Source organism: Pseudomonas sp. CDFA 610, assembly GCF_021147865.1.
GTDB classification, from domain to species: Bacteria; Pseudomonadota; Gammaproteobacteria; order Pseudomonadales; family Pseudomonadaceae; genus Aquipseudomonas; species Aquipseudomonas alliivorans.
Map to the genome: position 1 here is coordinate 1 of NZ_JAGTPM010000017.1, position 57,671 is coordinate 57,671.

41 protein-coding genes and 5 pseudogenes (1 of these 46 running past the window's edge) are annotated in these 57,671 nt (G+C 54.8%); 35 read left to right on the forward strand and 11 right to left on the reverse strand.

Features of this window, described 5'->3' with window-relative positions:
* Positions 1-74: 74 nt before the first annotated feature.
* The 9 genes and pseudogenes from KDX39_RS25505 to KDX39_RS25545 all read right to left on the reverse strand — a co-directional run.
* Positions 75-476: pseudogene (locus tag KDX39_RS25505) on the reverse strand (hypothetical protein); the annotation flags it as partial.
* Positions 477-1,036: 560 nt separating this feature from the next.
* A complete protein-coding gene (locus KDX39_RS25510; RefSeq protein ID WP_231662286.1) occupies positions 1,037-1,504 on the reverse strand; it encodes a hypothetical protein in 468 nt (155 codons plus the stop codon).
* The gene (locus KDX39_RS25515) at positions 1,498-5,655 is read right to left on the reverse strand and encodes an RHS repeat-associated core domain-containing protein (protein WP_231662287.1); all 4,158 of its coding nucleotides are present in this window, start codon (positions 5,653-5,655) and stop codon (positions 1,498-1,500) included. Before KDX39_RS25515 ends, KDX39_RS25510 begins: the two co-directional genes overlap by 7 nt.
* 5 nt (positions 5,656-5,660) lie before the next feature.
* A complete protein-coding gene (locus KDX39_RS25520) occupies positions 5,661-6,128 on the reverse strand; it encodes a DcrB-related protein (protein ID WP_231662288.1) in 468 nt (155 codons plus the stop codon).
* A gap of 34 nt (positions 6,129-6,162) precedes the next feature.
* On the reverse strand, positions 6,163-6,744 hold the full coding sequence (locus KDX39_RS25525) for a DcrB-related protein (RefSeq protein WP_210071787.1): 582 nt from the start codon (positions 6,742-6,744) through the stop codon (positions 6,163-6,165).
* An 11-nt stretch (positions 6,745-6,755) separates the two neighbouring features.
* Entirely contained in the window at positions 6,756-8,600 is a 1,845-nt protein-coding gene (locus KDX39_RS25530) for a type VI secretion system Vgr family protein (RefSeq protein WP_231662289.1), read from the reverse strand.
* A 102-nt stretch (positions 8,601-8,702) separates the two neighbouring features.
* Positions 8,703-9,401 (reverse strand): hypothetical protein, encoded by a 699-nt coding sequence (locus KDX39_RS25535; protein WP_231662290.1) that lies wholly within the window; start codon positions 9,399-9,401, stop codon positions 8,703-8,705.
* Positions 9,402-10,379: a hypothetical protein gene (locus KDX39_RS25540; RefSeq protein ID WP_231662313.1), complete on the reverse strand. Its 978-nt coding sequence runs from the start codon at positions 10,377-10,379 to the stop codon at positions 9,402-9,404.
* A 945-nt stretch (positions 10,380-11,324) separates the two neighbouring features.
* A pseudogene (locus tag KDX39_RS25545) lies at positions 11,325-12,221 on the reverse strand (IS5 family transposase).
* A gap of 244 nt (positions 12,222-12,465) precedes the next feature.
* On the opposite strand from KDX39_RS25545, the gene KDX39_RS25550 reads away from it, so the two are divergent.
* Positions 12,466-12,762: an immunity protein Tsi6 family protein gene (locus tag KDX39_RS25550; protein ID WP_231662291.1), complete on the forward strand. Its 297-nt coding sequence runs from the start codon at positions 12,466-12,468 to the stop codon at positions 12,760-12,762.
* 163 nt (positions 12,763-12,925) lie between these two features.
* Positions 12,926-13,108, forward strand: a complete 183-nt coding sequence (locus KDX39_RS26720) for an ADP-ribosylglycohydrolase family protein (protein WP_442964585.1) — start codon at positions 12,926-12,928, stop codon at positions 13,106-13,108.
* A 176-nt stretch (positions 13,109-13,284) separates the two neighbouring features.
* Here KDX39_RS26720 and KDX39_RS25560 read toward each other — a convergent pair whose 3' ends face one another.
* Entirely contained in the window at positions 13,285-14,013 is a 729-nt protein-coding gene (locus tag KDX39_RS25560; RefSeq protein ID WP_231662292.1) for a hypothetical protein, read from the reverse strand.
* Between the two features lie 1,060 nt (positions 14,014-15,073).
* On the opposite strand from KDX39_RS25560, the gene KDX39_RS25565 reads away from it, so the two are divergent.
* From KDX39_RS25565 to KDX39_RS25690, 26 genes and pseudogenes are all read left to right on the forward strand, one after another.
* Positions 15,074-15,823 carry a hypothetical protein gene (locus KDX39_RS25565; protein WP_083186200.1) on the forward strand — a complete coding sequence of 250 codons (750 nt, stop codon included), beginning with the start codon at positions 15,074-15,076 and terminating at the stop codon, positions 15,821-15,823.
* 69 nt (positions 15,824-15,892) lie between these two features.
* Positions 15,893-16,426, forward strand: coding sequence for a type VI secretion system contractile sheath small subunit (tssB, locus tag KDX39_RS25570; RefSeq protein ID WP_043303959.1), 534 nt, complete (start codon positions 15,893-15,895; stop codon positions 16,424-16,426).
* Positions 16,427-16,440: 14 nt separating this feature from the next.
* Positions 16,441-17,943, forward strand: a complete 1,503-nt coding sequence (gene tssC, locus KDX39_RS25575; RefSeq protein ID WP_043303960.1) for a type VI secretion system contractile sheath large subunit — start codon at positions 16,441-16,443, stop codon at positions 17,941-17,943.
* A 25-nt stretch (positions 17,944-17,968) separates the two neighbouring features.
* Positions 17,969-18,451, forward strand: a complete 483-nt coding sequence (gene tssE / locus KDX39_RS25580) for a type VI secretion system baseplate subunit TssE (RefSeq protein WP_043303961.1) — start codon at positions 17,969-17,971, stop codon at positions 18,449-18,451.
* Positions 18,451-20,283 (forward strand): type VI secretion system baseplate subunit TssF, encoded by a 1,833-nt coding sequence (gene tssF / locus KDX39_RS25585; RefSeq protein ID WP_099227531.1) that lies wholly within the window; start codon positions 18,451-18,453, stop codon positions 20,281-20,283. Before tssE ends, tssF begins: the two co-directional genes overlap by 1 nt.
* Positions 20,247-21,317 carry a type VI secretion system baseplate subunit TssG gene (gene tssG / locus KDX39_RS25590; RefSeq protein WP_231662293.1) on the forward strand — a complete coding sequence of 357 codons (1,071 nt, stop codon included), beginning with the start codon at positions 20,247-20,249 and terminating at the stop codon, positions 21,315-21,317. The genes tssF and tssG overlap by 37 nt, the downstream gene beginning before the upstream one ends.
* The gene (gene tssH, locus KDX39_RS25595) at positions 21,314-23,908 is read left to right on the forward strand and encodes a type VI secretion system ATPase TssH (protein ID WP_231662294.1); all 2,595 of its coding nucleotides are present in this window, start codon (positions 21,314-21,316) and stop codon (positions 23,906-23,908) included. The genes tssG and tssH overlap by 4 nt, the downstream gene beginning before the upstream one ends.
* A gap of 24 nt (positions 23,909-23,932) precedes the next feature.
* On the forward strand, positions 23,933-24,751 hold the full coding sequence (tssJ, locus tag KDX39_RS25600) for a type VI secretion system lipoprotein TssJ (RefSeq protein ID WP_210071802.1): 819 nt from the start codon (positions 23,933-23,935) through the stop codon (positions 24,749-24,751).
* Complete coding sequence (gene tssK, locus KDX39_RS25605) at positions 24,748-26,091, forward strand: type VI secretion system baseplate subunit TssK (RefSeq protein WP_083186194.1); 1,344 nt, start codon at positions 24,748-24,750, stop codon at positions 26,089-26,091. Before tssJ ends, tssK begins: the two co-directional genes overlap by 4 nt.
* Positions 26,088-26,801, forward strand: a complete 714-nt coding sequence (gene icmH / locus KDX39_RS25610) for a type IVB secretion system protein IcmH/DotU (protein WP_099227526.1) — start codon at positions 26,088-26,090, stop codon at positions 26,799-26,801. The genes tssK and icmH overlap by 4 nt, the downstream gene beginning before the upstream one ends.
* Before the next feature lie 30 nt (positions 26,802-26,831).
* Positions 26,832-30,752, forward strand: a complete 3,921-nt coding sequence (locus KDX39_RS25615; protein WP_231662295.1) for a type VI secretion protein IcmF/TssM N-terminal domain-containing protein — start codon at positions 26,832-26,834, stop codon at positions 30,750-30,752.
* A gap of 31 nt (positions 30,753-30,783) precedes the next feature.
* The gene (gene tagF, locus KDX39_RS25620) at positions 30,784-31,710 is read left to right on the forward strand and encodes a type VI secretion system-associated protein TagF (protein WP_099227524.1); all 927 of its coding nucleotides are present in this window, start codon (positions 30,784-30,786) and stop codon (positions 31,708-31,710) included.
* Positions 31,707-34,199, forward strand: a complete 2,493-nt coding sequence (gene tssM / locus KDX39_RS25625; protein ID WP_099227523.1) for a type VI secretion system membrane subunit TssM — start codon at positions 31,707-31,709, stop codon at positions 34,197-34,199. Before tagF ends, tssM begins: the two co-directional genes overlap by 4 nt.
* 156 nt (positions 34,200-34,355) lie before the next feature.
* Complete coding sequence (locus KDX39_RS25630) at positions 34,356-34,874, forward strand: Hcp family type VI secretion system effector (RefSeq protein WP_043303973.1); 519 nt, start codon at positions 34,356-34,358, stop codon at positions 34,872-34,874.
* Positions 34,875-34,964: 90 nt separating this feature from the next.
* Positions 34,965-36,062, forward strand: a complete 1,098-nt coding sequence (gene tssA / locus KDX39_RS25635) for a type VI secretion system protein TssA (protein WP_099227522.1) — start codon at positions 34,965-34,967, stop codon at positions 36,060-36,062.
* A 607-nt stretch (positions 36,063-36,669) separates the two neighbouring features.
* The gene (locus tag KDX39_RS25640; RefSeq protein ID WP_231662296.1) at positions 36,670-37,098 is read left to right on the forward strand and encodes a DUF2628 domain-containing protein; all 429 of its coding nucleotides are present in this window, start codon (positions 36,670-36,672) and stop codon (positions 37,096-37,098) included.
* 324 nt (positions 37,099-37,422) lie between these two features.
* On the forward strand, positions 37,423-38,280 hold the full coding sequence (locus KDX39_RS25645; RefSeq protein WP_231662297.1) for a hypothetical protein: 858 nt from the start codon (positions 37,423-37,425) through the stop codon (positions 38,278-38,280).
* A 302-nt stretch (positions 38,281-38,582) separates the two neighbouring features.
* A complete protein-coding gene (locus KDX39_RS25650) occupies positions 38,583-39,563 on the forward strand; it encodes a T6SS immunity protein Tli4 family protein (RefSeq protein WP_231662298.1) in 981 nt (326 codons plus the stop codon).
* A 55-nt stretch (positions 39,564-39,618) separates the two neighbouring features.
* Positions 39,619-40,084: pseudogene (locus KDX39_RS26460) on the forward strand (DUF2345 domain-containing protein); the annotation flags it as partial.
* Between the two features lie 134 nt (positions 40,085-40,218).
* Positions 40,219-41,304 (forward strand): T6SS immunity protein Tli4 family protein, encoded by a 1,086-nt coding sequence (locus tag KDX39_RS25665; protein ID WP_231662301.1) that lies wholly within the window; start codon positions 40,219-40,221, stop codon positions 41,302-41,304.
* 21 nt (positions 41,305-41,325) lie between these two features.
* Positions 41,326-42,348: a T6SS immunity protein Tli4 family protein gene (locus tag KDX39_RS25670; RefSeq protein ID WP_231662302.1), complete on the forward strand. Its 1,023-nt coding sequence runs from the start codon at positions 41,326-41,328 to the stop codon at positions 42,346-42,348.
* A gap of 128 nt (positions 42,349-42,476) precedes the next feature.
* On the forward strand, positions 42,477-42,818 hold the full coding sequence (locus tag KDX39_RS25675) for a hypothetical protein (protein ID WP_231662303.1): 342 nt from the start codon (positions 42,477-42,479) through the stop codon (positions 42,816-42,818).
* A 73-nt stretch (positions 42,819-42,891) separates the two neighbouring features.
* Positions 42,892-43,758 carry an acyl-CoA desaturase gene (locus tag KDX39_RS25680; RefSeq protein WP_269439988.1) on the forward strand — a complete coding sequence of 289 codons (867 nt, stop codon included), beginning with the start codon at positions 42,892-42,894 and terminating at the stop codon, positions 43,756-43,758.
* A 177-nt stretch (positions 43,759-43,935) separates the two neighbouring features.
* Positions 43,936-45,042: pseudogene (locus tag KDX39_RS26725) on the forward strand (FIST signal transduction protein); the annotation flags it as partial.
* 555 nt (positions 45,043-45,597) lie between these two features.
* A pseudogene (locus KDX39_RS26730) lies at positions 45,598-45,954 on the forward strand (methyl-accepting chemotaxis protein); the annotation flags it as partial.
* Positions 45,955-46,095: 141 nt separating this feature from the next.
* A complete protein-coding gene (locus KDX39_RS25690; protein WP_231662306.1) occupies positions 46,096-46,908 on the forward strand; it encodes a mechanosensitive ion channel family protein in 813 nt (270 codons plus the stop codon).
* A gap of 38 nt (positions 46,909-46,946) precedes the next feature.
* On the opposite strand, the gene KDX39_RS25695 is transcribed toward KDX39_RS25690, so the two are convergent.
* A complete protein-coding gene (locus KDX39_RS25695; protein ID WP_184323582.1) occupies positions 46,947-48,428 on the reverse strand; it encodes a YdgA family protein in 1,482 nt (493 codons plus the stop codon).
* A gap of 328 nt (positions 48,429-48,756) precedes the next feature.
* On the opposite strand from KDX39_RS25695, the gene KDX39_RS25700 reads away from it, so the two are divergent.
* From KDX39_RS25700 to KDX39_RS25730, 7 genes are all read left to right on the forward strand, one after another.
* Positions 48,757-49,446, forward strand: a complete 690-nt coding sequence (locus tag KDX39_RS25700) for an HAD-IA family hydrolase (RefSeq protein WP_180274292.1) — start codon at positions 48,757-48,759, stop codon at positions 49,444-49,446.
* A 104-nt stretch (positions 49,447-49,550) separates the two neighbouring features.
* Positions 49,551-50,561 carry an aldo/keto reductase gene (locus tag KDX39_RS25705; RefSeq protein ID WP_231662307.1) on the forward strand — a complete coding sequence of 337 codons (1,011 nt, stop codon included), beginning with the start codon at positions 49,551-49,553 and terminating at the stop codon, positions 50,559-50,561.
* A gap of 307 nt (positions 50,562-50,868) precedes the next feature.
* A complete protein-coding gene (locus tag KDX39_RS25710) occupies positions 50,869-51,603 on the forward strand; it encodes a GntR family transcriptional regulator (protein WP_231662308.1) in 735 nt (244 codons plus the stop codon).
* Between the two features lie 757 nt (positions 51,604-52,360).
* Positions 52,361-53,137, forward strand: coding sequence for a DUF3050 domain-containing protein (locus tag KDX39_RS25715; protein WP_231662309.1), 777 nt, complete (start codon positions 52,361-52,363; stop codon positions 53,135-53,137).
* Positions 53,138-53,201: 64 nt separating this feature from the next.
* Positions 53,202-54,149, forward strand: coding sequence for a diiron oxygenase (locus tag KDX39_RS25720; protein ID WP_231662310.1), 948 nt, complete (start codon positions 53,202-53,204; stop codon positions 54,147-54,149).
* Positions 54,146-57,604: a non-ribosomal peptide synthetase gene (locus KDX39_RS25725; RefSeq protein WP_231662311.1), complete on the forward strand. Its 3,459-nt coding sequence runs from the start codon at positions 54,146-54,148 to the stop codon at positions 57,602-57,604. The genes KDX39_RS25720 and KDX39_RS25725 overlap by 4 nt, the downstream gene beginning before the upstream one ends.
* 34 nt (positions 57,605-57,638) lie before the next feature.
* A protein-coding gene (locus tag KDX39_RS25730) for an SRPBCC family protein (RefSeq protein ID WP_231662312.1) crosses the window boundary here: on the forward strand, positions 57,639-57,671 show its 5' end (the start). It continues 447 nt past the right edge of the window; the window shows 33 of its 480 coding nt (coding positions 1-33); the start codon lies at positions 57,639-57,641; its stop codon lies off the right edge, out of view.

The following is a 57,671-nucleotide window of genomic DNA, read 5'->3' on the forward strand; positions in this document are numbered from 1 at the left end:
CGGGTCGCATCATGAGGTGCTGGCTCCGGAGGGAATCGGGAGCACAGCATCCAGGATCATCTGGCCGCTTTGAATGTGGTGTTAATGGAGCGCTTACGGTCGTCGCGTTCCATGTCGCTGATCAACTGGCCGTCGAGGTTCAGTTGATGCAGGTGGCCGCTGCCGTAGTACAGGTGGTTCAGGTGCTGGCCGGTGGGCAGGGTCAACGTGGTCAGGTTGCTGAGCGGGTCGTACGCGTAGGCCAGGGTGCCTTGTGGCGTGGTTTCTTCGACAAGGCGGCCTAACAGGTCGTAGGCAAAATCGAGTTTTTCGGCAGTGATGCCCAGTTGACGGCCGATGGCGCTTGGCTGTCGCTCGATGGACAGCAGGCGATCCGCGTCGTCGTAGGTGTAGTCCTGACGGGCATCGCGGTTGACCTTGGCGAGCAGGCGGCCAATGGGGTCACGTTCGAATTCGGTATGCCGTTGTGGGCGCTCTGCGCGCTGAATAAAAGAAATCGGTGCCTAAGAACTTATAATCGACATAAAAACCCAGAACTTCCCCGCTGGCGGGAACCCTTGTATCCGAATAATCGTTTGAATTACAATCGTACCCGTTAAGCTTTCCAAAAACGCCACCGTCTGGACAACCTTCACCATCTGATTTGTATTTTGTGAAATACACTACGCCTCCTTAGCACAATATTCCAACTTTATTGATCGGCACATTTTTATTAAAAATATTAGCTCGCCATTTATTTTGTGTAGATTTAAGTCCAAGCGCTAGATCCATACCTGAAAGCCTTCCAACTCTAAATGCAGTGTTCAGCTTAGCAACATCACTTCCACCAAGGTAGAATATTTGACGTGATTACTCCAATACCCAAGAACATCTAATGACGTCGTCGGTGTGGCTGAAACGGCGCACCGAATCGCCATTGCGGTTGCATACTTCGCTGAGCTGGTCGTGCTTTATATTTTCACACGGAAAACTCTTTAACATTCAAAAAAGTCAAGCTTTTAGAGATTGACCTTCGCAAACTGATACCACACATCCACTACTTAAAACTCTTAAGCTGTTTTGCGTATGCTTTAAATTTCGGTATACGCGACAACTTCAAGTAGTTTTCCAGCATCCCCTCATTAGACTCGGCCAATAAAAACTCTACAGCGTTTACCAACAAAAACCCTGGAGCATAACCCTTACTCACAACGTTCGAGTCCTTGTCATCATCGCTGGGTTCTTCACCTGGCGGATACTCTTGCTCATCGGGAATATTATTTAAAGCTTTAAACTTATTTATAGAGAATTTTTTTAATTCATCATAGCGGCCGGCAAATAGTTCTTTCAACTTTAAAATATCAACTCCGGATCGATTTACCATTGCGCAATCTAGACGAGCGAAAACATCTTGATACTCGCTTACGACACTCAAGCCAGTCTCCATCTTCAAATCGGCCACCAATTTTTTATAATTTTCAGAAGCAATTATTTCTTTTACAGTCTCAATATCAACACTCACCATACGTCTACCCCTTTAATAACTCGAATGAGATCTGAGCCTACATGTCTAAACGAATCAACTGCCTCATGCTCCCACGGCGTAAGTGACAGCAAATTTGAACTATCATGCACTCCGTCGCCGCCAATTCTTTGAGGAATATCGTTGTGATGAAGCTCCATGGATACATCTTTTTCAACTATCGCTAAAGTTTTACGATCCATAACCTCCACTCTCATTCGAGGCGCTTTCCCCTCCGCCATGCGGGCCAGATTAGCCGGCGAGTATGATTGGGTTGGCGATTTCGCTTCAGCCTTCCAATAATTTTTTCGGGCAGTTCCCCAACACGTCCAGCCCCATGGATCAATCCACATCGTGGGATTCGGAGCATACCGGTATAGATTAAGCCCCCCATCTAACCCAATCGGATCCTGCGTAATAAACCGCCCCACCTCCGGATCGTAATACCGGAACGTGTTGTAGTGAAGCCCCGTCTCCTCATCAAAATACTGCCCCTGAAACCGCAGGTTCTGCTCCACCTCGTTCACGGTCAGCGCTTCGAGGCTTCCCCACGCCTTGTATGTCGCCTGCCAGACGATCTGGCCGTCGGTGTCGGTCATCTCCAGCGGCGTGCCGATCTGGTCGGTGTGGAAGTAGTAAAGCGTGTTTTCGGGTTTGTCTTCGCGCTGGTCGACACGGGCCAGCGGCGCATAGCTGCCGGGCTCGTAAACGTACAGGCTGCTCTGTTCCGGCTGTTCTTCACGCAGCATCCGCAGGCCTTGCCAGAGGAAGCGTTTGTGTTCGGTTTTGCCGTTTACTTCGGACTGTTTGGCAACCCGTCTCCCCAGGCTGTCGTACTGGTACGTGCCGGTGCTATGAAGCTGGCTGTTCACCAGCGTTTCGGCTTTGACGAGACGGTTTTCGCAGTCGTAGGTAAACGTCTGCCATTTCGCCAGACCACTGCGCTTTTCAACCAGATTGCCCCAGGCGTCGTAGCTGTACTCCTGATCACGCCACTGTTTGAGGCGGTTGTCCTTCACGTGGTCGAAGCGGCTGGTGTTGAAGTTCAGCCGGTTGGCCGCTGCGTCGTAGCGAAATTCCTCGCTGTCGACGAGCTTGCCGGTGTTGCGGCTGTGCAACTGGCCGTTGGCTTCATATTCATACTTAATCTCGCCACGCAGTTTGTCGAGGGTGCGGATCAGTTCGCCGGCCGGGTCGTATTGGTAGCGCCGGTGGATCGGGTTGTAGGCATGTTCCACCAGCAGTTGCGGGCTTTCGCTGCCCAGCACGCCGGAGAGTTTGTCGGCGGGTAATGTGGACGCGAACTGCCAGGACTTTCGGCCCATGGGGTCATAGCCGAAGCAGCTGGTGAGCTTGCCCTGGGTGCGGTAGACCTCGCGGTGCAGGTCGTCGCGTTCCATGTCGCTGATCAACTGGCCGTCGAGGTTCAGTTGATGCAGGTGGCCGCTGCCGTAGTACAGGTGGTTCAGGTGCTGGCCGGTGGGCAGGGTCAACGTGGTCAGGTTGCTGAGCGGGTCGTACTCGTAGGCCAGGGTGCCTTGTGGCGTGGTCTCTTCGACAAGGCGGCCTAACAGGTCGTAGGCAAAATCGAGTTTCTCGGCAGTGATGCCCAGTTGGTGGCCGATGGCGCTTGGCTGTCGCTCGATGGACAGCAGGCGATCCGCGTCGTCGTAGGTGTAGTCCTGACGGGCGTCGCGGTTGACCTTGGCGAGCAGGCGGCCAATGGGGTCACGTTCGAATTCGGTATGCCGTTGTGGGCGCTCTGCGCGCTCGCCGTAGCCGGTTTCCTCAACCTGAGTGAGGTATCCGCCGAGGTTGTACTGGAAACGGCGGGTGAGGTTGTCGATGCGCTGCTCTTCGATCAACCGGTCCGAGGCGTCGTAGGCAAAGCGGTAGCTGGCGTTGTTCTCGTTGACCAGTGCGGTCAGGCGAATGGCCTTGTCGTATTCGTAGGCAATCGACTGGCCCTTGGCGTCCTGACGTCGGGTCGGCAGGCCACGGGCGTTGCGCATCAGCCGCGTGGTCTGGCCCTTGCCGTCGGTGTGGGTGAGGATCTGGCCGAGGGCGTTGTAGGTGAAACTTTCGGCGGTGCCGTCCGGGTGATTGATGCGCAGCACTTCGCCATCGGGTTTGCGTTCCAGCCGGGTGGTCTGGTTGAGGGCGTCGGTGACGGCGACCAGGTGGTGGCGGTCGTCGTACTGGTAATAGGTGTTCTTGCCGGAACAGTCCTGAAAGCGTTCGACCTGGGCCAGTGTGTTCCACCACAGGTATTTGGACTTCAGCGTCGGGTCGACGATGGTGTGCGGCAGGCCGTCATCGCCGTTGAGGTATTCGGTCTTATGGCCGAGTGCATCGAGTTCAGCGACGAGGTTGCCCTTGTCGTCGTAGCGGGCGCGCCAGGTGCTGCCGTCGGGGTAATCGACCTGGGTGACCAGTGTGGTCAGGTGATGGTAGCGGTAGGTGATGCTGCGGCCCAGCGGGTCGGTCTCCTTGAGCAGCCGGGCGTACTCGTCGTACTCAAAGGTCAGCTGGTTGCCATCGGGCAGCGTCAGACCGGTCATGTTGCCGGTGTCATCCAGGTCGATGGTGAAGCGCTCGCCACCATAATCCCGGCTCGAGGTCACGCGGTGATCGGCGTTGTAGTGGATTTCCAGCTCGCGCCCCAGCACATCGGTCACCCAGGTGGTGCGGGCCTGACGGTCATAGCGGAACCGGAAATGCTCGCCATCGCTGGTGGTGTGTTCGACCACCCGAGGCTGGCCATCGATGGTTTCCCAACGGTATTCACAGCTCAGGCCCAGTGCGTTGCTGTGCCGGGTCATGACGCCATCGGTGTAGCTGAAGCGGCGCACTGAATCGCCATTACGGTTGAACACTTCGCTGAGCTGGCCGTGCTCGTCGTAATGGTACTGGACGAGTGTTTCAACGGCCTGGTTGTCGACGATGCGCTTGACGGCGTTCAGACGCGTCGAGCCTTCTTCGTAATGCAGGTGCACGCGCACGCCACCCGTGGCGCTGATGTCGGTCAGTGTGCCGTCATCGGTGCGGGTGAAATGCAGGAAGTGGCCCAATCCGTTCTCGATGCGCTGCAGCGGGACGGTGGTATTGGTATTCGGGACTTCACCGAAGTAGAAAAAGATGTTGTCCAGTGTCTGCAGCAGGTAATGGCCGCCCTGCGTGCAGACCAGATAGACCTGCTCGTGCGGGTTGTAGATACGCTCACCGGGCTGTACGTCCACAAAGGGAACGCTGCGGCCCTGATTGTCGGTGAGGTAGACGAAGCGGCCATGCCTGCGCAGGCTCTGTTCCCACGGCAGGACCCAGCCTTTGCCAAGCACGCTGTCGACGGTCAGGTCGCTGGCATAGAACCGCGACCACTCGATAGGCATCAGGCCCGGCAGGCTGAAGTCGATTTCGTCGGGGATGAGCTTGCGGCCGGTGGTGGTGTCGACCGGATTACCGGCCAATCCACCGATTGCGCTGCGTGCCACCGGCTCGACCACGTAACGACTGGCCACTTCACCTGCCACGAAGCCTGCGGTGAATTTCAGGGCGCAGGGCATGATGGCTTTCATGCCGGCCTGAGTGCCGGCCTTGATCAATTGGGCGATTCCGCCTGCGGCTCCGGCCACGGCCATCAGGATGTCAACGGTGGTGCGCAGCCAGCCCGGAATCTCGTCGTCCACCGGCAGGTAACGGTAGGTGCCGCCGCCGATGAATACGTTGTTCGAACCGCTGGTGATCTTGCCGCCGCAGGTGATCTTGTCTTCCTTGCGCGCCGCCGCCACCCCGTTGATGAAGACGTTGGTCGAGCCTTCGGCGATCTTGACCGGACCCGGGTGTTTTTCGCAGGCCGCGATGCTTTTCTCGACGTGTGCCGCTTTGCGGTTGTTGATGTACACGTCGGGCGAGCCGGTGGTTATCGTGCCGGAGGGGGAGGAAAACATACTTCCTATCGCCTCCCCTGCGGCGGTGAGCAGGCTACCTCCGACGCCTGCTGCAAGCCCCGCCAGGAGCGCCACACCGAATCCGCACGTGAATGTGGCGATGGCCACGGTCGCAATCAACGCAATGCCGAGCGCAGCCCCGATCAGGAATCCTCCCAGGGCGCTGGTGTGTGATATTTCGTCACCGAACCGGGCGGCCTCGTACATGGGCGTTACTCCTGTTCGCCAGCGTCAGTCGGGATGCTCTCCGAGCGTCGCGGCTGAAAGCTCGCCAACAGATCTGACCAGCTTTGCGTCTGGTCGAGGCTGAAATCGGTCTGAGAAGTGGTCGAAAAAATGATCGCGCGCTCAGGTTCGATCAGAAATGCGGCCTGACGCTGATAGAAGGGACGGCCGTCCGTCATGTAGTACGCGTCGATCTGGATACCTTCCAGAGGCGCCACAGTCGATAGCGAAACGGCTTTCTTGCTCAGGAGTGTGTAGCCGCGCAGCTTGGAGGCCAGCATTTTGACCTGACGATCTACATAAGTCTTAAGCAGCTCGGAGGGCAGCAAGGTGTCCCGCGACACAGTGATGCTCAACGGCGCCGGAATGGTAGCGCCCAGCACAAACATGTTCACCGTACGATCTTCAAAACCTTCTGGCAGTGCGATACTGCCCTCGTGCAACTCGTAATCCATGTGAAAAGAATTCCTGTAATCAGTCAAAGAGTTATCAGTGGGCAGCAAGGCCGTCGAGCATGCGATCGAAATCGGTTAGCCACAAGCTGAGTTGCGGGTTCACAGGATCGACGAGGCAGGATACTTCCAGCCATTGTTCAACGCCCTGCTCTGCAACAGGAACAACGGCGCCTACAAGACGAGCATGATGTTCTGCGGTGCCCACTTTGAAGAAGAAATCCAGCGTTTTGGCCGGGCTGCCAGCAAGACTGCTGTCTTGGCGACGAATAACCCGTAGCTCCGGATCGCGCTCGCGAAACGCTTGAAGCGAAGCGCCGAAAAGCGACTCCAGCGTCTGCCCGTCCATAACGTCTCGGCGCTTGATGGACAGCATGACCTGTGAGCCTTCGTGTTCGACAGTGGTCTGAATGTCTCGAAACCGGAACCCCTCCGGAAAGGCCAGATTGAAACCGCCGAAACTGAAGCTGCTCGGCGACTCCCGCAAAGGAACAACGGGCTCGGGCTCAGGCTCTGGGACAACCTCAACAACTGGAGCTTCCTGCTCTGCCTTGCGAGCCGCTTCCTCCAGCGCAATACGCTTCGCGGAGATACGGTCGTAAATACTCGTTCTGACCATGAACTACGTTCTCACTTGTTGATATCGACGCGTTTGCCTTGAACGAAAGTGTTTTCTCCAAGCACATTGATCGCCTTGCCCTGGATCGTGATTCCGTCTTTGGTCAGCGTAATACTGCTGTCGCCTACCTTGAGAACAATGTGCTGCAGCGCCTCGACCTGAATGAACTGGTTGTCGACCTTGATCGTCAACGACCCTTGTTGCACGTTCATCACAGTGTCTTTCTGAATGACCTCTGTCTGTGTACCACCGACTGTAACGACGCGGTTGTTACCCACATCGTGCTTTTCATCAAGCTCGATCTCGGTGTCCATGTTGCGCTCGGCGTGCACGATCACCTGCTCGGCGCCCGCCTTGTCTTCAAAGCGGAAGAAGTTGGCCGTACCGCCATCCCCTTTCATCGAGCGCGTCAGGAAACCACTCTGAGTCTTGTTGGCCGGCAACGACCAAGGTGGCGTGTTCTGGCTGTTGTACAGGCTGCCCATGATGAGTGGACGGTCCGGGTTACCGTCGAGGAAAACGACAACGACCTCGTCGCCTACGCGAGGGATCTGCATGCTGCCGAAACCGCCGCTGGCACCGGTTTGGGCGACGCGGACCCAGCAGGAGCTTTTATCATCGAACTGGCCGTAGCGGTCCCAGTGAAACTGCACTTTTACGCGGCCCATCTCGTCGGTGTAGATCTCCTCGCCGGGTGGGCCGACGATGATGGCGGTTTGGGGGCCGGTAATTTCGGGCTTCAGTGTATCCAGCTGAGGTCGAAACTTTATTTTCTTGCGAACGCAGTAAAACTTGTTAGCGTAACCCGCTTGACTACCTGTTGTGTAATTATTACTTCCACGGTGTTCAACGGTCATTATGAGAAATTGCCGGTCTTCAGCAGTACCTGCATCATGTTCATAATGCTGTGTCAGCTCAAACGTGTAGCCCGGCCGCAGTGCACGACAGTTACTTGAGCCAAAGAATGTCTTACCTTTAAGCTCTAACGCTTCAATGCGATTGCGCACCAGTATCTCACCATCAGCAGGGCTGCCATGTGTGTACTGCCCCATATAATCATAGAGTTCATACGATGGTGCATCGCCTTGTTGATTGAGACTGTTCATCGTAACCGGAATCCGGTTATTTGGTTGCCTATAATCAAAGGTTTGAACAGAAATTTTTGCGGGCTGAAACTCTCGAGCAGATGTCCAGTGTGTAATTGAATCCGAGTTTTCCGTAACCGATGCTGTGTGAAAGCGTATCTGAGGCTGCTCGGGCAGCGGCGTCAGGACGGTCGAGTCGTCCATGACAATAAGCGTATGGGAATCAGCCGTATGCTCAAAGTAAAAAAACAATCCCTCGTGCTCAAGCAGCCTTTTAACAAAATGGCTATCACTTTCGCGATATTGGGTAATGTAGCTATGTGGTTTCAGTGTACGATTAACCCGGAACTCATACTTGGCAATTCCGTCATAGCGACTAAAAACTTTACTGACGACCTGTTCGACGGTTAAATCCTGATAGATTTGCGAGTCATATCGTTGCTCAAGCAAACTAAGCCAAGACCCAACATAAGCAGAATATCGCGACATCCCTCCGTCACTGCCATTGCTCCCAAAGCTGAGGACGTGGCCATTAATGTAGCGGCTCCCCCCGGTGGCAAGTTCGATTTCGATGGTTGCAGGCTGACCAATAGCAGATTTCAGCTTTACGCTTGGATCTTCCGATATCAACTCAAGCTGAAAGCCAAAATCCGTTGATAAGCCTTCCTGCCCCACAAAAGACTCCAGCAATAACTCCTGGCCTCCTGAAAGGGCCATCGTGAGCTTGAATAGGCGTCTATTCTGCGGGGTTAACAGAGATGAAAGATCCATCGCCTCAACTACTCCTTGAACCGGTGAACGAGTCGTGAGTCATGCGGCCAACCGCATAACTACCAAAGGTCTGCTGAATGAAGGCGTCTGCTGCAAAGCTGGTCATTTAAATAATCTACCCAATAACCAACGGCTTCGAGCTTCACGAATTTGGTCAATGCCGTTGAACGTAAAGGGCTCGCTCATTTTACGCTCCTTGACGCGCAAAGTGCGTAAGCCCCTGATTGAATCGCGGTCATATATCAGCAATGCAATGCAAGCAAAAAAAAGCCCCACTGCAGCGACAATCCCGCTGGTCAAAGGGGTTGTGGCGTTGATAAACGCCGCCGACACCAGGGTCCCGACGCCTGAAATAAGACCAGCGCTTATATTTGTGGACCTCACTTTCACAGGGGAAACTTTGCTGCCAGAAATCAAAAATGGAAATGCCTTGGATTTTGTAAAATAAACCAATGCATAAAACCCTGCGACGGCCAACAACATAAGAAACCCAAGTGCTGCGGCCTCCCCCCTTGACCTTTTTAAATCATCAAAAGCAACTATATAAGCAAGTCCAGCAGCTGCAAATGCGAGTGAAGATATACCGACAATCGACATACTCAAGGTATATACCGTAAAGCGCTCACACTTGTAAACCAAGTACACCATAAGCATTAGCAAAGCTATTGAAAAAACACCATAAACCCACCACACACCCGAAAAATTTATAGGGCCTAAAAGCCCCGAAAAAAGGGCGAACGCAACAACTGCCAGGGGCCCTTTTTTTATAGCGACAGGATCGGGATTATACATATTAGCCATTTAATCTATAAACTCGTCGATTTTTTTATTTAGCCATCCTTCAGCGTCTTTGTCATACCCTTTGCTCGCCATAACCTTCTGAACACCCAGTCCAGCCAACCATCCCACCCCTAAAACCACTATGAAGGGAGTCGATGCGCCAGCAATAGCAACCACTAAGGCACCCGCTAGTAAACCTCCGGCAAACGACGCGACGTTAGTAGGCTGGCTGGCAGCAGTTTTCCTCCAGAAATCTTCAGTTGTGGTAGCACTGTTCCAGTCCAAATATGCCTGAGGCCCTACCGCCAAGACTGCACCCACGACATTGCCTGTCGCGAAGCGTAACGGTCCACGTGCCCCTTCACTGTGTAAATGCGCACGCTGATTCAGGACGCTCTTAGTATTAGCAAGAGGTATGTGTGCAACCGGGCTACCGACCTGACCCAACACTCTATAGTACTGTGCAGATGCCGTGACCGGGACTTCAAAATAACGCTGACCCGCGACGCTTATAATCTTTATGGCGCCTTTAAATGTTTTGCTGGCTGACTTTGCACCAGGTGTACCCCTGCTGTTTGCCCACTTATGAAGTTTCGCCTTCTGCGCTGGAGTCATATCAAGAAGGTCAGAAACTTTCTTAGCCTTCGATACCGCGAGAACACTACCGGCCATGCTCGCCACTGTCCCAGGCAAGTTCCCCATGGAGAACATGAGCGGCCCTATTTCTGGAATTTTTTCAGCAGACTCTTGCAAAGACTTTAACGCATCCGCTGTAACATTAACGCCGACCTTCAGATTTTGCAGCAACTCACGTAACAAAAGGGCTGCGGCCTTGGACTCTTCAGGAGTAAGGCCCGAGTCTGGGGAGGAGAGTTGGTTAACGAGAAAAACGGCAGCAGTATAATCATCAGTTGCATATTGACCTGCAAAATGCATCGGATTCATATAACGCTGGGTAGCGGTTTCGCTGGGAAACGCTGATTTCCCAGGAGCCATCATGCCCAACTGCGGCCCACCTCGACGGGGGCTGGCACACGTTAAAGGTATACGTCTCTCGTCCATGTGTACCTCTCCACTCTAGCCGTGATGCGCCCGAAAGCGTTCATCCTTTCCATCAAGCTCTGGCCAGACCTCGGCAGAGAGCGATGAATTTATCTTCTTCAATATCGCTAGCCACCCACACGCCAGGCAGTCACAGAAAAACCTTTGTCCTCTGGTTCAAGACAAACTGCATCATGACCGCATACCTAGCGACGATGGCTTCGCAAGAGCTCGTAATCCATGCGGCAATTTCCGAAAAACTTGTAGGATCAAGGCCACATATGGCTTTGTAAGCATTCGGCTAAATCCGACCGCTGAAGCAAGACCTGTGACATCAGCCCGAGTCAAAAGTGCCACTACCTCTGCAAACGATTTATGTGCAGCATCGGTTTCGAAGGATGGCGGTAGGAGACACCGGTGAGTAGCGACCTGTCAACCTAGTGAATCAACCTCTGCGCGTAGTAACAAAGAGCCATCATCTCTCAATGCGGACGAGCAGCGCTTCGCATTAGCGTCGAAGGTCTTTCTTGGTGGCTTGCAGCCTCAAATTAGATATCTCGACAATCGTATACGTTTATCCATAGATCAAGAGATTAAGCGCTTCGTCAGCGCACAAAATATCGCTTCTGAGCCCCGACGAGCATACTCAGCGAACGATGTGCATTGCTCCTAAAGAGGAGAGACAGGGACACGAAAGTGGTTGGATACCAAGAATCTTGTTTGAAAGCACAAGGGAGATGAGGCATGTCGATCCCTAGGGAGGGTCTGAAGTAAGCCGCTATATTTGCACTGCTGAGCCATAGCCGCTTCCAAAAACGGTAGCCGTTCAAAATCGATCAAGCCTGCCGGCTATTTCATCCATTTTTGCCACTGCACGCGCCCAGGCAGCCGCTACTTACCTCATCACGGATGCACTTCCCCTGCGGTAGAGAGCAAATATCGACGCACCATCCAAAGGTTCGACAGGGCGAACAGCGTCATCATCTGAGCAGTGTTTTCACCAGGCCTCGGAAGCGCACTTTCGTATAATCAAACTGACGCCTGATCACCCGAAATGGATGCTCAACCTTGGCGCAAACCTGGGCTTGGCTTTCTCGATCTTGCGCATCGCTTTGTACAGCGCGCTGCGTTTACCGTGTTTTCTGTAGGTACTGCGCCGGCTGAAACCTACCAGATGACTTGGCGTCCTGCATGATCTTCGCGCTTCTCGACACCGGTATAGCCTGCATCGGCGCAGACAACGTCCTCAGCACCGCGTAGCGGTTTGTCGACTTGGGCTATCCGCGACGTTGGCCGCAGTGACCACCACGCTGTGCACCAGCCCCGATTCATCGTCGACCCCAATGTGCGCTTTGGCCAAAGTAATACTGGTTGCCCTTCTTTGTCTGGTGCATTTCGGGGTCGCGCTTGTCTTCCTTGCTCATGGTCGAACCGGGCGCATGAGTCAGCGTGGCATCGACGATGGTGCCTTGTGCAGCGACAAGCCAAGATCGCCCAGATAGCCATTGGTCACGCGGAGAATATCAGTGGCCAACTGGCTTTTTTACCAGCAGACGACGGAAGCTAAGGATGGTGGTTTCATCCGGAATCCGCTCAAAACTCAGGCCTGAAAACGCATGAAATTAACCCGCAGCATCACCATCAACGGATAGGCAGGACGGCCGCCTTAGCTGTTCGGGTAATGGGGTTCGATCACGGTAATCAAACCCTTCCAGGGTACCACTCGATCAGGAACAGCTTTTTGCGGGTCTGCTTGCGCTTACCGGCGTACTCGACATCTGTGAAGGTCACTTGCTTCATCATCGAAAAGCTCGGCGATTAGTGTTATAGGATTTTGTCAATCAGGAAGTCTTTTTTAGGATTTCCCCTCAAGCTCGAGGAAGCTCCAAAAGATACGCTGCGAGAACAACCGGTAGCGCAAGAATGGGCACAGCCTGCCGAAAAACAGGCACCCGAAATACAATTGCGCCGTGACTAATTGAATCAAAAATTTGGTCAAACCGGTAACATCATAAAAGATATCGACAATAACGCCGGACACACCATGAAACTAAAATCCCCGCTTGATTACGTTATCAAAGCCATTGAGCTGACAAAAACTCGACGCGACGCATGTCCCCATTTTCCTGTTTACGACATGCTTCTCACTCAACTTGACTACGTAAGAACTGTTTTTGAGGGGGTAGAGAAAGACAAATCCAAGCTTCATCAACTTAGCATAGGCGCTATTGCTTCGAAGGAGCTTGAAGAAAATGATCCTGAGCTGGCACGAGCTCTGAAGGATGCGTACTACGTTGCCATACAGTCAGCACGCGGATTAAATATTCAGCTTACAGAATAGCATCTAGACAAACCCTTATTGGCACTGAAAAACAGGGGCTTTTCACTTCAGTGATCGGGTCTTTCCAGACGTGAATTATGATCATCAGTGCCGGTGAGCATAATCAGAAAACTTGTAACCACATACGCTCATCGGGCTATGTTACCGATGCTGTTGAAGCCGCTTGTGGGCGGCTTGGCGCACCGGCAACTTCAAAGATGCCATCTTTTTAGCTGCCAATCTAGCCGATGACTCGGATAGTGTAGCAGCCAAAGCCAGTCAGTTTGCAGGCGCACTTTCCCGCCTCTCAGGCATATCAAGGGAATGGGTAAAAAAGTGGAATGGCCAAAACATACTCCGGAGTTAGCTCAGCAGCTTTTTGAGTGACCACCACTGAATGAGCACCACTGGAAGTAGTTGACGATGTGACATGTCGCCCCGTCGCAGAGTCTATCAAGCATAAAAGACCCTTTATCTACCTTGCGCCTCGCAAGATAAAAAAATTACTAGAACATTAAAAAACAACTGCAACTTCTGCAATCGTCAAGCCCTCGTCGATTTACTCCGGGATGCTACCCATTTAAAAATTCGGACCAGCCACCAACGGCTACGCGCTTCGCGAATTTCATCAATCTGCATGAATGTATAAGGGACAGACATATTTTTCTCCTGAATGCGGAGTATTCGCAAGCCTCGGATGACATGACGCCCAAAGAATATTATAAAGAGGCTTGCACCTGCCATGATAAACATACTGACGAATCCTCCGGTTAATAGCCCGGCCCACGCTAGGAAAAGGCTAGCAGCCAGAGTGGTGATACCACCTATCAGGGGAGTGTTATAATTCATCCCGGGCTTGACCTTAACATACTGACGCGTTTGGACCCTATTGCCTTCAAACTCAAAAGGCTGAAATACTGGCTTCGTGTTAACCACCCAAACATAGGACAGAATAACCACGACAGCGGGAACCCCCCCCACCAGAATGTTGTATACGTCCACCTCAAACCCGACATCTGTGACCAGGCCGTACGCAACCACACACGCAGGCAATGTGAAACCTACGATGCATAAAATTACAAATGACCGCATATATAAAACAAACCGTTCGCATACATAGACCGTATACAACGTCCATATAAAGAGCAAAGCTAAAATAAAAAAATAAGCATACCAGCTATCACCCAGCATGAACGTACCGAAAGCCATGAACAAGCCAATCATAAAGAAGATTGACCAACCACCTGTCTTAATTGCCTCAGAGGCCATCATTTTTTATCATCACTGTTTATGAACATTTTTTTAGCCGGTCTCCTATAGCCTTGTCAGCTCCAGACTTTCCCATCGCCCACTGGGATGCCATACCGGCGGCCCAGTCAATGAGGATAACCGCTACAAACGGCGCAGCTTCGGCGGCCGCAGCGCCAGCTGATACAACATTATTTGACAGCTGGCTGGCTGTAGAAACTTTTAGCCTAGCACTCGGTGCGTTTTGTTGAACTTGTATAATCAAGAGCCAACTGCGGGCCCGTCGCGATGATGAGTCCTACTGTATTATCAACAGCGAGCTTACGTGTGCGGCTCCCGTGGTTGAAGGCATTGTCAATGCTCTCCAAAAAGTGAACACCCAGCATGAGCGGAGACCGCGGGATGGTGCACTGGAACAGGCCGCAATACAAAACTCCAGAGGCGACTGCAGGACTGCACGCAGCTCCAGCCGTGCAGGCTGTCGGCGCATAGGTTGCGTTACACCTTGATACAAACGTGCACATAGCAGAGCACAGGGCCTTGACTAAAGCAAACCGCATAAATATGCAGCAGAACCGCCGCGATCCAAGCGTGAACCCCGAAAATGCCATCATTTACTCGCTCAAAAATAATGGGCCTCTAGTTGGCGCGGCACGATTTACGTTGCTCTAAAACATCACAACCGGATGAATCGGTTCACCTTTTTAAGCTTTATTTAGAGCGCAAAAAAGGATCCAACAAAAGGCTAAAAACCCTTGAAATTCAAGGCTTTCAGGCTATATTACGAACGACATCATAAGCTATGGTGGCATTGAAGCATCATTGCTTACTGTAACAAAAGCGAGAAAATATCCACCGTCTGTAGGAACTTTCTCACTGAAAGTACTGCCATAGACCACATTGCTGGCCTTACGATTCCTATATGCCAGTACTGAATCCTCCCCTACCGTGGTAGTGCGTTTTGCAATGAGGCACATGGCGAAACCACTTCGTGAGCAGGTGTGCAGTCGAGAAACTCGTAGCTTTTCCACGTACCCGGTCCGAGCCGGGGAACGGTCGTGAAGAGTTCAAGGACGATGTACCGATGACTCAGACGTTCGATATTGAAGCATTGATCAAGCTGCGCAAGCAGACGCGGGCCATTTCCGACGCGCTCAAGGCGCAGGCGTCCGACTATCTGTCGACCCTGGCCCTGTTGATTCGCCCGCAGACATTCTTCGGTGAATACCTGCAAGGCGCGCAGCGCAGCAGTGGCCGTGAGACTCAGCATCACTTCAAGGAGCTTAAAGAGCTCTACGACCGTATTGGCTCGTCGGAACCGTTCAAGCTCGTCAACGAACTGGAAGTACCGCTGAACCTCATCAGCACGACGCCCGAGCTCTTTCCGCTCGAGTACGACATGGTTCTGTCACAGAGCGGGCAGACCATCCGTATCACCAGTCCTGTTCGCTGGGTGGTGGGCTTCAACTCGTTCGATCTGGCGCAATTTCGCAAAGTGATCAAGGACCCCAACCGCAGCAGCGCAGAGCTGTATCGCTATGTGGTGCATTACCTGGTCCTGTTCTACTGCCTCAGCAAGTCGCCGGGCATGAGCCGGCTGTTCGAAGGTCTGCGCTTCCCCGTCAGCTTCGAACGCCTGAAAGACTTCGGCGATTTGCCATTTTGCGTGATCAGTTCACCCGTCCGCTCTGAATTACCCGACGAATCGGTGATCCGTAGCAGTACCCAGATTGCAGGCAACTCCAGTTTTGAAGAGCTGGTGGGGCAGGAAAACATTCTGGAAATGAACGATGAAATCCGTCAGCGCCTGTTGCTGACGATTGAAGGACTCTAATCGCGCCTGGCCTGTTCCAGGCCCGGTACGCAAACGACTTGCAGCGAGTTGCTCGCACAGGAGATGACGATGGCGAAGAAGGAAAGTACCCAGCACAAACTTGACCGCGTTCGCGCGCCTCGGGTCCATATCACCTATGACGTGGATATCGGTGATGCTCAGGAAAAGAAAGAGCTGCCCTTCGTTGTAGGCGTTCTGGGCGACTTTTCCGGCAACCCTCTGGAGCCGCTACCCAAGCTCAAGGATCGCAAATTCATCTTCATCGACCGTGACAATTTCAATGGCGTGCTCAAGGGCATCAAGCCGCGTCTGGCTTATCGCGTCGACAACACGCTGGCCAAAAACGGTACCCAACTGGGCGTCGAGCTCAATTTCAACACCCTCGAAGACTTTGAGCCACAGAATGTGGTGCGTCAGGTCGAGCCACTGCGCAAGTTATTGGAAGTGCGCAACAAGCTGGCTGATCTGCGTAACAAAATGGGTGGCAACGACAAACTGGAAGAGCTGCTGATGGACGTGTTGCAGAACACCGAGAAGCTCAAGACCCTGGGCAAGGAGTTCGGCCGCGAAGCCGCCGTTCCGGCCACTGACGCTAAAGAGTAAGGAGGAGCCTGACAATGAGTGACAAGCAAACAGCAACTCAGCAGGACAGTGCTCTGGTCGAAGTTGAAAACCTCGCGCCGCAATCCTCCCTGCTCGACAGCATCATTTCCGAAAGCCGTGTGGCCCGCTCCGAAACCGAGCGCACTCGTACACGTGACCTGATCGGTGAACTGGTTGCCCAGGTACTCGAAGGCGAGATGACGCCGAGCAAGGACCTGATCGCGGTGCTTGACGCACGTATCGCTGAAATCGATTCGATGCTTTCCGAGCAGATGAACGAAATCATGCATGCCAGCGAGTTCCAGGCGCTTGAAGCCTCCTGGCGTGGCCTGAAGTATCAGGTCGATCAGACCGAGACCAGCACCACGCTGAAGATTCAACTGCTCAACGCGTCGAAGAAAGACTTGGTCCGCGACCTGAAGTCATCTTCCGAATTCGACCAGAGCGCGTTGTTCAAGAAGATTTACGAAGAAGAGTACGGCACCTTCGGTGGTGCACCGTTCGGCATGTTGCTGGGTGACTACGAGTTCAACCGCAACCCGGAAGATATGTACCTGCTCGAAGAGATCTCCCACGTCGCAGCCGCAGCCCACGCCCCGTTCATTTCGGCGGCATCGCCTGAACTGTTCGGCTGGGACTCGTTCACTGACATGGCTGGCCCTCGCGACCTGGCCAAGATCTTCGACACCGTTGAATACGCCAAGTGGAAGTCGTTCCGTGCGTCCGAAGACTCGCGCTATGTCGGCCTGACGCTGCCTCACGTGCTGGGGCGTCTGCCTTATGGCCCGGATACCACGCCGGTTGAAGAATTCAACTTCGTGGAAAGCGTTGATGGTCGCGACCACAACAAATACCTGTGGATGAACGCTGCCTACGCGCTGGGCACCCGCGTCACCGACGCGTTCTCTCGTTACGGGTGGTGCGTGGCCATTCGTGGTGTTGAAGGTGGCGGTCTGGTGGAAGGCCTGCCGACTCACACCTTCAAGACTGATGACGGTGAAATCGCGCTCAAATGCCCGACTGAAATCGCCATCACCGACCGTCGCGAAAAAGAACTTTCGGATCTGGGTTTCATTCCGTTGGTTCATTGTAAAGGCACCGACTACGCCGCGTTCTTCGGCACCCAGTCGACACAGAAGCAGAAGCAATACAACACCGATATTGCCAACGCCAACGCCCGTCTTTCTGCACAGTTGCAGTACATCTTTGCGACCTCGCGTATCGCCCACTACATGAAAGCGATCATGCGCGACAAGATCGGCAGCTTCGCGTCCCGCAAGGATGTTGAGCTGTTCCTCAACAAGTGGCTGTCGAGCTACGTGTTGCTGGACGACACCGCCAGCCAGGAAGCCAAAGCCAAGTTCCCGTTGCGCGAAGCACGTGCCGAGGTGTTCGAAGTGCCAGGCAAACCGGGTGTCTATAAGGCGGTGACGTATCTGCGTCCGCACTACCAACTGGATGAACTGACGGCGTCGCTGCGTCTGGTCGCCGAACTGCCGCAATCGACTCGCGGCTGATCCACCACATAGCCAGGGAGGCAACATGAGTAGTCAACACAAGCTGTTGCCTTCTTTGCTGGATCGATTGCTGGACGATCGACCGCATCAGTCCATGGAAGCGTCATCGCAACGTCTTTGCTCGCTGGCCGATTACAAGGCCAGCATCGTCCGCGACCTGGAGATTCTGGTGAACACTCGCCAGTCTCTGGTCGCCGGCGAGTTGGAAGGTTTTGCCAATCTGGGCGGCACCATCCTGGACTATGGCATGCCCGACTTCACCAGCAGAAGCGTTCTCGACCCTCAGGACCGTCTCTTGATTCAGCGTCAGCTGGAGAAGGCGATTACCGTCGGAGACCGTCGCTTTCGCAGTGTGAAAGTACAGTTGCTTGCACAACAGACCGGCCAACGCATGCTGACATTTCGCGTCGACGCAGTACTGCGTCTGCAGGACATTTCGCGTCAGGTTTCCTTCGACGCGGTGCTGCAGGTCAACACTCAGGAATACAAAGTGCAGAATCTCAACTGATGCTCGACGATCTGCTGCCCTATTACGAAAAGGAACTCTCGCACCTGCGCTTTCTGGGCCAGGAGTTTGCCACTCAGTATCCGAAGATTGCTTCGCGACTGCTGATTGAAGGTGACAATTGCGAGGACCCGCACACCGAACGACTGATCGAGGCGTTCTCGTTCCTGTCTGCGCGTGTGCACAAGAAACTCGACGACGAGTTTCCGGAAATCGTCGAATCGTTTCTTGAAGTGCTTTACCCCCATTACCTGCGCCCTACCCCATCAATGTCGATTGTCGAGTTCAACCTCGGCAAACAGGAAAAGGTGACTGAAGCCTATCGTGTCGCTCGACATACCGAGCTGCATGCGACCCCCATTGATGGCGTGGTGTGCAAATTTCGTACGTGTTACCCGGTCGAGTTGTGGCCCGTGGCAGTGCAAAGCGCGTCCTTCGTAGAGATGGAGCGCTCCGCGTTCAATGGCCACAGTGCTGACTTGATTGCGCGTCTGCGTATTGGTCTTGGCGCCACGTCAGACGTCATGTTCGGCAAGATGGAACTGAACACCCTGCGCTTTTTCCTTGATGGCGAAAGCACGCTGATGCATCAGTTGTACGAACTGCTGTTCAACAATCTGGCCAAGGCGACCTTATCGTTCGAAGACGAAGGCAGGGTTCGCGAGGTCGTGCTGCCGGCAGGGTCCCTGAAGTCAGTAGGCTATGGGCTGGACGAAGGCCTGGTGGACTACTCGGAACGCTCGTTTCTGGGCTATCGCCTGCTGCATGAGTACTTCACGTTCCCCGACAAGTTCATGTTCTTCGACCTGTCGGGTTTCGAACGCATTCTGGCGGGCAAGGAAGTCGCCAAGGTGGAGGTCAACTTTTACTTTTCCGATTACGACCTGACGGACCGCCTCGTGCGTCTGACTCAAAATATCGGGCGCAACAACTTCAAGCTCAACTGCACGCCGATCATCAACCTGTTCCGCCAGCAGGCCGAGCCGATCAAGCTGACTCACACCCAGCATGAATATGCGGTCACCCCGGATGTGCGGCTGCAGAGTTCGGCTGAAGTGGTGTCGATTGATCGTGTACGCCGCGTGAAGAAGATCAACGGCGCCGATCAGGTCGGCACCTGCCATCCATTCTTCGAACCGCGTGGCGATCAGGGTCCGGGGCAGAGTTTCTGGATCGCACGTCGCCGTGCCGTACAGACCCGCCATAACGATGGCTCGAACATGTTCATTCGTGTCGTGGATCGCGATCTGGAACTGATCGACTCCAACAACGACACACTCAGCATTCGACTGACCTGCAGCAATCGTGACCTGCCCCTGATGTTGCCGTTTGGCGGTGAGCGCGGGGATTTCAACATCCCGTCCAACTCGGTGGTCAAGGACATTCGCTGCCTGCGAAAACCGACGGCAACCGTACGTGTTCCGCTGGGTAGCGGAGTGATCTGGCGTCTGATCTCCCACCTTTCGCTCAACCATATGTCGCTGGTTTCGAAAGGACGTGAAGTGTTGCTCGAACTGTTGTCGCTCTACAACTACCGCAACGTTTCGGCGATCCGCAAGCAGATCAACGGGATTGTGTCGGTCAGTAGCGAACCGGTGGTAGCGCGTATCGGTCACCCGCGTCCGAACTTCGTGCGCGGCGTCGGCATAACCCTGAAGTTTGATGAGAGTCAGTACACCGGCAGCGGTGTCTTTCTGTTCGGTATGGTGCTCGACCATTTCTTCGGTCAGTACTGCTCGCTGAACAGCTTTACCCAATTAACCCTTCGCACCTTGCAGCGCGAAAAGAGAGTGGTCCAATGGCCCCCGCGAACAGGCGATCAACCCCTGGTCTGATCGACCAGGCAAGGGCTGAGCCGCACCGATTCGAATTTTTCCAGTTGGTGCGTTTGCTCCGCCTGCATTACAGCAGGAACGGGCGCATGGACCTGGAAACCAGGCCGCATGAAGACCCGCTGCGCTTTCGTTCGCAATTGTCGCTCAATTTCCCCGCCAGTGAAGTTAGCGACCTGCAGTTCGAACGCGAGGGCAAGGTTTCTGCAGCCGGGCTGCCGCTGTCCGAGGTACAGGTCACGTTCATGGGGCTGGTCGGCCCGTCTGGCGTACTGCCGCGCCCATACACCGAGCTGTTGATCGACCGTCACATTCAATATCGGGACGACGCCGCGCATGCGTTTCTGGACATTTTTTCGCATCGCATGACCACACTGTTTTACGAAGCCTGGCAGAAGTACAAGTTCTACATCGAATACGAGCGCAACGGCACGTCGAACTTTGATCGTTACCTGCTCAACCTGGTGGGATTCGGTCCCGAGGCGCAGAAGCAAAAATTTGAAAAAGGCGGTTCACCGCTGCGCCGTGAACTGTTCAGCTATTTCTCGGGCATGTTTGCTCAAAAGCCACGCAACGGCCTGAACCTGGAAGTCATGCTGAGTTTTTATTTCTCGTTGCCCTTCAAGGTCAAGCCATTCGCCGGTCGCTGGTTAAAGCTCGACAGTTCCCAGTGTACCCAGCTCGGTCGCAAGAATGCTGTGCTGGGCAATAGCGCAGTGGCGGGCAATCGTGTGTGGGATTACCAGTCATGCGTGCGCATCGAATTAGGGCCGCTGGAGCTGGCCGACTACCAGCGCTTTCAGCCGGGCACCGTGGATTACCAAAAGCTTATCGAACTGGTGCGCTTCTACGTGGGTGCAGAACTGGACTTCCAGATTGCTCCCACGCTCAAGCGCGAAGCTGTACCTGCGGCCCGTCTGGGTCGCCAAGGCAATGTTTCTCTGGGCTGGCTTGGCTGGCTCAAACGTCCCGGTGTCGACGTGGAGCCCTCACGTTGCGCCCTTTTCCAAATTCCTTTTGATGGGGTCTCCCTGTGAACCTGAAGTCCCTGTTTGCCAAGCTCAACGAAACCAGCCGTACTGCGACTGAAAGCGCCGCTGCACTGTGCCTGTCGGAGAATCATTACGATGTTGAAGTCGAGCACTTGCTTCTGCAATTGCTGGACAACAACGACAACGACCTGCCGGTGATCCTGCGTCACTACGACGTCGTGCCCGATCGCCTGCAAGCGCAGCTCGTGACGTCACTGGGAACGTTCAAGAAAGGCAACACACGTACGCCAGCCTTGTCTCCGCACATCACCCGCATGATCGAACAGGCCTGGGTGCTGGCGTCCATCGAATTTGGTCAAGCGCAAATCCGCACCGGGCACCTGATTCAGGCATTGCTGGACGACGATGCTCTGCGTCGCGTCGTGATCGGCTCGGCTCCGGAACTGGAAAAGATCAACGCTGACGACCTGCGCCTGAACCTGAGCGCACTGGTTGAAGGTAGCCCCGAGACAAAACTGAGCAAGCCGCTGGCGAGCGCTGACGCCAGCACAGGTGCAACCACCAAGGGCAATGGCAAGACGCCGGCGCTTGATCAATACACCGTCAACCTGACCCAGAGCGCACGTGAAGGTCGTATCGATCCGGTGCTGGGGCGCGAGTTTGAAGTGCGGCAGATGGTCGATATCCTGACCCGTCGCCGTCAGAACAACCCGATCCTCACCGGCGAAGCGGGCGTGGGTAAGACTGCCGTCGTTGAAGGTCTGGCGCTGCGCATCGTTCAGGGCGACGTGCCGTCGGTACTCAAGGACGTGGCGATCCACACGCTGGACCTGGGCCTGTTGCAGGCCGGTGCGGGCGTCAAAGGCGAATTCGAAAATCGCCTTAAATCCGTCATCGAAGAAACCAAACGCAGCCTGCACCCGATCATCCTGTTTATCGACGAAGCGCACACCCTTATCGGATCGGGCGGTCAGGCCGGACAGAACGATGCTGCCAACCTGCTCAAGCCAGCGCTGGCCCGTGGCGAGCTGCGCACTATCGCTGCCACCACTTGGGCGGAGTACAAGAAGTACTTCGAGAAAGACGCCGCCCTGGCGCGTCGTTTCCAGGTCGTGAAAGTCGAAGAGCCGGACGAAGACAAGGCGATCCACATGCTTCGCGGACTGCTGGCGAAGATGCAGGAACACCACAAGGTCACAGTAATGGATGAAGCGCTGGTACAAGCCGTGCGCCTGTCCAACCGCTACATCACGGGCCGCCAGTTGCCGGACAAGGCTGTCAGCGTACTGGACACAGCCTGCGCACGCGTTGCTCTAGGCCAGTCTGCCCAGCCAGGCGCGCTGGAAGACTGCAAGCGTCAGATCGATAACCTTCAGGCTGAAATCAAAGTGCTGGAGCAGGAAGCCGCGAAGGGCAGCGACCACGCCCGTCGTCTTGCGACCCTGAACGAAGAACTGCAAGCCGAGCAACAGACCCGCGAATCCCTGGAGCAACAGTGGAAACGTGAGCTGGAGCTGGTCGAGAAGCTCGGCGCGCTGAGCACCGATACCCCGAATGCCGACGAGATCTCCGCCGTGCGCGCTGAACTGAACAGTGTTCAGGGCGAACAACCGTTGGTTCATGCTCTGGTGGATGGCGGCACCATTGGTGAAGTGATTTCGGGCTGGACCGGTATTCCGCTCGGCAAGATGCTGCGCGACGAAATCGATACGGTACAAAGCCTGCCCGCTCTGCTGGGTGAGCGTGTACTGGGGCAGGATCATGCGCTGGAAGAAATCGGCAAACGCATCAAGATTTCCCGGGCCCGCATGGAAGATCCGAACAAGCCGATTGGTGTTTTCCTGCTGCTCGGTCCGAGTGGCGTCGGCAAGACTGAAACCGCTCTGGCTCTGGCTGACACGCTGTATGGCGGTGAACGTAATGTCATCACCATCAATATGTCCGAATATCAGGAAGCGCACACGGTCTCCAGCCTCAAAGGCTCGCCACCGGGCTATGTCGGTTACGGCGAAGGCGGTGTCCTGACCGAAGCGGTTCGACGCAAGCCTTACAGCGTCGTGTTGCTGGACGAGGTGGAAAAAGCCCACCCGGACGTACTCGAACTGTTTTTTCAGGTCTTCGATAAAGGCGTTCTGGACGATGGCGAAGGTCGCGAGATCAACTTCCGTAATACGGTGATCATCCTGACGTCCAACACCGGTACTGATCGCATAATGCAATGGTGCCTGAATGCCGAGCAGAAGCCGACGCCTGATGACATTGTGGAAGGTCTGCGTGACGAACTGAATCAGGTGTTCAAACCAGCCTTCCTGGGTCGCCTGACCATCGTGCCTTACTACCCGGTTCAGGACGAGATTCTGGAACGTATCGTCGGCTTGAAGCTGGAGCGTATTCGCAAGCGTTTCGAACGCAATCATCAAGCGGTTCTGCGTTACGACGATGCGCTGGTCAAAGCCATCGCCTCACGCTGCACGGAAGTCGACAGCGGTGCACGCAATATCGACAACATTCTGTCCAAGACCCTCATGCCGGAACTCGCTCAGCGCGTCCTGGAGCGAATGGCGCAGGACAAACCGATCCAGAGCCTGACCATCGAGCTGGGAAGCGACGGCGATTTCGCCTACAGCCTGATGTAATTGATCACCCATAGGTAGCAAGTCATGAGTAATAGACTTCAAGGCATTCGTTCCTCGAAGCAAGCCCTGGCACAGTGTCTGACTGTTCTGGCAATGATGATGGCGCTGTCCGCGTGCGGCGTCACGGACCGTGTCGCCAAGCGCATGGACGACACCTGGGCGGGTGACATGATGTTCGGCGACAACGAAAAGGTGATCCTGACATCCGACGGGGGCAATTCGCTCAACCCGGACGAGTCGGGCAAGCCGCTTTCGGTGGTCGTGCGCGTCTATCAACTGTCGTCGCTTGAGCGCTTCGAGTCGATCAATGCCGACACCCTTTGGGACGACCCACAGAAGGCGCTGGGCAATACGCTGGTTGAAAGTCGTGAACTCATCCTACTGCCAGGCATGGGACAGACCGATCAATGGCCATTGAACCCAAGTGCCTCCTACGTGGGTATTGCAGCGTTCTTCCGAACCGATCAGGACAGTCGCTGGAAAGTAGCCTTTGACGCCAATTCGCTTCGCAAGGACGGCATCTGGTTCTCGTCCGACGGCGTACGCGTGCTGGTGGATAACAACTACATCCTCGCCGTGCGTGGCGTGGACGTCTTGAACAAGCTCAAGACTGAAGAGCAGTTCGCCAAGTCCAACTCGCTGCCGACACGACCCGCACAGCCAGAAACGCCGGTACAACCTGCGCAGGCGGCCAAACCGGCGCAGCCCGCTCAGCCTGCTGGCAAGAGCCTGACCGAGCGTGTTCAGGATTCCGCCATCGAGAAAACCGGAGACGCTGTCGGCAACTCTGCGCAAAAGGCGATGGACTCAACATTCAATTCTCTGTTGGAAGGCGCCAAATGAGTAAGCAAAGCCGAGTGATGTGGTCGGAAGGCATGTTCCTTTTGCCGCAGCATTTCCAATATCAGGATGAATTTCACCAGCATCAACTCGCCGAGTCGACGTTGCGCAGTACCCCGTTTCACTGGGGCGTGCAGACCCTCCAAGTCGACGAAGAGGCGCTGGCGACAGGCTCTCTGCAACTGAAACGCCTGAAGCTGGTATTCCCCGACGGCAGCCTGTATGACGCTCCGCAGCACGACCCGCTGCCGGCCGCTCGCGACTTGAAGAACCTGCTCAAAGGTAATGAACTCAAGGTGTACGCAGCGCTGAAACTGCCCGAGCCTTTCGGCCTGAACTACGTAGAAGACGGTCAGGAACAGAAGAGCGCACGTCGCTTTCGAAAGCAGTTCGATACGCTGCCAGACCTCAACGAAGGTGATCTGGAAAACGAAATCACCAGCCTGCGCCTGAACGTCGTGATGCTGATCGACGGCGACAATCTGGACGGTTACAGCTACTGCCCGATTGCACGCCTCACGCGCAACAACATCGGCGGCTTCAACCTTGATGCCCATTTCGTACACCCGACGCTGCATGTCGGCACACACGACACGCTGATTGGTCTGGGCAAGCGCTTGCTTGGCGTGCTGCAGGCCAAGAGCAAGGCTCTTTCCGGACGTCGCCGTGAACGTGCCGACCAGATCGCCGAATTTGGCTCAAGTGATGTCACGCTGTTCTGGCTGTTGAATACAGTGAACCGCGCGTACCCCAATCTGGCGCATTTGCTCGCGCACCCGCGCCTGCATCCAGAGCGGCTGTACCTGTTTCTTGCGGAACTCGCCGGTGGCCTGCTGACATTCTCGCTGGATACGCAGCTTCACGACATTCCTGAATACGATCATCACGACCCGGCCGCGTCACTGGTAAAGCTGGACGAGATGATTCGGGTTCTGCTGGATAACGTGATCCCGAACCAGTGCATCATCATCAATCTCTCGCAGACCAAGCCGTCGTACTGGCAGGGACAATTGCTGGATCCGCGCCTGACAGAAGCCGACTTTTACATTTCGGTCCATGCGGACATGCCAGGTTCCAGCCTGCTGGAGCTGGTGCCGCGTGCGTTCAAGGTCGGCTCGCCAGAAGACATCGAGGTGGTGGTCAACAGCGCCATGCCGGGCGTCACGCTGAATCACTCGACTCGTCTGCCCAATGCCATTCCCGTTCGCCTGGACAACCACTATTTCTCCATAGAACCCCATGGGCGAGTCTACGAACGAATGATGGAAGCTCAGGCTATCTCCTTCTATGCGCCAAGCGCCTTTACCAATCTGAAGCTTGAACTGATGGCGGTACTCAAATGACTGAAGCCGTAATGCAAGGTGCCGCTGTGGCTGCAACCGAAAAACCCACACTCAAAGAGTTGGTCCAAGACTTCATCAGCATGGCACTGATAGTGCGTCGTGGCCGTCAGGTCACTTCGGTGGATGCATTCGAAGCCAGCGTCGAAACGTTCTTCGCCACATTGGAGCGTGAAGGTCGCAGCGCCAACTACAGCGTTGAACAGGTCAAGGACACTCAGTACGCGCTGTGTGCTTTTCTCGATGAAAGCGTACTGCGTTCGGGTGACAACGATCTGCGTCGTCATTTCGAACTACAGCCTTTGCAATTCCGCTATTTCGGCGTTCATCTGGCAGGCGAAGGCTTCTTCGAGAAGATCGACTCTCTGCGCGCCGACGTGAAAAAGAATCTCGATGTGCTTGAGGTTTACCACCTGTGCCTGGCGTTGGGTTTCGAAGGCAAGTACGGGCTGGGGCAGAAAGATCAGTTGCGCTATCTGGCCAATACGCTGGGCCAGGACATCGCCCGGCATCGTAAAACGCCAAAGGCGCTTTCGCCTGACTGGGCGTTGCCCGATCAGGTTTCGCAGATGCTTCGCCATGAAGTTCCTGTCTGGCTTTATCTGGTGCTCATTGCAATCGTCTGCCTGGGTGTCTACTTGACCCTTGACTGGTTGCTGGGCAAGGACGTGGCCGCTTTGGCGGAACAAATCAGCCAACTGTTCAATGCTTGAGTCCAGATCAGGTAACCGAGTCAGGAAGACATGAAGACATTACTGCGCCTGTTAAAAAGTTTCTGGTTCCTCGTTCCGGTCTTGTGGCTGGCGAGCCTGGCCGTCTGCTGGTTTGTCGCACCTCGCGTCAGCTGGCTACGCGATTACACGCTTGAAGCGATGGCAATCATCAGTGCCTTCTATCTGTTGTTGATCGTGCTGCGTCAGTACAAGCGGATTCGCACCGAGCACAATCTTGAGAATCTGGTCCAGATCGAGGTTGACCGGTCGCTGAAATCGACAGGCGAGTTCCGCGACCAGCAAGTGCTGCGTGAGCGCCTCAAGCACGCGATTGCCATGCTGCGCACCGATCGCTCGGCCGGTGGCGGTGGTTCATCCGCACTTTACGATCTGCCCTGGTATCTGGTCATCGGTATGTCCGCCGCAGGCAAGACCTCGCTGCTGACACGTTCGGGCCTGTCTGCGAGCATTGCCAGCAGCGCCAACGAACATCAAAGCGGCACCCAGCACTGCGACTGGTACTTCAGCCCTGAAGCCGTAATGATCGATACAGCTGGCCGTTACCTGCGTGACGATCAGTCAGCCAGTGAGTTCGCCGGGTTCCTGCGCATGCTGAAAAAACAGCGCAGCAAAGCCGCAGTGAACGGTCTGGTTCTGGTGGTCAGTCTGCCAGAGCTGCTGGCGTCAAGCGCCTCCGAGCGTAACGACCTTGCTGCTCGACTGGTGTCGCGCATCGAGGAGTACACCGAATGCCTGGACGCCAACCCGCCTATCTACCTGATGCTGAGCAAGACCGACCAACTGCCGGGCTTCAGTCAGGCATTCGAGGGCCTTGACCTGCATGAACGTCAGCAGCCGCTGGGCATGACGTTCGGTCTGTCGGAGATCCGCAGCGAAGGTCTGCGCAGCGTACTCGACAGCAAGCTCGAGAACCTGCAGGGCCATGTCCGTCGTTATGTCGACGCCCAGATCATAGCGCTGGGTGCGGACGCCAACAGCGCCCTGCTGAACTTCCCCAACTACTTCGCCGAGCTGTCGGTAGTACTGGAACAGTTCCTCCAGCACTTCGCCCGCAGCAATCACAACGGCGCACAGCTCCTGTTGCGTGGCTTGTATTTCACCAGCGCGCTTCAGACTGACAAGCAACTGGCTCATGTCTACGAGGACAGTCTTGCGGATTCTTTCGCCCTGCGACCAGAGCCTGAGACCGATCCCTCGACGCGTAGCGACAACATTAAAACCGGTGAGCGCAGTTACTTCATCACCGACACATTCCGACGCGTCATCTTTCCGGATCGCGACCTGACGCTCTATCAATCACGCTTTGGTCGTGACAGATCGATTGGGCCGATCATTATCGCAGTAGCCCTGTTCATCGGACTCGCGTTCATCGGACTGCAAGCCTTGTCATTCCAGAACAATCGCGAATGGCTGGCGTCGCTCAGCACGCAGTTGACCGAGCTCAAGCAGTCACCTGACCGTGCGCAGCGTCTTGCTTCCGGCGAAGGTCTGGAGTTGTTGCGCAATCAGCTGGCAGCCATCGAAAAGTACCGTACCAAAGGCGTTCCGTTGCAACTGAGCGGTGGTCTGTACCGGGGAGATGATATCTACCTCGCGACCCAGAACGCCTACTTGCAACAGTTGCGGACCCAGGCGCTTGAACCGATCACGATGAAGCTGCAATTGCAGATGCGCGAGTTCAACGAGTTCGCCAAAACCATGGACCCGCAGTATGGATTTGGTGCAACGCCGGCTCGCCCTGACGGCAAAACCGGCAAGGCGCGTGCTCAAGGCAAAAAACTGCTGGATCGTACGACTCAGAATATTGCCGCAGGTCGCCCTACCAGTTTGGGAAGCATCCCGCGCAGCACAAGTGATGTCACCGGACGCTTGACCGGCGCGGTCCGAGGCACAGCCAACCAGACGCGTACCGAAGCCATTGCAGCACTGCGCAACCCGGCGACTGCCAACGATGCAGCTGAACTGTCGGCCACCACGGGCGGCCTGTCGCTATCGGAGGAAATGCTGGGACGACTGGATGAGCGGCAAGTTGAATCCATCATCGAGTCATATAACGCCCTCAAGCTCTATCTGATTCTGACCCAGCCATCTGCGCACCCGGAAACCGAGTTCGTCGATGTAGCGTTGCCAGTGGCCTGGTCAGGCATGGCCAATCAGGCGAATCCAATAAGCGAAGACGTGATTCAGGACAACTCACCGGTTTACGTACAACTGCTCAAGAACGGACAGGCACCTGCCTTGCCGCGCAACGAACAGTTGATCGATGAAACCAGAAAGAGTCTGAAATTTTTCATGATCTCCAGCTCGCTGGTGGATCGTGAGTACCTGCGTCTTCAGCTGGAGTCCAGCCGTCAATTCCCAGCCATCGGCCTTAACGATCTAGTGCCGATGCCGGGTCGCCAGTTGCTATACGGTTCCGAGGCGGTGCCCGCGATCTTCACCCGCCAAGGTTGGGAAGAGTTCGTGAAGCCCGAGTTGATCAAGATGGTATCCGGCAACCTGCGGAACGAGACCGACTGGGTGCTTGATGGCGAGGGCGGCGACAGCGTCGTACAAAAAGCGAACTTCGTCCGCGAGTTCATGGCGCGCTACAAGCGTGACTACACACAAGCCTGGTACACGATGGTGGACAGCGTAGGCGTTCGTCGCTTCACCGACATGGCCAACGCCACACAACAATTGTCATTGCTCAGCGATGTGCGCAACTCCCCGGTAAAACTGCTGTTGTCTGCGGTCAACGACAACACTCAGTGGGACGTCCCCGCCCCGCGCGAAGCGCAGCAGGTCGGCGTCAAACGCGATGACGGTTTCTGGGGCAAGGTCAGCGGCATCTTTGACAACAAGGAGGCGGCGGCCAGCGTTCTGATTTCGCCGCTGCCTGCGGTCGATGACGGTAGCCTTGCCAAGCGTTTCGAGCCGGTATCGCGTGTCTTCGCTGCGCAAAACGCCGAGGGCGCCGACAGCACCATCATGGACCGTTACCTGGCTGCGCTGCGAAAGCTCAAAGTACGGATGAACAACATCCAGCGCTCTCAGGATGTTGGCAAGAGCAGCAAGCAACTGATCAGCGAAACGCTCGAAGGTCAGCCAAGCGAAGTCACCAGTGTGCGCAACTATGTCGAAACCACGGTCGACACCAGCCAGGGCGGTCTGTCTAACTCTCTGCAAAGTCTGTTCAGCCTTCCGATTCAGTTCGCTTGGGAAACCCTGCGAGATCCGGCTGGCGAGCAGATCGCCAAAGCTTGGGCCCAACAAGTCGCCAAGCCCTGGGAACAGGTCATGGCTCACCGCTACCCAATTTCAGCTGACAGCCGCAATGAAGCTTCGGTCAAGGATCTGCAACGTTTCGTGGACCCTGAATCCGGGCTGCTGCCGAACTTCAAGCGAAACGAAATCGGCAACCTGTCCGGTGGCGAAGGCCTGGGCATGAGCAGCGATGCCAAGGCCGCTCCGTTGGTCAATCCAAAAATGGTCAGCAACATCGACAAGGCCAGCTCGCTGGGCGAAGTCATTGCCAGTCTGTCGGACAAGGACAATGGTTTCGAGATCATGCTGGAGCCGTCGGCTAATTTCACTGACATCCTCTTCACCCTTGATGGTCAGGAACAGCACTACCGAAACGGCAGGACCAGTTGGAACCGCTTCTCATGGCCAGGCACCACCACTGCACCGGGCGCTCGTCTGGATGTGGTTACGCTGACCGGCGAGCGCATTACCGTGTTCGACTATACCGGTCGTTGGGGTCTGCTGCGCATGAACGACAGCGCACGCGTCAGCGACCTTGATGGCATCCAGCAGCGTTTCAGCTGGAATACCGCCAAAGGACAGGTCAGCCTCGTGGTTCGCAACTACGGCGGCGTCAAGCTGACTGATCTTGCGAACGTGAAGGCGCTTAGCGCGCTGAATGCAACTGACGGGCGGACCAAGTGAACATTTACAAGGCGCAAAGGGGGCGCGGACGATGATCGGCTGCTTCGGAAAAGTGCCTGCCAGCCCGGATTTCGTCAGCCTGCATGGCGCCAGTGATGACGTATGCGAGTTCGACGCCTGGCTGCAGGGGGCGCTCGTTTCCATGCAACAAAGCGATGACTGGCGCACGCTGTTCGACCGCTTGCCGGTGTGCTTCTTCAGCTACCGTGCACGCAGTGGAAACTGGCTGGTCGGCGGCTTGATCAGCTCCAGGGACTCCAGCGCGCGACGTTATCCGTTTTTCATCTTTCAAACGGTTAAGTCCAGCGACGCCGGGCTATTCGTGAACCCATTCACACTCAGCGAACTGTTCTGCGCCCAGATTAAACCTTTGCTGCATATGGCGGCCCAAGGGGAGTCCACAGCGGTTGTCTTCGAGCGCATAAGAGCGCTGAGACCGTTGCAAAGTCAGGACTTCGAACTGTTCCGCCGTGTGCACGAAAAGTTTCTGGTGAACTTCACGTTACGCGACATTGCAAGATCGCTTGAAAGCTCCTACCCGGAATTCATTGCCAACGCCGTACTCACACGATTGCAAGCGCTGGGCCGTCCCATGTACCACCAGGCACCTATTGGTATTTCGCTGCCATTGCCCGCCGAACGGGGTTTGAAAAACCCGACCGCCGATCTATGGGTCAGTTGGTTGACGCGCATGGCTACAGATCATGCTGTGCCACAAATCTGCATTCTGGCGGATGACTTCATGCGTCCCAGACTGTTCTGCTTTCCGTCGCGCAACACCACCGGGGTATACCGCGTAGTGACAGGTACTGGCGACCGATCGGAAAACTATGACGTGCTGGAGCCCTTCGAGGCGTTCGACGAACACCATCGGAGCCACGTGTTTGCGGACATGGACCGACCTCTTTATGACGTTATCGACCGTTTTGTCGATGTGCTGGATTTGAAGTCCGTATGAATAAAATCAAATACTACTTTCTGCGTTACCAGCCCTATATTCTCGGGGTGTTCTTCTTCCTGACGATTTTCATCGTCTGGAGCATTGGTCGCGCCCTCGATTTCAGTTCGTTGAACAGCCTGCTGACCGGTATCGGTGTGTTCCTGTTGTTGTCAGCAGGTTATGTACTACTCATGTATCGGGGCGTTTCACGGCATCACAATCTGGAAGGTCTACTGCGCGAAGACGCCGATCAGGCCGTGCTCAACGCAAGCCCGGCCGACCGTGAGGAAATCAGCCTGCTACGCGAGCGCCTGCTGCAAAGCATTGAGCGTCTGAACAGCAACAAGCCGCGTGGCACCAACGCCAAGGACGCGCTCTACGCTTTGCCGTGGTATCTGGTGGTTGGGCAGCCAGCAGCGGGCAAGAGCACCATGCTCTATCAGTCCGGGCTCAACTTTCCTTATGCCGAACGCGAAGGCGCCCGTGTCTCCGGACTGGGAGGAACGCGCAACTGCGACTGGTTCTTCAGCTCCGAAGCCGTACTGCTGGATACCGCTGGCCGGTACATGAACGACCAGGAAGAAGCAGGAAAATGGCGTGCGTTCCTACAGTTGCTGCGTCAGCACCGTCAGCGTCGTCCGCTCAACGGATTGATCGTGACCGTCAGCATCCACGACATTCTGCAATCGTCTGTCGAAGATCAGGAGCGTATAGCCAAACGCCTGCGTGAGCGCATTCAGGAGACCCATTCGCTGTTGGAAGTACGACTGCCTGTCTACCTGGTCTTCACAAAATGCGATCTGGTGCCGGGCTTTGCACCTTTCTATCGCCAGCTGGACGACGCTTCACGTGGCGAAGTGATGGGCAAAACCTTTTCCCACAAAGGCTATGAAAAAGCCGACTGGGGTCAGCGCTTTGGCGTGGCAATGGATGAACTGATCAGTTACTGGAAACAGGTCGCCGGTTATCAATTGGTGACTCAGGACATCCAGATCACTCGTCAGGACAACGCGGTGTATCGCTTCCCGCTGGAACTTGAAGCCCTGAAACCGCGCTTGAGCCTATTCGTTGACGCGCTGCTGCGCGCCAACCCGTATCAGAATGCAGAACTGTTACGCGGTTTCTACTTCACCAGCGCACTGGACGCCGACCAGCCGGAAATGGGCGGGCATGCACGCCATGTCACCGAGCGTTTCCTGCTGGAAAGCGAGCAGGATGTGGCCAATGGCAATGCACAGCCGCATCCGTTGTTCATCAATAGCCTGTTCCGCAAAGTGATTATCCCGGACCAGCACCTGGTGGCGTTGTACACCACCAATCACCGTGAACGCCGCCGCAAGGCCGCCTGGATTGGCGGCGCCAGCGCCGTTGCCGTGCTGTTGTGCAGTCTGTGGGGCTGGTCGTACTGGAACAACAAGGACAATATTCACACGATCTCGACCGAGCTTGCACAAGCAGCTGTCGACGACAGTAAGGCAACCGGTCAGTACACCGAATGGCAGACGCTGGATCGCATGCGGTTCTGGACATCGCTGTATTACGGGCGACACCACGACGAAGGAGTGCCTCTGCGCCTGCGTCTGGGTCTTTATCAGGGTTATGAAGTCGAGCCACTGTTGCGTACGCGGTACTTCAACCGCCTGGAAAGCGTGATGCTCAAGCCAACCGCTGATAACCTCACGCGCTCCTTGTATCTGTTAACCACCATCAAGGTCTATCAGCGCAACGCCAAAGACCTGATGCCGGTGACCGGCGTGGACAGTGTCGAGCCAAAAGCACTGCCGCCCGACAACCGTGCGCAATCGATCGCCAATTTCGGCAAAGCTACGCTGGACACCTACGTCATGCTGTCGCGCTCACAACGTGAGAAAGCAGACCCTGCGTTCCTGAAAGCGAAAATGCCTGATTACTGGTATCCCGCCATAGCGCGTCAGACCGGCAGGAACCTCTCGTCAAGCGGCGACGCTGGGGTGAATCAGGATTACGAGTACGCCAGTCGGCAGATCAACTTCTACAGCGATCAAATTCATGAGTTGGACGTACCACGCATTCTCGACAATGCATTCCTAACGTCCAGTTCGCGTAACTACATCAATAGCCTGCTGACTCAATCGTTGAAAGCCATCGAGACCATCACCCTGGAGTCGGACACCCTGTTCGCCTTCGGCCGTGCCGACTTCCAGAGCCTGAAAACCGAAGGTCAGAACCAGTTGAGCGCAATCGCCGGCAAGCTGCTGAACACACCCAACATCGGCAAGATCATCATTGCCGGCCACGCCGACCAGCTGGGCGACCCGCAAAGCAACATGCAGGTGTCCAAGCAACGAGCACAAACCATCAAGACCTATCTGGTCGGCAAGGGCGTACCTGCCGAACTGGTCGATGCCGTTGGCGAAGGCAGCGAGAAGCCACTGGTCAAGTGCGACATGCAGCAACCCAGGGCTCAATTGATTCAGTGTCTTGAGCCGAACAGGCGTGTAGAGATCGAAGTACGGGCGCTCAACTGACGCCAGTACTTAAAGCAAACCGAAGCCTGGGTCATCGTTTTGCGGGGCCGGGGCCGTGGTAAGAAAACCTTTCTTGATTGTTTCAGGAAGGTTAATCAAAGGGTCGTGATCTGTTACAGACGCTACGACCTTAAATGAAGAAAGGAGAAGCAGAAAATGGCATTTGACGCGTACATCCAAATCGACGGCATTCCAGGTGAAGTTCTGGACGACAAGCACAAGGACTGGATCGAAGTGCTCGGCTATGAGTACGGCGCTACCCAGGCCACCTCCGCTACCGCCAGTTCCTCGGGTGGTGCTTCGTCCGAGCGTGTTGCTCTGAGCGACTTCAGCATCCGCAAGGCCGTCGACAAGGCTTCTGCCAAGCTGTTCGAAGCGTGCTGCAAAGGCACTCACATCGCCAAGATCCAGCTGAACGTTAACCGTGCAGGCGGCGACAAGCTGACCTACCTGACCATCAACCTGGAAGAAGTTGTCGTGTCTTCCGTGAAGGCTGTTGCAGGTGGTCTCCAGACTGGCGAAGACAATGCCGTCAGCGATCTGCCGATTGAAGAAATCAGCTTCAACTTCGCACGCATCAAGACAACCTACACCCAGCAGAGCCGCTCCGATGGCCAGGGTGGCGGTAACGTCACTGGCGGCTGGGACCGCACTGCGAACAAAGTTTTCGCATAAAACGGTGTCACTTCGGGTCGCGCATGCGGCCCGTCTTCAACACCGTGTCTGCCCGGACACGGTGTCTTTTATTCCTGATCAGAGTTGACTATGTCTGAATTTCTCAACGACCTTTCGCTTGCCGATCTGACGGCACCCATCAACGGGGGAAGTGGCGAAGACCTGAGCTTTTCCACCCTGTTCGATCAGGTCAAGGAAGCTCGGCGAGCAGACCCCGATTACCTCACCCAAGGTGACTGGCAGACCGACCTCAAGTCTTCGGACTGGGAGCTGACCATTACCTTGGCTGCGCAAGGCCTTGCTCAACAGAGCAAGGACCTGATGCTTGTCGCTTGGCTCAGTGAAGCTCTGGCGCACAAGTACCATTTTGTAGGGATTACCTTCGGCCTGACGTTAGCGGAGCGGATCCTGCAAAATTTCTGGGACGACTTGTTTCCGTCCCTCGAGGACGGTGTCGAAGAGCGCGCCGCCCGCCTCGCCTGGCTGAAAACCTCGCTGACCGAAGTGGTGGGCGGCCTGCCAATCACTCAAGGGCAAAACTTCGGGCTTCTGCGCTACGACGAGTCCCGCCATGTGGAAAACCTGGCGTTACAAAACCCCAAAGCCATGCAGGCAGCCGTTGACGAAGGCAAGATCAACGCCGAGATCTTCCAACGCTCCGTGGTGCTGACCGATACGGATCACTTGCGTCTCAAGTCTACGGAAATCGCCGCGAGCCTCTACGCCTGTCAGCAGCTCCAGGCCACCTGCGATAACCTTTTCGGACGTGATGCTCCAAGCTTCGCAACCCTGAGTGATGTGCTGCAGCGCGGTGGGCAGTTGACCGAAAAGCTGCTCAAGGATCGCGGCATCGAACTGAACCCTGCTCCGCCCGCCCAGGCCGAAGCCGCGCCTGCAACTGCCGCCGACCAACATGCAGGTGTTGTGATGACCCAGACCAGCCAGGACACTACGTCCGCACCACTGCGCACGACTCCGGCAACACGCGACGAAGCTTTCACCATGCTCGCCAGCGTCGCACAGTTCTTCAAGAACACCGAACCACAAAGCCCTGTGCCCTACCTGATCGAACGCGCCATCAAGTGGGGCAACATGCCGTTGGAAGGCTGGCTGAACGATGTGATCAAGGACAGCAATGTCGTTGACAGCATTCGAGATGTGTTAGGGACGAAGGAGCCGAAGCAGTAGTAATGATCGCGACATTTGCCAGTACGGCTTAACAGCATTGCTATCGACGCGTGAGATGAAAGCAAAGCGTTCAGCTTCTGTTTCGGTGCGTGTTACAGGCAACCCATCCATTATGTCCGACACCTCAAAAAGGTAACGGACGAGCAGAGCAGGAACTCGTTTACCGACATTCGGCGGTAGGTGTAGGGCTTCTGCCCGCAGGAGATCAGAATGTTTGAGTCCATTACTTTCACAACGGTATTAGCGAAATTTCTGCTATCGGTCTCCTTCACTTTTTATGCGCCTGTCAAAACCGCCGTACTTATAAGGGGTGAACACCCTCTCGATGCAGACTATTGCCTCTGGTATTTAATGCCTGTCGGGATGACATTTATTGCTTCAGGCTACCCGTTGGAAATGAACACCGTGCATTCTGCCTATCACCATCGCACGTGTTCAGGCCCGTTTTGGTCTAGCGACCGATTCAAGCATTGACGATACAAGTCATGATTTGCAAGAGCAGGAGCCCTGGATACCCAACAAGCACCTTTGACGGTTTTTCCCCTAATTAAGAATTACAGGATTTTCCAAAAAAACGTCATATCAATTAACTACAAGGAGTACAACCATGAGCACAACAAGCCAGTTGCATAGCACCGGCAAACACAGCGCTAAATGGCAGGAGCGCTTCAATTTCTTCGATACTTATGGTGCGCCGAACGATCCCCGCTTCAAACCCGCCGTCAACGCACTGCCCGATTTCAAGAAGAAACTGCTCGTTAGTGCTAACGTCATCGCATTTTTCTTCGGTCCGATTTACTTCTTTGTGCTGGGTTTGTGGAAGAAGAATCTTTCACTGATCGGCATCATCGTCGCGGTAAACATCGTTATCAGCGTGGTCTGTGCGATCTTGGGCATGGATGTTCCTGCGGCATTGGGGACAGGCTTGAATGTCGTGTTCTCCATGATGTATGCACTGACTGCCAACTACGCCTACTACCTTAAGGAAGTAAAAGGCGAGCAAGGCTGGAATCCGTTCAAAGGCATGCGGCTCTAACGTCGATTTAATCGCTGAAAACCCGTACCTCTGATAGTGTACGGGTTTTTAGTATTAAATTAACGTCGCACTGCACATTTCACCGTGCCAAGCGTAATCCGTCGAGTCGTTTTCCGCATGGATCCTTAGGATGCTGTCGAATTGCTTCAAGCCCCTATGCTCTTTGACTAACCTAACGATCCCCTTAAAACATTGCACAGACCAAACAGTGAGTAACCGAAGCTAAATGCACATACACTTTCGAGTGCAAAAATATCAGAGCGGGCGTTTTCGAAGCTCTCAACACCGAAACCCATTATCACGTATCGAGCCAGATCAAGCGTAATGACCAAGTATCTTATCAGCGTTTTATTGTTATTAACCGGCTGCGAAGGATCAGATATTATCGACAGTAAACGCGAAGTAAAATTGACGCTTAACAGTTCGATAGCAGACACACGCTCGTCGACAAGTATAAAACTTATCAAATTTTGCGCTTCGAATTTTTGCAATTTCGGAACTGACGTACCGTCGACGTCTGGAGACTTGCTTAGGGCTAAAGTCATTACCGGCAGTCATGTCCTGACTCTTGAAAACATACACAACATCACTATCGTCACAACACCCTCCGGTACTATAACGGATTTTGATATTTATGCCGCGGGCGTTCCTCAGGACTCAAAGCACGAAGACGCCATGAGTTATTTCTACCGCCAGGTTCATAACCTCGGCTCCTCCGGCTGGCATAGATATATCTATCCTGACGAAGCAAGAATTTCAGGTTCGCAAGCCTCAAAGTTCGCCAGCAAGGATGAAGTCCTGGGAAACGCTGTGTCGACTGGCCCGTGGAATGATCCGGGGCTTCAGCTTAGTAAAACCGAATGGAATGCTTTGCCTGTTATCAGCACGTGGATGTTTCACAACGGTGACCAGTACCTTTACCTAAGAGTCCAGCGAGAAAACAACAGCGACTCACCGCAAGATCGGGGTTCTTACCTGTTCACTATGACGTTCAAATCAGAAAGCGAATTTTATAAGGAATTCATCGAAAACGAGAGTCGTGAACAGTGGAAGGAGCTGTTGCCTGACGAGCTCAACCGCATGGCACAGGTGCGTAAAAGCACCGAGACGCAGCTTAAAAAAATGGGAATCGAGATTGATGAGCGCTATGAGAACCCAAAAATCTCAGCGCTGACAAACTGACGTAATCGATCATAAACGATTGGCCTGCGCTTCTCGACGCTCGCCGAAAAATGGATTCTCGGCGTCACGCCGTCATCCGCTGCAAGCATTAATGGAGCAATGCACCATGGACCTGACCTTAGGAACTGCCCTCAGCCAGAGCGGCCGCTTGCGACAACTCACCACGCCGCTGGGCGCATCAAATGTATGCAAAGAGGGTTTCCATAATAATTCGCCAGGCCATGCTCATCGGGACGTTTATAATGATCAGAGCGGTAGAACACAATATGCGAATCTGTACAGCCTGATAAGGAGTTCAAAAGATGTGCAAATTTAAAAAAGAAACAAAAAAAATAGTTCTTTTAAATTTCATATACTTAATAGGGCTCTCCTTCTTGATAAGCACTGACAGCGCAGCAGATAGCACGCACTCTAAATACAACCATTTTTATTTTGGACGCTACACACTAGACGCACCATCTAACGGGAAAGACCTATGGTCATCCTTCAAAATAATTGAAAAAAAAATAGAACTCATAAGCAAAAATGGCAAATACGATCTGCCTATAAAAATCTCAGAATCTATTGCTAAAATAGATAAATTCCATAGTTCCGGATATGCTGCTTATGATAGAACAGTAGAACTCGAGGGTGGAGGCGCAATAATCGTATCCAAGTCAACTAGTTACACGATGGAAATTTACTATCTAACCCCAAAAAATATGCTGTACCGTCAGACCGTAGACGCTATCTCAATAAAAGGAATAGATAAAGCAATCACACGAGCCAAAGAACTAAATAAACTTATTCATTATCGCAACCCCACCGACGCACCACCCAATGGCACTTTTTCCATTGAAGCTGGCTATATCAATTTGCCTATAGATAAATTTCAAGAACAAGTATCAATTGGGCTTCCCGTCTCTTCAGTTCCGGGAATCAACTTGACTTTTGACACCCAACTTATCGGGAAGCCTGAGCCAGGACTTATTGCCAGATATGAACAAAGATCAACTGGAACCGTATTACCTACACTTCAAAAAATACTATCCAAGTCGACACTAATAAGAAAATCTCAACGACAAGTGGCCGGCTTGAAGTTTGAAGAATTACTCCTAAAGACAAATGTGGAAGGACAAACAGCTTATTCTTTTCGACTGGAATACCCAGGCACTCCTAACTCTAGCCTAGAACCTTATACTGTTCTCGAGTTGAGTACCATCGATGTTACTAGCGGCTTTAAAAGCGATAAAGAAGCTGTGGATTTTTGGGACAAACTAGTAGAAAGTGTTAAGCGGATATAAAACTTATCAACCAGCAATAGCTTTTTAACAATATAGATGGTGTTACCAGCAACGACCCGACTGGGGCAGCGTGCACGTGCCACGCGCCGGAGAGGAAGTGGTCGTCACCTTTCTGGAAAACGACATCGACCGTCCGCTGGTCATGGGCCAGGTCTACGGCGGGCACATGCCGGCTTGGCACTCCAGCGGGCTAATGGCCGACTACAGAGCAAGGAAGTGGGCGGCGGCGGTAGCAGCATAACGCTTTGCCCATGCAGGACGGACTGGACAGCCTAACCCTCAGCACCGGCGAAGACGTCAGCATCGCCAGCGGCAAGTTGCTGCTGGCCAGCGCGGCGCAGGACATCAGCCTGTTTGCGCAAAATGCCGGCGCCAAGAGGTTTGCGCCCAAAGGCAAGGTGGAACTGCAGGCGCAGAGTGATGCGATGGAGCTGAAGGCCCAACAAGGCGCCAAGATCACCTCCGCCGGCATCGGCAAGCAAGATGAAGGCGGCGAAGGAGCGGTTCCAACACTCTCCGGGCAAGCGCCCACTGCTCACTCAAAGTTTTCTGCAAACCTTAAAGGCTTCGTCCACGGTACATCATATGATAATAAATTTGTCAGAGCAGTAACTGCACACTCTATGATAAGTATAGCTAAGAGAGCAAAAACTTTATGCTGACCACACAACGAAAGAAAAACTACTTATTCACAGCGTTCGGCTTTACTGCCATACTTTTACTTACGTTTATGTTATCCAACAACGAGAAACCCAAAAAAATTCTCGCCACTAAAAATCAAAAAACACACTCAGTAGCCATCGCTCGCTACAGTGTGGAAATACCAGAAAGCATGAAGCTCACAGATATTGCACTAAATAAGGATGGCATCCCTATAAAGGTTTACTTTGATTACACAAAACCGCGTGCAGAACAATTGATCGACAACTCATTAGCGACGATAAAAAATAATGAGGCAGGCCGTAAAACCATAGAAAAACCTGCTGAGATATCACAACCATCGGACAATGTTTGGCTGGCTGCATACAATCATATACGTCTAACAGGTGTTGATGTTTATGGCAAACCTATGGATGAGGTTTCAAATAGCTCATTGGGATTTGTGTGGAAAAAAAATGTGCTGCTGGAGATAGGTGGTGAACGAACTTTAGGAGATCCGTCGCGCATTGCTTTGCTTATGTCACGTTTTGATACCTCAGATGATAAGCATAGTGGATTTTGCTTTGTAAAAGGCTGTATAGAAGGAAAAGAAAATGAGCGGGAGTCTTTAAGCGCTTCTTTTGAAGACACTGACAAAAAAGGCTTTAATATCGGATTCAATATCGACGCCTACCAAGGCGAACCTAACCTTCCTCTTTCTGATCGGACACCCAGTATTCCTGACCTAGCATTACCCGGTGTGTTAAAGTGGCTTAGCGACTCAGAGAATAGAATCAAAAAATTTAAAGATTCCAGTAGAGTAATAAACAATTTCAAGGGAGAAGAGATCATTGAAGGCACCACTCAAAAGCTGAATGGTACGTACTTAACTGAAATCACCGGTATGTGGTACTACCCCGGCATGCCGGAAGACATTCAGAAACCAGAGATCAGGATAACCGCGACTTATTCGTTCACTTCCGATCATTTACCTGACAACGCTCCTAGTTTCCCAAACCGATCACAAGACGGTTTGACTGAAGAAGAATTCCTATCAGTCTGGAACAATTTGCTTGAGTCTTTCCATCCGAACAAACTCTGAACCGAAGGCTATGCTCTCTACATGCACATTTTTGCTTGGCTCTTGAAACGTCTCCCAGAGGATCGACATGAAAAAAACTTTCAGACTAAAATATTTTTTGTGTTGTTGGCTACATACCTACTTACCCAAACAGTCTTTGCTCAACGCATAGAAAGCTCATTAAGAAATCAGTGGACCACTCATTACTTCGGCAGATTCAAACTGGACTTGCCAGCAGGGTCCGAAGTTGTCAGCGACTACAAATTATACAATGAGAAAGTTGAGTTAATAAGCAAAAACGGTACATTCGACTTAGTATCTATTGTTGCACAAAAAACAGACGAACTCAAAAAAGGAATTGCTTACGGCACATCCAGCCGATATGAAAAAACAGTTCCACTGAGCAACGGCAGCGTTCTTATACTCTCAAAACTGGGGGACTTCTACACTTTTCATGCTTACTTTTTTACGTCAAAAAACACGCTATACCGAATGATAGCTCAATCAATTTCAGCTAACGGAATTGATGGCGCGATCAATAAGGCTCGATTGATTAGCGAGTCAATCTACTACCGACGCCCATCGGATGCTCCGCCAGCAGGAGCTTTCGCCTTAGAGGAAGGCTATACCACTTTGGGTGCTGCCCAGTCCTTAGAGGGCATCTATATGGGGGCGCAAATCTCAACGCATCCAGGCACTTTTGTGAGCCTGCTAACTCAAAGAATCGTTGAGCACGATGAAAATTTAATACAGCGCTTTGAAAGTGAAAGCGGCGGTGGCCTAGCGTCAGGCATGATCCAGATTTTAAGCAAAACAAAGACCCTTAGAAAAAGGGAGCGTATGGTAGGCAGCCTCAAGGCGGAGGAAGTTGCTATTGCAACGCTGATCGATGGAAAACGTTTTTACACTTTTCAAATAGAATATGCAGGATTGTTAAAGTCCAATACAAGCCCTTTTATAGACCTTCGATTGGGAACGCATGAAGTTGGTAGCGACTTTAAGTCTGATGAAGAAGCGCTGGCATTTTGGGATAGCGTTGTAGACAGCCTAAGACCGTCACCTTGAAAACAACAGGTTTTTGAGGTTAAGCTGAATGCGCTACTGTATCCCCGGCGAGCATCGTAGACGTTAGTAAGTAATAATTATAAAATCAGGTCATACACAAACATCAAAATATCCAAACGGTAACTTTAATGGCTCCAGTAATTTTTATCCTGATTTTCTTATCAGCCATCTTTTATATAGGGCTCGTCATTTTTCGGGCTGTGACGGCAGGCTCCAGAGGCGGGATGTCGAATGTACTCACTCCCGGCACGTTATTCAAAATGTCTCTTGCATTACTGGGCTTGTGTGCAATGTCAGGGCTCGTGTTTTTAGGCGGCACAGCCGGTGGCATTAGCGGATCCGGGGGAACTACTGACGGTCGACAAATCGTGGATTATGCGGCAAATATCAGTGAATTCTGTTTATGCGCCAGTTTGGCCTTAGCGGTGGCAGCGCTAATCAGCTATGTACACAAGAAAAATATATTATAACCCCCTACCCCCGCGACGACGTGAGCACTGGGCGACTCCAGACGACCTCGCGCTGCGCAGTACGGCACTTTAAATGCATGATATACGGTCGCGTTTGTCCACAATCGATAATTGCTTTTCTTCACCGTACTTCCTGCATACAACTTGGGCTAATAGGCTGGTGGGGCGACTGGCAACGCTACCGCTGGGCATCGACCCGGATTACTGGCGAGTCCGGCATGTAGAGTTTCATCACGTTTACGCCAACATCGAACACTACGATCTGGACACTGAAGAAAACGGTGTCTTCCGACAGACCCCTTATCAACGGTGGCGCAAACATATGCGCTATCAGCACCTGTACTGGCCCCTGATTGCCGCACTGTCACTTCCTTACATCGCCTGGATCTTCGACTGGTCGGACCGGCTGGGCAAAACACCGCTCAAGGCTAAACGTAACTTACCGGGATGGCCGGTGTTCATCGTCAGCAAGATCACTCACTTGTTGCTGGTTCTTGTGATTCCCTTGCTGGTGTTCAACGGCAACTGGACCACCGTGCTGATCGCTTACCTGTTAAGCCAGACGATGGCTTCGCTTTGGGTGGTGTTTCTATTATTGGGAACTCACTGGGCCGATGCAGAGTTCTACCCCGCACCCGACTCTGCCCGAATGCCCCACCGCTGGTATCGCCATAACTTCGCAACCGCCTGCGACTGGCCGGCTTCGCCACGCTGGCTACACCCCTTGATCGGCGGTTTGAATTTCCATCTGACGCACCATCTGTTCCCAGGCTGGAGCAACCGTCACTACCCTGCCCTTGCATCGATCATCGCAGATCTGGCCGTTGAACATGGCATGGATTATCGCTGTATCGGTTACCGCGACCTGATCAGACAGCAACAGCAATTCCTGCGGAAAATGGGGCAGCCACCTGACGAGCTCCAGTGCTCAAAAACTTGAAGCGTTCAGCCACTGAAGCCTCTTGAACAACTCATCTGAATGTCCAGCGGTCAGAAATTGTCTGTCTGGACAGCTTTTTCAGACCGAACCACTAATCTGATCCCCCTTCCAGCCGATGAAACAGGATCTGACCGCATCCCCTGCGGCCTCCGCTTCCTACCTTCTTCGGACTCAATCATGAGCTTTCTATCCCGTCTCCGGACCACTGCCACACGGACCGGCGGCGTTCTCAGTGTCATTACCTCTGCCCGCGAGCTGAGTGCAAAACTCTCGGCCCTGAGTTTCGACCCGGTTTACCTCACCGGTTTTATCTCGCCGCATGTCGATTTCGATCAGGTTGCGCAGTCTGTGGCGGCGCGTTTTCCGAATGCAAAAATCAGCTTGTGCACAACGTCGGGCGAGTTGTGCTCGAGCGACGATTCGCTGTATTGCGCAGCCGACAATCAATGGGACCGGATCGTGCTGGCGCTCTTCGACGCCAGTGTGATCAAGAGTGCCGAAGTGGTGCATATTCCGTTGCACAGTGAGGACATTCGCGGCTCGGGCAAGCGGCTTTCCATGCGTGAGCGTATCGCGCGGCTGACCGATTCGATCAAGCGCACACAAGTGAGCACGCTTATCGATCATCGCGACACGCTGGCCTATGTCACGTTCGACGGGTTGTCGGCGTCGGAATCGTTTTTCATGGAAGCGCTGTACGAGTCCGGGCGCTTTCCATGCCTGTTCGTCGGCGGGTCTGCCGGTGGCAAGGGCGACTTTCAGAAAACGCTGATTCACGACGGCAAGCGCAGTTACGAGAACCATGCTCAGGTGGTGTTCCTCAAGAGCGCGAAGAACGTGCGCTTCGGGGTTTTCAAAAGCCAGAACTTCGAACCGACGTCATTGAGCCTGAGTGTGCTGACCGCGTCGCTGGAAGAGCGTTACATCAGCCAGGTGGTCAACGCGCGTGGTGAGATCAGCACCATGGTGGCGGCGCTGTGCGAGGCGTTGCACTGCGAGCGGCGTGATCTGGAAAGCAAGCTGGCGCAGTATTCGTTCGCCATCCGGGTGGGCGAGGAACTGTTCGTGCGTTCCATCGCGCGCATTGATTACGAAAGCGAGCGGGTCCACCTGTTCTGCGACGTAGCGCCAGGCGAAGAACTGGTGATGGTCAAGCGAACGTCGATGATCGACAGCACGCGCAAGGACTTCGCCCGCTTCCTGCAGGGCAAGTCCGGCAAGCCATTGCTGGGCTTGTTGAGCGACTGCATCCTGCGCCGCCTGAACAACGGCAGCGAACTGGGCCGCATGAACGACGTCTTCGGCGATACGCCTGTCGTTGGCTTCTCGACATTCGGGGAGATCCTCGGCCTGAACCTCAATCAGACGCTGACCGCCGTGTTCTTTTTCAAGGTGCCTGAAGGCCAGTCGTTCCGCGACGAGTACATCGATAACTTCATCGCCTACTACGGCGAGTTCAAGGCGTTCTTTCTGCGTCGGCAGATCAAGAAACTGGCGGGCCTGAGCCATGTGGTGGTCAAGCAGATTGATCAGTTCAAGCAGCGCAATTTCGTCCAGTCCATCGACCCAAGCGGTCTGGATGAACAGATTCGTCCGGTGTTCAGCGGCCTGAGCGATCTGGGCGATGTGCTGGTCAAAGCTCACCAGGATCAGGAAGAAATTGCCGGGCAGTTGCGTCACTACTCAGGCGAGTTGCACGTCTCGATGGATGAGCTGACTCAAACGATCACGCATCAGGAAAAAGTCATCGACAAGGCTGGCGATACCGTCAAAAGCCTGGTCAATCAGGCCGACGAAGTCGTGTCGGGTTCGCGGGAACTGGCCAGGTCCAGCCTGCGCATTCAGTCGGTGGTGCAGACGATTCAACAGATCGCCGGACAGACCAATCTGCTGGCGCTCAACGCCGCCATCGAAGCCGCACGCGCAGGCGAAATGGGACGCGGCTTTGCAGTCGTGGCCGACGAGGTTCGTCAACTGGCGCAAAAGACGTCGCAGAACGCCAACGACATCGGCACCGATATCGAGCGTCTGGCGGAAGAGATTCGCAAGGTTGCGCAACACATCGAAGAGCAGTCGGCAGAGGTCGGCACGCTGACGGGCCTGTTGAGCGAGCTGGAAGGATCGAGCGACATGACGGCGGGAACATCACAGCACACCCGCCAGTTGGCGGATACCTTGGTGGGACTGACTCAGTAACGAAAAAACAAGCGCCGCCGAATACCAGCACTTCGCCTCCTGTCACAACTGCCAGTAGATGTTCTGGCGTTTTTTGAACAATGTACGGGGTCATACGGCAGGCCATCTGCCGGTCGAGCCTTACGTTCAGGAGTTGCGTTCATGGATGCGCTGAATGTCATCAATGTCGGCACCGACAAGGTCAATTCGTTACTCAACATCGTGTTGCAGTATGGGGCGACGATCGTTCTGAAGCTGGTCATCGCTGCCTTCCTGTGGATCTTCGGGCGCTGGCTGATCGGGGTGCTGGTCAGGATGGTGCAACGCTCGCTGACCCGCCAGCGGTTCGATCCGACAGTCCTGCGCTACCTGGGCTCGTTCATTACCGTCACGCTGAACATCATTCTGGTTATCGCGATTCTCGGTTACTGCGGGATCGAGACGACCAGTTTCGCAGCGCTGCTGGCAGCGGTCGGGCTGGCGATCGGCATGGCATGGTCGGGTTTGCTGGCGAATCTGGCGGCGGGTGGTTTCATCATTGTGTTGCGGCCGTTCAAAGTCGGCGATGCGATTACGGCGGCGGGTGTGACGGGGACAGTGGTCGAGATCGGGCTGTTCGTGACGTCCATCAACACGGCTGACAATGTGCTCAATCTGGTGGGCAACAACAAGATTTTCGCCGACACGATCATCAATTACTCCAGCAATGATTTCCGGCGCGTGGAGCTGACGGCGACGTTACCGAATATGGAAGACGAACAGGCGGTTATCTCGCGGCTCAAGGATCAGGTGGGCAGCCTTCCCAACGTACTGCCCAGCCCTCAGGTGGATGTGCACTTGTCCGCTGCGACCGCGGATGCCATCACCCTTTCGGTCAGGCCGTGCTGTCATCATGACCATTACGGAACGGTTTACCACCAGACGCTGGAAGTCATCAGAACGCTGATGCGGGACGTTTCCCTGAAGAAGGCGTAGCTCAGAGCTGCGATTGCAGCCCCGAGCGACATGCAGGCTTACTGGGCGCCCAGCGCGCCGACTTTGCCCATGACCGTCGCCATGAACTGCTGCAGTGTCATCTTCTGGCCGTTGAAGTCGACCATGTTGTTGGCGTAATGCAGGTCAGAGACGATGGTCTCACCCTCGACCTTGGCCAGTTGCATCATCTCGGCCATGGCGCTGGCCATGTCACTGGCAGCACTGGCCTGCTCGGCGATGGCCTTGAGGTCAGTCTGGCCTTCACGAATGGCCTGCTGGGTGACGATGTCGCGGATCATCGGCTTCGAAAGTACGACCCTGGCGTTGACCTCGCCTACGGTTTTCACGGCCAGCGCGTCGGCCGGCTGGTCAAGCGAACCCGGATCGGTCAGGTCCACTGCAATCTGCATATGGCTTTCGCCGTTGGCAGTCTTGAGCGAGAGTTTCTCCAGTTCGATACGTGGCTTGCCGGCCAGCAGCGTTTTCGTCTGGGTGTTCATCACTTCACGCTCGGCAGGCGTCAACTCAAGCTGCAACGGACGCTCGGCCAGAATGGCAGCCTGCTGTTGCGGCAGGATGGTGTTCTGGTAAAGCTGGTACAGCGCCTGAGTGGCCACCGCATTGAAGTTGGCGATCTTGATGCCCAGATGTGCGGCACCGACGTCCTTGCCGCCATAGGCGATCATGCCGATGTCGTAGTTGACCTGCGCGGCAAAGTTACCGGCATCTTCCTGAGCGAGGTTGGTGTTGGTGAAATCCTTGAGCTGAACCTGCGGTTTGCCGACCAGCTGGAAGGCGGCAGCCTGGATTTTCATGTTGGTATGACCCAGGTAAAACCCGGATTTACCCTTGGTGCCGCCGGTGTCGAACGTCATGCCTTTGACTTCGATATTCACCGGACCATCAGGCGACAGGACATTGAGTTGCAGGTTATCCAGACTGCCGTCGAGGTCGAACTTCTGAGCGTCAGCCGAAGACGCCGCATTCACAGTCATGCCGGAAAATTTGAACGTACCGTCAGTGTCGTTCATTTCCAGCGGTGCCAGTTGCACCCAGCCTTTGGTGGCACGGTCATAACCGATGCTGGCCTGCCCCTTGAGCGGCGATACGTCCTTGCTCAGCGCGAACCACTTTTCCGAGCTTGGGCTTTTTTCCATCTCGAAATTGCTCAGCGCCATGACAGGCACCAGATTCAGGGTCTTCAGGCGGGACAGCGGGATCGGCCCGTGCTGGATGTGATCGACGAACAGGAACTGCCCGCCCTGGGTGCTATCGGACAGGTTCTGGATATCGACGCGGTAATGCGCAGTGCTGCTGAAGAAATTGCGCTCAAGGGAGAGCATTTCGAGCTTGACGCTGGTGTCAGTGCCCTTGAACGATTTCGCCAGCTCCTGATTGGCCTGGCTGATGGAATCGTTCAACGCGCCTTCCAGTTGCGTACCGGTGTACCAGGCGCCAGCCGTCGCCAGAGCTCCCGCCACGACGATCACGCCAACCGCTATACCTGCTGATTTATTCATAGTGACTCGAAGATGTCCGTTCTGATAATGAGAAGTCGTCCCTGAAATCACAGCGTGTTCACAGCTGTGAGTCGCGGGTCGACAGAGCGTGCAGCACTGCCGAAAAGTCGCGAGAGATTATCACCGGCAGCTCGCGACGGCCCAGCATAGTTGGTCAGTTCTGTGTGCGGTTGCACTTATTGAGGCCCTTTGGACATGGCCTTCTGCCTTTTGTTGCGAGCAGGCCGTTCCGAAAGGGCTTTCAAGCGCTGATCCCTGAAACATGGGGTAGCCATGCTCTTGGCGGAAACGTTAGGCTGAAACGAATTTGCTAACCGGATGGAATCACATGAGTACGACGCAGAACCCACTTGGCCCGATCAAGGCCGTCATTTTTGATATGGACGGCCTGCTTCTCGACAGCGAAGGGATCTATACCGAAGTCACCCACGCCATCGCCAGCCGCCATGGCAAAACGTTTGACTGGGCGATCAAGCAGCACACCATCGGCCGGGGCGCCAACGACTTCGCGGAGTACGTGACCAAGACGCTGGAGCTGCCGATGACCGCCGAGGAATTTCTGGAGATCCGCCAGCCGATGCTCGACGAGCGCTTCCCGCATTCGCCAGCCATGCCAGGGGCCGAGGCGCTGGTGCGTCATCTGGCCGAGCACAACATTCCCATCGCCGTGGGCACCAGTTCCTCGGTGCATTACTTCCACGCCAAGACCACACTGCATCGCGCCTGGTTCGAACTGTTCGAAACGGTGGTCACCGCTGATGACCCGGAAGTGACGGCCGCCAAGCCGGCACCGGACATCTTTCTGGTTGCTGCGCGCCGCCTGGGTGTGGACCCGGCCGACTGCCTGGTGTTCGAGGATTCGCCGTTCGGCGTCACCGCTGCCAAGGCGGCGGGCATGTATGCCGTGGCCGTGCCTGATTCGCACATGCCGCGCGAACAATATGAGCATGCGGATCTGGTCATTGATTCACTGGCCGATTTCTCGCTCAAGGACTGGGGCCTGCCGGATATCCGCTAGGCAGCCATGTATCTGGCCGAGGGTCGACTCACCTTTTCAATGCCTCGGCATACGCGCCAGTATGTCCGACTGATCCCGCGTGAACGACAAGGAGGATGTTAAACATGAATTATCGTGTTCTTGGCCAGTCCGGCCTCAAGGTTTCAACACTGACGCTGGGCTCGATGATGTTCGGCGAGCAGACAGGTGCCGACGAGTCCTTGCGCATCATCGACAAGGCCTGGGATCAGGGCGTCAATTTCGTCGACACGGCAGACGTGTACAACGGCGGCCGCTCGGAGGAACTCGTGGGCCAGGCCATCGCCTCGCGTCGCAGCGACTGGGTGCTGGCGACCAAGCTCGGCTACAGCGCCCCCAGCGACATTCCCAATCGCGCGGGCCTGAGTCGCAAGCATGTGTTCAACGCCATCGAACACAGCCTGCGCCGGCTGAACACCGACTATGTGGATATCTATTACCTGCACAGAGAGGATCACGACACGCCGCTGGAAGTCACGGTGTCGGCCATTGGCGAGCTGATACGCCAAGGCAAGATCCGCTATTGGGGCGTCTCCAACTTCCGTGGCTGGCGGATCGCGGAAATCGTCAATGTCGCGCAGCGCCTGGGCGTGGACAAGCCCGTCGTCAGCCAGCCGCTGTACAACATCGTCAACCGTCAGGCAGAAGTCGAACAGATCACTGCCGCGGCGTTTTACGGGCTGGGCGTTGTGCCGTTCAGTCCGTTGGCGCGGGGTGTACTCAGCGGCAAGTACGCGCCCGACGTCATACCTGACAGCAGCACCCGTGCCGGCCGTCAGGACAAGCGGCTGCTGGAGACGGAGTGGCGTGTGGAATCCTTGCGCATCGCGCAACGCATTCAGGCGCACGTGCAGGAAAAAGGTGTCGGCATGGTGGAGTTCGCCATTGCCTGGGTGCTGAACAACCAGGCCGTCTCCTCCGCCATCGTCGGGCCCCGGACCGAAGAGCAGTGGGATGGCTATACGAAGGCACTGGACGTTGTCATTACCCCGGAAGACGAGGCGTTCATCGATTCGCTGGTGACGCCCGGTCATGCATCGACGCCCGGTTTCAACGACGTTCAGCATTTTGTGTCAGGACGTCTGCCCCGCAACTGACGGCCCGTGGGACGCTTTTGGCCTGGCCGCTCTTGCGCGCTGGCAGTGAACTGCCAGCGCGTTCAGCGATAAAAACATCGCTGAAAATGGCTATGTGTATAAATGCTCATTCGGCACTCGGCCTGAGGGGCGCTAAGATAGCGTTGAACGTATCAACGATTGCTCACAAAAATGCGACTCATGTGCTCCATTAAAAATACTGAACACACCTCTACGCTCGCGACTTTCTGGCAAGTCTTGGCTAGTCTGTCGGCAGTCCAGCTAATTATTGGATCCTATCTTGCCGGGTTGATGAAGAAGTATGGCGATGCGTAAATCAGACAGAGAAGCCTTTTTAAGCTCGGTACTGGGCAACGAGCAGCCTGCAGCCAATGTTGCACGGGCCGTTATCGAAGAGAAACTACGCAATGCAATCATCGACGGCAGCTTGCCGAGCGGCACTGCATTGCGCCAACAGGAACTGGCAACGCTGTTTGGCGTGAGCCGGATGCCCGTGCGTGAAGCCTTGCGACAACTTGAAGCGCAGTCCCTGCTGCGGGTGGAAACGCACAAAGGTGCCGTAGTAGCGCCATTGATCACCGAAGATGCGGTTGATGCCTACTCGTTGCGCATCTTGCTGGAGTCCGAAGCATTACGGCTGTCGATCCCCTACCTGACCGCAGAAGACCTGGCAGCCTCAAGAAGCTACATCGAACAGCTCGAAGTGGAAACCGACTACACCCAGATCGGCAGACTCAACCGCTTGTTTCACATGTCGCTGTACACCAGAACGCCCAACAAGCGCCTGATGCAATTGGTCGAAGAAGGGTTGAACGAAGAAGAACGTTTTCTGCGCTTCAATCTTTCGTCTATGGGTCTTGGCAAACTCTCCCAGGACGACCACTGGGAGCTGCTTCGCCTCGCCGAAGATAAAGCGGTGGAGGAGACCGTGGCGGCACTGCAACATCACCTCAATCGCGGCGTTCAGGCCATTACTCAATACCTGAGCAGCAAGGCCAGCGCAGAGAAAGCCGTCCGCCCTCGCAAAAAGACCCACGACTGACCCCTCCCCGCGGCTTTTCCATCCGGATCAGCCGCTTTTGACTCCCCCTCTCCGTTCAGCGCCCGGCTACTTCTCGTCAGGCGTTTTTATATCTATTTTCCGGGTCGCCAGGTGGTGTGTCGCCTGAATAAGGCAAACTCGGCCGTAACCACGATGGATCCAACCGGAGGGTTCAGTGCTGGTCGGGATTCACCGCCTGCGCGTCGTCCAGGCGGTGATATCTGTTCATGTGAACGCCACGAAAAAGGAGTCAGTGCAACGGGCAGAGAGACATTGGAAGTCGTTTCCGATATCGCCCGCCAAAAACATACTTACTCTAATAGTTCGGCATAACGGCAACGCTGAACGAGGCATTCGTTCATTATTTATAATTCTGGCCCTTATCGACCGGAAGGGTTGCTGACACCCCTATAAACCTTGAACGCCAAGTTTTATATAGCAACTTTCAGCCCTGATAAACTACAACTTAAAATAATATAATAAACCCATTGCACAAGTACTTAATTGTGTTTTAACTTTTCTCCGCAGTCCTTGCGGAATGTGCTGTAACAGCGCAAACCCGTGTCATCAAGGGCTGAAGGCGCCAGCACGTGGCGCCGTCCAACTTAATGAAGTGGCGTAAAGAACGTTGACGACTTGAATCGTTTCAACCCGCAGGCGCTCGCTTGCCCGTTATTCGGGTGATGGACATCTGCGAATAAACGCTGCGAATCAATACGCCAGTTTTCATTTATCAAACATGACCAGAGATATCGCCATGCCTTGTCAAAAAACACGACTGAACCAAAAGAAACTTGAACTTAGCCGTCATCCGATATTCGGTGAAATCACGTCTCTGGACGTGCTGAGGCGTTTCATGGAAACCCACGTATTTGCGGTATGGGACTTCATGTCACTCACCAAACGCCTGCAACAGGAATTGACCTGTACCCAGTTGCCCTGGCTGCCGCCGAAAGATCCTGCCGCCGCCAGACTGATCAACGAGATCGTGCTGGGGGAGGAATCCGACGATCGACTGGATCGTGGCCACTACAGCCATTTCGAGCTGTACCTGGATGCCATGCGCGAGGTAGGCGCCAGCACTCTGCAGATCGAGCGCTTCATCGAGCTTCAAAAACAGGGTGTGCACTACACAACCGCTCTGCAACGCGTCAACGCAGGCCAGGCGGCATCGGTGTTCGTGACAAACACCCTCGATACGGCGCTGCATGCGCCCGCTCACAGCGTGGCTGCCGCGTTTCTGCATGGCCGCGAGAGCGTCATTCCCCTGATGTTCCAGAGCATTCTCGATGACTGGGGCATCACCGGAAGTCAGGCACCGACCTTTCGCTATTACCTGGAGCGCCACATCGAAGTCGACTCCGAAGACCACGGCCCTGCTGCAGAGCACCTGTTGGCACGTCTGGTGGCGGGTGATCCGCAACGGGAAAAAGAGGTGTACCAGGCCGCCATTGCTGCCGTGGAAAGCAGGTTTCAGCTGTGGGACACGTTGCGGCTCAGCATGCGCGCACCGCTGATGCAGGTCAGCGCTTAGCTCCGGTCAGTTCCCGAGGGCTGTCCTCAACGGCCAGCGCTCAAGCCTCTACAAGGAAGCCATCATGAAAGCAGAAGACTACAGTTCGTTCATCGATGCGTGGGAAGGTCGCGCCACCATTCGTACTCGCCCACGCAGGATTGTCGAGAACGATGGAAAACTGATCTACCCACTCAGCCGTCAGCCACTGGTGCTCAGCGAAACCTTCAGTCGCGAGTGTGCGCACTTGCGTGATTACGCGCTGGTTCAGAGCCTCTACAAATTCATCAATGACGTGGTGATCTTCGAGACCGAAATCGTCGACAAGACCGCGCGCAGTATCGCCAAGGACAACTTCGCGATTCGTTTCCCCTTCGCCTGCCGCTACGACGCCATGACCGTGGTGGTGGATGAGGATTACCACGCGCTGGTCGCCATGGATTTCATGCAGCAGACCATCGCGCTGACCGGCATACAGCCCATCGAGCTGCCTGGCGAGATCGAACTGAGCCGGGCAATCCCTGCCGCGCTTTCACTGGCGCCGGAGCACCTGCGCAGCGCCGTGGAACTGATCTGCGTGGCCATCGCTGAAAACACTGTCACCAACGATGTAGCGGCCTTTGCCAGGGACGACTCGGTCAAGCAGTCGGTCAAGGGCCTGATGGCCGACCACCTGCTGGACGAGGGTCGCCATTCAGGTTTCTGGGCGCGGCTGGTGCGTATCTACTGGCACACAGCAAGCGAGGCGGATCGTCAGTGCATCGCCAACATCATGCCGGTGTTCATCGCACAGTACCTGACCAGCGATATCCAGCACGGTTTTGATTTCACCCTGATCGAGCATCTGCCGGTTGCTGAATCGGTCAGAGAGGCCCTCAAGGCTGAAACCCTGGCGGTCAGCTTTCCGATCAACCGCCATCACCCACTGATTGGCAACATCATGCGCTTCTTCAAGGCCAGCTCGATGCTGGACGCCCCGTGTGTACAGAAAGCACTGGCCGATTACCTGCCTGCCCAGGGGACGCTGCAATGAAACGCCTGGAGATCGTGCTTCTAGGTCACAGCCTGACCTTGAGCGAACTGAATACCGAACTGCAGGCTCACGGTCATACCGTACACCACTTGACCGACCTGGCCGCGCCGCAATCGTGGAGCACGACTCACGCTTCGATGCTGATTGAGGACGGCAGTCTGGCGTTGGGCAGTGAGGACCTGAAAGGATTCGGCCAGCCGACTGTGCTGAGCCTGCGTGTCGGGTTGGACAACACGGCAGGATCGCTGCCACGGCTGGAGCTGTTGTGTTGGCATGGATCGGCCAAGGCACAGCGTCTGATCGTTCGCGAGTGGCTGCCGGTCGAACCTTCGGGCAATGGTCGAATGCTGCGAGACAATGCTGTTGCCGCATGGGTGGACATCATCGCCCTGCAGGTGAGCCGACGCTCACGGGACGATCATTACTTCGCGCAACTGTCTGTGGCGCAACCCGCTCAGAGCGAGCGGCAGGACGGCTTGCAGGCCATCGACGCGCTGCCGTTCGAGCATCAGTTCAACCAGACGCGGCGCCCGGACTTGTTGCAGTTGGCGGAAACGCCACTCTCCCGGCGGCTGGCGGCGGCCTTGCAGAAGTTTGCAGATCGGCCAGCCCTGTCGGTTCAGGGTCAGTCGTACCGTTATCGCGAACTGGCCATGCACAGCGCCGCCATTCAGCGTCATCTGCTGCCGCTCATCGCGCAGGCTGGCAACACCGATACGCCACCCGTGATTGGTATCTGTCTGCCCAAGTGCGCGGCACTGTATGCCGGCGTGCTCGCCATTCTGGGTTGCGGAGCGGTTTACCTGCCGCTCGACCCGGCTCTGCCATTGCAGCGGCAGCAGTACATTCTCGAAAACTCCGGGGCGATGCTGTTGCTGCATGACGGTACGCACCCATTGGCTGCCGCCGAGTTCCCCGCGCTGAACATCAGCGCCATGCAACTCCCGGAGACAGGCCTTCTCGCAGCAAACGCATACCCTGCCAGCGATGCGCCGTGCATGGTGCTTTATACGTCGGGCACTACGGGCCATCCCAAGGGCGTCCTGCTCAGCCAGCGCAACCTCAGCCATTTCACGACCTGGTATGCGGACTATGTGGATCTGAATCAACACAGCCGGGTGCTGCAATTCTCGACCCTGAGTTTCGATTCATCCGTGATCGACATTTTCCCGACCTGGCTCAGCGGCGCCGAACTGGTGGTACCTGATGAGGATCAGCGACGCGATCCGCTGCAACTGGTCAGCGTTTTGAAAGCGGGCATCACACATGCCTTTCTGCCGCCCGCGTTGCTGAGCATCCTGCCACTTGATGAGCCGCTGGGGCTTGAACATGTCGTGACCGGCGGTGACGTCTGTGAGCCTCACGTGATCACACGGCTCACCGGACAGTGTCAGTTTCACAACCTCTACGGGCCGACCGAAGCGACTGTGCTGGTGACCGCCGGGCGGTTCCAGTCGGACAGCAGCAACCGGAACCTGGGCAGACCGATCGCCAACAGTCAGGTCTGGATTCTCGACGACCATTTGCAGCCTGTGGCTCAGGAGGTCCAGGGCGAGCTGTACATTGTCGGGCCTGGAGTTTGCCTGGGCTACCTCAATAACCCCGAACTGACGGCTGAGCGCTATGTGTGGCTGACGCGTCCGGACGGTGAACGGCTACGCGCCTATCGCACCGGAGACATGGCCAAGTGGACCTTGGACGGTATCGAGCTGAGCGGACGTCGTGATAATCAGGTGAAGATTCGCGGCTTTCGGGTAGAGCCGGAAGAAATCGAGCATTGCCTGCGTGCCAGTCAGCTGTATCGACAGGTAGCGGTGGTCGTCGATGCGCAGCGACGCATTCTGGCCTTCGTCGCTCAGCCTCACGATGCCTTGAGTCATGACTCGACCTTGGGCGCGTTGAAGGCCCATGCCCAGCAGTTGCTGCCTGACTACATGCACCCAGCTGCCTATACCCAAATCGATGCGTTGCCCTTTGCGAGCAACGGCAAGACTGATCGCAAAGCGTTGCTGGAGCTGCCGGTGAGTTTCAGCGATCAGCATTCGCGGCGCCTGCCGGAAAACGAACGGCAGGAACAGCTTTTGGCATTGTGGGCCGAGTTGCTGGAGCTACCAACCGGTGACATCTCGACTGACGAGAGTTTTTTCAATCTGGGCGGCCACTCGATTCTGCTGTCACGCATGCTACTGGGGATTCGCGAGCGGTTCGGACGCAGCATTCCCATCAACCGCTTCATAGAAGCACCGACCGTGCTGACCTTGGCAAGTCTTCTCGACAGCGAAGGCAACTCGACCTACACCATCAGCCCAAAAGCGTTGCTCGATGCCAACCCCGACATTCAGATAACGGCGCTGCCTGTCAGCCGACTGGGCGATGTCCACAAAGTGATCGTGACCGGGGCCAACGGGTTTCTCGGTGTGCACATCGTCCAGGCATTGCTGGAATGGGGTGCGACCGAGATTGCGTGTCTGGTGCGTGAATCAGCCGGCCAGAGCGCGCAGGAGCGATTCGAACAGTCGCTGGCGGAAAACAGGCTTGAACATCTGGACTTGAGTCGGGTGACGGTCCATCCCGCCGACGTTACCCAGCCGCGCCTGGGCTTGAGCGAAGCGGTGTATGAGCGGCTGGATCGTGACTTTGGCGCGCTGGTGCATAACGCAGCCAACGTGAACCACGTTCAGGATTACGAAGCGCTGTTCAAGGATAACGTTGAACCGGTCTTTGAATGCCTGAAATTGTGTGAGGGACGCAGCAAGAAAGTCTTCAATTTCGTCTCGACCTTGTCAGCCTGCAGCGCAGTTGATGGCGCAGGCACTGTACTTGAACAACCGGCTGCCGCTACACCGCCGATCTACATCAAAAACGGTTACAACCTCTCCAAGTGGGTCGCTGAACGCATCTTGCAATGCGCCAGGAATCAAGGCGTGTGGGTCAACATCTACCGGCCCGGCAACATCGCCTTCAACAGCCGCACTGGCGTGTGCCAGCCACAGAAGAACCGCTTGATGCTGATGCTCAAGGGGTCGCTGCAACTGGAGCAGGTTCCGGAGTTCGACATCAACTTCGACTTGATGCCAGTGGACTTCCTCGCTCGCTTCATTGGCTTCCATACCAGTCGCTACCAGCCCGACCGCGCTGTATTCAACCTGCATAACCCTGAACCGCTGAGCTGGAACCACTACGTGGAATCGTTCCGCGAAGCAGGTCGCAAGTTCGAATTGGTCAGCGTTGCTCATTGGCAGGCACAACTCAACCGCGTCGACAGTGAGAACGCCTTGTTTGGCGTACTCGGTTTCTACCTGGACGGCTTCGAAGAGGACATCGGGGACATCTCGATGATCGAGTACCAGAACACCCTGGTTGGCATCCGCCAGATGGGCGAGCAGTACCCGCAGAAAACCCCGGCGCTTTTGCGCAAGGGCTGCGATTACCTGAAGGAAATCGACTTCATCTGAGTCGAGCCATCAATCAAACGTAATGGAGAGCGACATGAACACGATCCACAACAACCTCAAGCCTGAC

What these genes read in the sequence shown, in the direction of transcription:
- tssK (WP_083186194.1), top strand. Translation starts at nt 24,748, where the DNA reads ATGAGTAAGCAAAGCCGAGTGATGTGGTCGGAAGGCATGTTCCTTTTG.
- KDX39_RS25520 (WP_231662288.1), bottom strand. Translation starts at nt 6,128, where the DNA reads ATGGATTACGAGTTGCACGAGGGCAGTATCGCACTGCCAGAAGGTTTT.
- tssB (WP_043303959.1), top strand. Translation starts at nt 15,893, where the DNA reads ATGGCGAAGAAGGAAAGTACCCAGCACAAACTTGACCGCGTTCGCGCG.
- KDX39_RS25645 (WP_231662297.1), top strand. Translation starts at nt 37,423, where the DNA reads ATGACCAAGTATCTTATCAGCGTTTTATTGTTATTAACCGGCTGCGAA.
- icmH (WP_099227526.1), top strand. Translation starts at nt 26,088, where the DNA reads ATGACTGAAGCCGTAATGCAAGGTGCCGCTGTGGCTGCAACCGAAAAA.
- KDX39_RS25695 (WP_184323582.1), bottom strand. Translation starts at nt 48,428, where the DNA reads ATGAATAAATCAGCAGGTATAGCGGTTGGCGTGATCGTCGTGGCGGGA.
- KDX39_RS25680 (WP_269439988.1), top strand. Translation starts at nt 42,892, where the DNA reads ATGCATGATATACGGTCGCGTTTGTCCACAATCGATAATTGCTTTTCT.
- tssF (WP_099227531.1), top strand. Translation starts at nt 18,451, where the DNA reads ATGCTCGACGATCTGCTGCCCTATTACGAAAAGGAACTCTCGCACCTG.
- tssE (WP_043303961.1), top strand. Translation starts at nt 17,969, where the DNA reads ATGAGTAGTCAACACAAGCTGTTGCCTTCTTTGCTGGATCGATTGCTG.
- KDX39_RS25700 (WP_180274292.1), top strand. Translation starts at nt 48,757, where the DNA reads ATGAGTACGACGCAGAACCCACTTGGCCCGATCAAGGCCGTCATTTTT.
- KDX39_RS25530 (WP_231662289.1), bottom strand. Translation starts at nt 8,600, where the DNA reads ATGGATCTTTCATCTCTGTTAACCCCGCAGAATAGACGCCTATTCAAG.
- KDX39_RS25510 (WP_231662286.1), bottom strand. Translation starts at nt 1,504, where the DNA reads ATGGTGAGTGTTGATATTGAGACTGTAAAAGAAATAATTGCTTCTGAA.
- tssG (WP_231662293.1), top strand. Translation starts at nt 20,247, where the DNA reads ATGGCCCCCGCGAACAGGCGATCAACCCCTGGTCTGATCGACCAGGCA.
- KDX39_RS25705 (WP_231662307.1), top strand. Translation starts at nt 49,551, where the DNA reads ATGAATTATCGTGTTCTTGGCCAGTCCGGCCTCAAGGTTTCAACACTG.
- tssA (WP_099227522.1), top strand. Translation starts at nt 34,965, where the DNA reads ATGTCTGAATTTCTCAACGACCTTTCGCTTGCCGATCTGACGGCACCC.
- KDX39_RS25710 (WP_231662308.1), top strand. Translation starts at nt 50,869, where the DNA reads ATGCGTAAATCAGACAGAGAAGCCTTTTTAAGCTCGGTACTGGGCAAC.
- KDX39_RS25725 (WP_231662311.1), top strand. Translation starts at nt 54,146, where the DNA reads ATGAAACGCCTGGAGATCGTGCTTCTAGGTCACAGCCTGACCTTGAGC.
- KDX39_RS25630 (WP_043303973.1), top strand. Translation starts at nt 34,356, where the DNA reads ATGGCATTTGACGCGTACATCCAAATCGACGGCATTCCAGGTGAAGTT.
- KDX39_RS25690 (WP_231662306.1), top strand. Translation starts at nt 46,096, where the DNA reads ATGGATGCGCTGAATGTCATCAATGTCGGCACCGACAAGGTCAATTCG.
- KDX39_RS25535 (WP_231662290.1), bottom strand. Translation starts at nt 9,401, where the DNA reads ATGGCTAATATGTATAATCCCGATCCTGTCGCTATAAAAAAAGGGCCC.
- tssC (WP_043303960.1), top strand. Translation starts at nt 16,441, where the DNA reads ATGAGTGACAAGCAAACAGCAACTCAGCAGGACAGTGCTCTGGTCGAA.
- tagF (WP_099227524.1), top strand. Translation starts at nt 30,784, where the DNA reads ATGATCGGCTGCTTCGGAAAAGTGCCTGCCAGCCCGGATTTCGTCAGC.
- KDX39_RS25525 (WP_210071787.1), bottom strand. Translation starts at nt 6,744, where the DNA reads ATGGTCAGAACGAGTATTTACGACCGTATCTCCGCGAAGCGTATTGCG.
- tssJ (WP_210071802.1), top strand. Translation starts at nt 23,933, where the DNA reads ATGAGTAATAGACTTCAAGGCATTCGTTCCTCGAAGCAAGCCCTGGCA.
- KDX39_RS25515 (WP_231662287.1), bottom strand. Translation starts at nt 5,655, where the DNA reads ATGTACGAGGCCGCCCGGTTCGGTGACGAAATATCACACACCAGCGCC.
- KDX39_RS25665 (WP_231662301.1), top strand. Translation starts at nt 40,219, where the DNA reads ATGCTGACCACACAACGAAAGAAAAACTACTTATTCACAGCGTTCGGC.
- KDX39_RS25560 (WP_231662292.1), bottom strand. Translation starts at nt 14,013, where the DNA reads ATGATGGCCTCTGAGGCAATTAAGACAGGTGGTTGGTCAATCTTCTTT.
- KDX39_RS25720 (WP_231662310.1), top strand. Translation starts at nt 53,202, where the DNA reads ATGAAAGCAGAAGACTACAGTTCGTTCATCGATGCGTGGGAAGGTCGC.
- KDX39_RS25540 (WP_231662313.1), bottom strand. Translation starts at nt 10,379, where the DNA reads ATGATGGCTCCTGGGAAATCAGCGTTTCCCAGCGAAACCGCTACCCAG.
- tssM (WP_099227523.1), top strand. Translation starts at nt 31,707, where the DNA reads ATGAATAAAATCAAATACTACTTTCTGCGTTACCAGCCCTATATTCTC.
- KDX39_RS25670 (WP_231662302.1), top strand. Translation starts at nt 41,326, where the DNA reads ATGCACATTTTTGCTTGGCTCTTGAAACGTCTCCCAGAGGATCGACAT.
- KDX39_RS25650 (WP_231662298.1), top strand. Translation starts at nt 38,583, where the DNA reads ATGTGCAAATTTAAAAAAGAAACAAAAAAAATAGTTCTTTTAAATTTC.
- KDX39_RS25550 (WP_231662291.1), top strand. Translation starts at nt 12,466, where the DNA reads ATGAAACTAAAATCCCCGCTTGATTACGTTATCAAAGCCATTGAGCTG.
- KDX39_RS25715 (WP_231662309.1), top strand. Translation starts at nt 52,361, where the DNA reads ATGCCTTGTCAAAAAACACGACTGAACCAAAAGAAACTTGAACTTAGC.
- KDX39_RS25565 (WP_083186200.1), top strand. Translation starts at nt 15,074, where the DNA reads ATGACTCAGACGTTCGATATTGAAGCATTGATCAAGCTGCGCAAGCAG.
- KDX39_RS25640 (WP_231662296.1), top strand. Translation starts at nt 36,670, where the DNA reads ATGAGCACAACAAGCCAGTTGCATAGCACCGGCAAACACAGCGCTAAA.
- KDX39_RS25675 (WP_231662303.1), top strand. Translation starts at nt 42,477, where the DNA reads ATGGCTCCAGTAATTTTTATCCTGATTTTCTTATCAGCCATCTTTTAT.
- KDX39_RS25615 (WP_231662295.1), top strand. Translation starts at nt 26,832, where the DNA reads ATGAAGACATTACTGCGCCTGTTAAAAAGTTTCTGGTTCCTCGTTCCG.